We start from the raw sequence: 56765 nt of genomic DNA, 5'->3' as shown, positions 1-56765 counted from the left end.
CCGCGATCTGGCTCGGCTGCCTCGCCGGCACGGCGGTGCTGCTGCCGTGGGCCCCCCAACTCCTCGACGAGTTGGCGTCCGCCCCGGCGAGCGCGGTCGCCTCCGGCGTCTACCTCGGCCTCTTCCCGACCGCCATCGGCTTCTGGCTCTGGTCGTTCGCGCTGCGCCGCACCGACGCCGGCCGACTCGCCGCCTCCACCTACGCGGTGCCCGCGGTCTCCGTGCTCCTCTCCTGGCTCCTGCTCGGCGAGTCCCCCACCGCCCTGGCCCTCACCGGCGGCACCGTCTGCCTCCTGGGCGTCGCCATCTCCCGCCGCCGCGCGGTGACGGGTCAGCCCTCCGCCCTGACGCTCCACCGGACACCATGCGGCTCCAGGGCCGTCAGGAAGTCGGCGGGCTCGAAGGCCTGGGCGGGCGCCAGCACCCCCGGCGCCGGCTCGCCGGCCACCAGCCGGAGGGCGCCCTCCACGGCGATCACCGCCGTCAGGCCGTAACCGTCGGTCCCGGTCACCGCGCCCCGCGCCCACCGGCCGTCGCCACCGACCGCGTAGACCGCCATCAGCCACCGCGCCGCGGCCCGTGCCGCCGGGTCCGGGCCCTCCGGCAACGCGGCGGCGAACTCCTCGGTCACGCCGCCGAACAGGGGCGCGACCTCCGCCCGCATCACGGTCTCGACCCGCCGCGCCCGCACATGGCGCGGCACGGTGACGACGCCGGGCAGCGCGAACGGCGCCACCTTCAGCTCACCGGTCTCCCCGTCCGCCCCCACCTCGGGCACCGGGACCGTCTCCGCCCGGGCCACGGTGCCCTCGCGCCACGCGCCGTCCGCCCAGTGCAGACCGCCCTGCCCGCCCCACAGGCGGCGGTTGGCCAGCGCCGTGCGCGCCGTGCCACGGGAGACGCCGCCGGGCAGCCGCAGGTCGGCGATGGTCAGCGACGCGGCCTCCTCGCCCAGAGCCTCCGCGGTGAGGTGCGCGATCAGGTCGCCGGGCCCGCCGTCGTCCGCCAGCGCCGGGACGACCGTGACCCCCGCCGCCCGCGCCGACTCGCCGAACCCGTCGAACACCCGCTTGAGATAGGACTGTTCCCCCGTGGTGTCGACATAGTGACAGCCGGCCGCCACGGCCGCCCGCACCACCGACTCGCCGAACGACTCGAACGGCGCGACGCAGTTGACCACCGCCGCGCAGCCGTCGAACGCCGCCGCCAGCGCCGCCCGGTCCTCGACCCCGGCCACCCGGACCTCGGCGCCGCTCCCCTCCGCCGCCGCCCGCCGAAGACGTGCCTCGTCCCGGCCGACCAGCACCACCGACACGCCCCGGCGCGCCAACTCGGCGACCACAAGTCGCCCCGTGAACCCGCTTGCCCCGTACACCGCGATCTTCCTCATGGACGCCACGCTAGGTGCCCGATCCGGGACGCTGAATGCTCGACCATCCCCGGATCCTGTCCGAACGTCCTCCAGCACGCACCCCCTGAGGACGGCACCTCGGGCTACGCTGCCCACATGGACGTGCTCAGCGACGCCGTGGCCGCCATGCGCAACGGACGGCCGCACTCGTCACGGACCCGCTTCACCGCCCCCTGGGGGGTGCGGTTCGCGCCGTTCGCCGGCGCCGGCTTCCACGTCGTCCTCCAGGGCGCCTGCTGGGTGCTGCCGACGTGTGGCGAACCCGTCCGACTGGGCGTCGGGGACCTCGTCCTGCTCCCGCACGGCCGCGCCCACGGCCTCGCCGACGCCCCGACGACCCCGCTGCGCGACGCCGGGGACCCCGGCTCGCTGCCTCCCGCGCCGCCGCCGGACGGCGACCCCGCCGCCACGGTCCTGCTCTGCGGCGCCTACCTCCTGGACCGGGCCCGCCCCCACCCGCTGCTGACCGAGCTGCCCGAGGTGGTGCACCTCTCCTCCCGGGTTGGAGCCCACCCCGAACTGCGCACCGTCCTCGACCTCCTCGGCGCCGAGCTCGACCACCCCCGGGAGGGCAGCACGGGCATCGTCCCCGCCCTCCTGGACACCCTGCTGCTGTACGCGCTGCGCGCCTGGCACGAGGAACAGGCGCGGCACAGGACCGCGACCGGCTGGGCGCGGTCGCGGGCCTCTCCCGCTCCCCCTTCGCCCGCCGCTTCACCGCGCTCGTCGGCCGGCCGCCACTGGCCTACCTCACCTGGTGGCGGATGACGCTCGCCGCCCAACTGCTGCGCGCGGACGACCGGCCCGTGGCGCGGGTCGCCGAACAGGTCGGCTACACCTCCGAGTACGCCTTCTCCAAGGCGTTCCGGCGCGCCTACGACACCTCGCCAGGACGCTACCGGCGCGCGCCGTCCTGAGGCGCGAGCCAGCCGTCGAGCCAGGCGAACGCCTCGTCCTGCATCTCGGCGGTGAACTCGTGCCCGCGCTCGGGCCACACCCTGGTGACCAGCCGGTCGCCGGCGTCCTGCGACTCCCAGACCTCGCGCATCCTGGCGAAGGCGCCCGCCACCCCCTCGGGCGGGAACAGGCCGTCCCTGGCACCCGCGTGGAACAGCATGGGGCGCGGGGCGGCGATGGACGCGACGTCCGGGATGTCCAGGTGACGGTAGAGGCCGGGGTGCAGCATGTGGTAAGCGGACTGGCCGCGCAGGGTGTTGTTGCCGGGGGCCATCATCTCCTTCAGCGTGGTCATCCAGCAGACGGCGACCGCGGCGCGGACGTCCCGCGACAGCGCGGCGAGCTGCCACGCCCGGTAGGCGCCCATCGAGAAGCCGAGCGCGGCCACCCGGTCGCCGTCGACCTCCGGCAGGGAGGCGAGGAACGCGGCGGCGCGGACGTCCTCGTGGGCGGTGAGGCCGGCGAGCGAGGAGCCGAGGTTATAGAAGTTGGCGGCCAGGGCCTGCTGGTCCTCGTAGGTGAGCGGCCCCCGGTCGGACCAGCCGAGCGCGTCCACGGCGAGCACGGCGTAGCCCCTGGCCACCAGTTCGTCGCCGACGAAACGCCCACTGAAGTACCGCGCCGCCCAGGACTCCGCCGAGGCGAGGCGGGCGTCGTCGCCCCACGGGCGGATCATCTTCTCCTTGCCGATGTCGAACCTGGAGCCGTGGTCGTGCAGCAACAGAACCGCCGGGAAAGGACCCGCGCCGCTCGGCACGAGCAGCAGCCCCCGGGCGCGCCCGTAGCGGCTGAGCGCGAACTCCACCGTCCTGCGCACATGGCCCTCCCCCTCCCGCTCGTCGATGGTCTCCGGCCGGAACGGCACCCCCTCCCGGCCACGCGGCTGCAACAACGCCGCCTCGACCTGCGCCCGGGCCGCCTCCCGCCAGGCCCGGAAGTCCCGGATCCGCGCATTACCCCAGGCGAGCGGGAAGTCGAGCTCCTCCTTCATCCGCTCGTAGAACGCGGGCAGGACCCGCTCAGTCAGCCCCAACCCCCCACCGCCACCGCCACCGCTCCCGGCGACCGAACCGGACCCGGCCTGCGCCAGCGCCTGGGCCCCAGGCAGCAGAAACGGGGAGAGCTGAGCGAGCGATACGAACGTGCGTCGCTTCATGGTGACCGGTCCTTCCGGGGCCGACGTGCGATGGGGGCCACCGTAAGCGCTTCCATGCCCACGTCAAGATCCCCGGCAGAACCGTCGCGTCGCACGGATCGTGGAGATCCCCGTTCCCGCCCCCGCGGCCGCGTCGGCCGCCGAGGTGATCACCGCGTGCCGCAGACGCAACACGTCCCGGCGCGCGAGCGCGTCGGTGAGGGTGCCACCTCCGTCGATCACCGTCATGGCGTTGGTCCTGTTGATCCGCCGGATCAGGGTCTCCAGCCCGTCCAGGGTCTCTCCGGCCTCGGTCAGCAGGCTCGCCGCGCCCCTCGGCGGGCACCTCGCCGTCCTGGCGTACCGCCTCCGCACGCAGGGCCAGCGCCTCGGCAAGCTTCATGGCTCCCCACCTCCCTCCGTCCGACTGGAGTGGGTCGCCCAACGGTCTCTCGCGCACGGGGTTTTCCAGTGTCGCTACGCCCACCGATACGGTGCCCCTGGACAGGACGGCGGAGTCGCGTGGAGGCGGGATGACGTTCCAGGGCCGGGTCGGCGCGGTGAACGGACTCACGGCACGGTGGGCTGCGACGACCGAGGGCGGCACGGTCTGCTCGGCGGTCGGGGTCTGGCCGCTCCTGGCCTACCTGGCCGACGGGGCGGCGGGCGCGGCCCGGACCGAGTTGGCCGAGGCGCTGGGGGTGGCGGCGGATCAGGCGGCCACCGCCGCGAGTGAGTTGCTGGGCGCGCTGGACGCCGTACCCGGCCTGGACTCGGCGCTCGGCCTGTGGACCCATGACACGATGCGGCTGCGGGAGGACTGGCGGGCCAAGCTGCCGGCCGGCACGCACGGAACGTTCGGGGACAACCTCGACGCCGCGCAGGAGACGCTCGACGCCTGGGCGGCGGAGCGGACCGGCGGCCTCGTGGAGCGGCTGCCGGTGAAGCTGACGCGGGGCGCACGCATGGTGCTGGCCAGCGCCCTCGCCCTGCGCACGGACTGGCAACAGCCCTTCACGGAAACCCTGGTGCGCCCGGAGACCGGGCCCTGGCGGAAACGCGACCTGCTCGGACTGTGCCGCAGGAGCGCACGGCCGGAAGACGTCGAGGTGGCGGAGACGCCGGACGGCCTTGTCACCGGTCTTGGCGTGCACGGCGACAACGGCATCGACGTACACCTGGTGCTCGGCGAGGAGCGCATGACGCCCGGCCAGGTACTCACGGCCGGTATCGGGATGGTGACGGGCACCCGCACGACCACCGACGGCGGCCGGCTCCCGGTCGGTCACACCGGTCCCGGGCTGCGCGTCGAGCGGGAACCCGCCGGCACACCGGAGCCGAGAACGCTGGACGTGCGCACGGTGGCCTACGAGGTGCGAGCCGACCACGATCTGCTCAAGCGGCATGCCCTCTTCGGCCTCACCACGGCCCGGGGCGGCCGCCGGGGCCACTTCCCAGGGGTCAGCGAGTCTCCGCTCGCCATCGGGGCGGCCCGACAGTCGGCCCTCGCCCGGTTCGGCGCGCGCGGTTTCCACGCGGCCGCGGTGACCGCGATCATGGCGATGCCGGGCAGCGCGCCCCGCCACCACCACGAGACGACGGTCGTCCGCGTCTCCCTCGACCGCCCCTTCGGCTTCCTCGCGGTCCACCGCGAATCCCGGCTGATCCTGGTGGCAGGCTGGGTGACGGACCCGGCACCCTACCGCCCGCCCTCAGGCCCCCTGTGACCTGCCGAACTCCGCGTCATCCCGGCCGCTCACAGCGGCCAGGCGGCCAGTAGATCGCCGGGGCCGTAGACGGCATCAAGCCCCGGACAGTCGACTCCGCTGCGCGAGACGGCCACGACTGGAGCAGGTTCGTCGGTGAGGGCGGCCCGGTGTCGGTGAAGGGCTGCCAGGTCATGCCGGTCGAAGGGGGACTGCTCCAGCCACTTGATCGAACCGACGAACAGCAGCTCCTTGGCGATCGGGGCCCGGTCAGCCCCGACGATGTCGATCTCGATGTCGTTGGTACGAGTCCAGTAGCCGCCCACCGCGGGGGCCGCGGGCAGCTGGTCGTCGGGCAGTGTCCGGGCGAGTGCCTCGCGAATGAGCGGCTCGACGGCCCGACCCCGCCAGCTGGTCCAGCTCTCCCGGACCCGCGCCAGGGTCAGATCGCCCCGTCCGCGCTCGATCTCCTCCATGGCGGGGCCGAGCAGGTGCAGCCAGAACCGCAGGTACGGATCCGTCACCCGGTAGCGGCGATCCTTCGAAGGACGCAGTGACACGGGCAGCTCCGCGGCCACGATCCGCTTGTCCGCGAGCAGCTCCAGCGCTCGCTGCAGCGGCGTGGCCCCGATCCCGCCGGCCGCGCGGGCGATGTTGGTGAAGGTGCGCTCGCCGCTTCCAATCGCCGCGAGTACCGCACGCGCCTGAGCTTGCGGCGGGAACTCCGCGGCAAGCGAGCGCTCGGCCGACACCAGCAGGGCCGAGACCGGATCACTCAGCGCGTCGCCGAGGAAGTCCCACAGCCCCGCCCCACGGGGCCACTCCGCACAGATCAGCGGCAGCCCTCCCGTGACCAGCGCGGCGTCGAAGGCGTCCGCCGGCTCCAGCCCCAGCATCCGCCCCACCTCGGCGGGGTTCAACGGGCCGAGCACCATCTCCCGACCGCGCTGGTGGAAAGGTCGTCCATAGCTGTTCAGCGCTTCCATCATCGACAGATCCGAGCCGATGAGGACCAGCAGCACGGGCTTGGACTCCAACACCCGGTCCCAGGCCCGCTGCAGCATCCCCTCGAAGGCTCCGTCGGCGTCCATCAGATACGGCACCTCGTCGATGACCAGCACGCTCGCCTGGTCGACGGGGAGCGCCGCAGCCAGCACATCGAACGCGGCGTCCCAGTTCTCCGGTCGCGCGGCGGCCACCAGCCCCGCCAACGGCAGCGTCGACGCCTGGGCGTCCCGGGCCAGGCGTGCCAGATCATCCCCGGGAGACGCGCCGGTCGCCGCGTAGAACAAGAACGGGGCACCGGAACGCTCAGCGAACCGCTCGACCAGTCGCGACTTACCCACCCGGCGCCGACCACGCAACATCACACACCGCCCGGGTCGCTCTCCGTCGCCCCCGGCCGCCACCTTCTGCAGCTCTCGCTCCAACACCGCCAGCTCCTGCCGACGACCTACAAAGTCCGCCACGTCCACCAACCTCCACGCATGAGACTAACATCGATGTTAGTAACATAGACGTTAGTCGATGCCCTCGCCGATTGCCGTTCACGATCACGGTTCATGGACCTGCGTTCCGAGGCCCATGCGCCACAAGGCCGGGCAAGGCGCGGGCAAGGCCGGCACCCCAGAGGAACCGACGCCGCCGAACGCCACGCTGGCATTGAAGACAGAATGCACACTTCTGCTATCCAGATGGATGCGCCAAGGAGGTTGTCGGCGCCCCCCGGATCGTGACTCCAGCAGCCGCTCGATCAAGTGCTGAAACAGCCCGCCCTCGCCAGCCAGCCGGAGGCCGTCGACCCATACACAGCCAACCAACTCGTTCATCAGTCGACCGTCCACCGCCTTCGCCACTGCGGCGCGGTCGACAATGCCGCGCTCTCTGCCATTCTCAAGCACTTTGTCCAGATCGCGGTCGACTCCGGCCACGGCAAGGAACGGACGGAGAACAACGGAGAACAGAAGAGGCAACGGGCAACCCCGTCGAACCTCGATTCCCGAGGGACGCTTCATGCCAAACTCACTCTCAGACATGAAGCGAATCGACTCTGTCACGATAAGTGTTCGCCGTGGTCCCCGTGTCTACCAGCGAACATCGAACGAAAGTTCTCCGTGAGAGCACAAGGCCCTCACGATCACTGTGCAAGGGGAGGTTAGCGATGAGTACAACTTTACTTTTCGGCCCGGAACTTCGCCGTTTGCGACAGGAGGCGGGGCTTACTCTGACCGAGTTCTCCGTGGCGCTCAACTACGACAAAGGGCACCTCAGCAAGGTCGAGCGCGGGGAGCGTTCTGCGTCCCCCGAACTGGCCCGGCGGTGCGACGCCTTCCTCGGCGCGAACGGTGCGCTGCAGCGTCTGGTGGTCCGCCCCGAGACCGCCTCGGACACCACCGAACCCCCCGCCACCCGGAGCCCCTGGCTCGTCGGCCGTCGATCGGTCCTCACGGCGGGTACGGGGTCGCTGATCGACCTCGGCCTGAAACTCGGCGGTCGAGTGCCCCCTGTCGCCGATCCTCTCCTTTCCTCCTTCCGCACGCAGTTCGACCAGCTACGACAGCTCGGCCAGTCCACCGCGCCGAACGTCCTGCTTCCCCTGCTGGAGACGCAAACGCGCACGATCGCCGGGCTGGCCGCCGACACCTCGTCGACCACTCGGGCATCCGTGCTCCTGCTCGCCTCGCGGTTCGCGGAGTTCACCGGCTGGATGGCCCAGGAGGCCGGAGACAGCCGCGCGGCGCTCAGTTGGACCGGTGAGGCCGCCGAACTGGCTCGCGCCGGGGGTGATCCGTACCTCGGTTCCTACGCGCTCGTGCGTCGTGCTCTGGTCACGTTCTACGGCGGGGACGCCGCAGGCACTGTCGCCCTGGCCCGCCGGGCCCAGAGCGACGAACTCCCGCCGCGCATCCGAGGACTCGCTGCCCAGCGGGAGGCACAGGGACACGCACTCGTCGGCGACGAACGTGACTGCCTCCGCAGTCTCGACAGGGCGCGGGAGTTGCTCGACAGCGACGACGCCCGTAGCGGCTCCGAGCCTGTAATCGGCACCACCCACGTGAGCGATCCAGCGGCGATGACAACCGGCTGGTGCCTGCACGACCTCGGTCGCCCCAGGGCCGCCGCCGAGGTCCTCGACCAGGAGTACCGCCGACTCCCGCCGCACGCGCTGCGCACCCGCGCCCGGTACGGCTTCCGCAGGTCCTTGGCACACGCCGCCTCCGGAGAGGTTGAGCACGCGTGCACGATCGCTGCAGAGCTCCTTGCGGTGATGCCGGCCGTGCCCTCGGCGACGGTGAACAGCGATGTCCGGCGTCTTGCCCGGGAACTCTCCCGGTTTCGAAACAGCCGAGCCGTACGCGATCTGCAGCCCGCGCTGGCAGGGGTACTCGCCCCCGGGCACGGCTGACACCGGCTCCCGACCAGCACCCGCTCAAGCCGCCCGGCTTGCCGGACGACCCGGTCCCTCCAGCCCTCCGAATCCTACGTTCCCCAGCGGAACCTCTCATTCCTGATCCGATGCGTCGTACCGCGCCTGCTGCTTCGGGCTGCGAGCAACCAGTGGCGCGTGGGGCGGCGCACCTCCATCCGTACGCACTCCGTGGGCGCGCCATGCCGTCACACGGTCGGGAGCTCATGGCACGGGCGGCCAGGGCCTCGGAGCCCAGGTGCCCCCACTCATACCCAGTCCCCCGTCCTCCGTCTTCCTCTCACGAAGGGAATCTCCATGCCCGACGTCTTCGTCAACTACCGCACGGGCGACGAGGAATCCACCGCGACCATGATCGCTCGGGAGCTCGCCCAGCGGTTCGGCGCCGAGCGGATCTTCTTCGCCAGCAACTCGATCGAGCCCGGACACCGCTTCCCGGTGGAACTGGTCAGGGCAGTGGAGGAGTGCGAGGCGCTCCTCGCCGTGATCGGCCCGCGCTGGGCGGAGGTGCGGGGAACCGACGGCCGCCCCGCCCTCGAAGCCGAACAGGACTGGACCCGACGTGAGATCCAGACCGCGCTCGACCGCGGGATCCTGGTGATCCCTGTGCTCGTCGGAAAGGCCACGCGGATCGACCGCGCCGTCCTCCCGGACGACCTACGGGAGCTGGCGGACTGCCAGTACAGGCGGTTCGACCACCGCAACTCCGAGTCGGACCTGACGGCGCTCGGCGACGCCCTCGCCCGGTTGCTGCCCGAGTTGGGCGCGGTGGACCACGACGCCCGTGCCGCGCGGGAGCGGGCGGAGGCGAAGGCCCGCAAGAAGCCGGCGCATGATGCCGCGCACACCAGGATGCGGACGCGCGACGTCGAGCAGCGCGTGCGCGGCGGCATCGGCAACCTCAACGGAGACCTGAACGGCACCTTCGTCAACGAGCCGCAGGGGCCGGTGAACACAGGTCGGGGCCACCAGTACAACGCCCCCCACTTCGAGGGTGACAACACCGGGGTCCAGTTCACCGCGGGGGACAACAGCGGCACGGTCCACCAGCGCTTCGAGCGCGAGTGTCGGCGCTCGGACGACGAACGATGACCGAGCAGGAGCACGTCACCGTCAACGATCCGCGCGGCCCGGTGAACAACGGCGCGGGGCACCAGTACGTCTTCTACTCCGCCGGCACGGACTGGATGATTCGCAAAGGAGTCGAGTCCCTCCGGATCGTCCGCGAGGACCGGATGCGCCTGGCCGACCGGTTCGTTCCGCCGGTGGGCTACCGCGTCGCCGCCGACCGCCTGGAGAAGCCCGGCTCTGTGGTGCTCTTGGCTGCTCCGCCCGGCACCGGGCGCCGTGCCGCCGCGATCATGCTCCTGCACGACCTCGAAGGGGACGGGGGTGCCGACGGGGAAGGGGTCCGGTTCGAGGAGCTTCCCGTCACGGACAGGGACGATGTCCCTCTCGCCCCTGAGGAGGAGGACCGCTTCCTCCTCGACCTCTCCGGGATCGCCGACGAGGAAGCGTACGTCAAGGCCCAGCGCCGCCTGGCCGTACACCGGTCACAGGTCCAGGAGGCGGGGGCCCACATGGTCGTCGTCCTGCCGTCGGGCATGGAGCACGCTCACTCGCCGGACTTCGAACCGCACACGGTGACGCTGGGGCGCCCCCGGGGCCTCGCCGTCATCACCCGGCACCTCCGTATGGACCGCATCGCCTTCCGCTCCACAGAGCTGGGGAGCGCCGGCCTCCAGCGCCTGTGTGACCACTCCCCCATGCGCGAACTGGCACGTCTCGCGGGGCTGGTGAAGACCGCCCGCGACAGCGGCCGGTTCGGCACCGACTTCGCGGGATGGCTCGACCAGGCGATGCGCGCGGTGACCGACCGGGCCGATGAGGTGGGACGACAGATGTCCGCCGTCCGCGCCGCGCCCGAACGGGCCCTGCTGCTCGCGGCGGCGGTGTTCGAGGAGGTCCACGCCGACACCGTCTACGAGGCGTGGCACGGTCTGATGAGGACGGTGAGGCACGAGGAAGAGGCGACGACCGAGCTTGCGCGCACGGATCTCAGGGAGCGGTTGGCGGCCCTCGACATCGAGCGGAACCCGGACGGACGGCTCCGCTTCGGACGGCTGGCCTACGCCGACGCGGTACGCACCTACTTCTGGGAGCACTTCCCCGGGGTGCGCGACGACCTCAGGGACTGGATCGGCAGTGCCACCGGACTGCATGGCCTGACCGCGGACGACCGGGTGAACGTCGTCATCCGCTTCGGCGAGCGATCCCTGGCCGTCGGGCGACCCGACCATCTCTTCGACCTCGTGGTCCGCTGGGCGAACGGCGCGACCGGGGCGTCCTGCGAGCCGCGAGCCGTGGCAGCCCTCGAACTCGGCCTCACGCACGAGAGGTTCGGGGGGTGGTTCCGCAGGCGAGTGTACGAGTGCGTTCGGTCAGGCCCTCTGTCGGACGGGCTCATCCGCGTCCTGACCGTCGCGTGTCGACGGAACCTTGGCGCGACGCACCCGAACCAGGCGCTGGTGCGGCTCCACCACCTCGCCGTACGGAAAGGGCAGGCGGCGTGCGAAGCCCGGGATGCCCTTCTCGACCTCGGCGGTCGCGACCGTCGGCTCTACCGGCTGCTGATCGACCGGGTGCGCGCCCGGACGTATCGGGAGCCGCGCGAAGCGGAGCCCCATCTCCGGTTGCTCATGGAGCTGTTGAGGAGCGATCGGGCACCGGACCCACCGCCGTGGCCGGACCTGTTCCTAGGCTGGGAGACGGTTTTCTCCCAGCCGCCGACGGATCTCTGGAAGCCACTGGTGAGTAGTTGGCTGACCGCCATGGCGGGCGACAGCACGCGGGAGACGGCACTGGGCGTGATGGTCGGTGCCACGCGCGGCCGCGCCGCCGCTCTCCACCGCCTCTACACCATCACCTGCGACTGGGCGGGGGCCGCCCGCCGCTCCCCCCGGGCGGCGGCCGTCGCCGCCACCTTCTGGCAGCACATCGACCACGCGCAGTACGCCCGCACGGAGAGTACGGAGCGGGCGGACGTCGGACCACGAACCACGGAAGAGGCACGATGAGACACCGCGTTCGCAGCCTGCTGTTCGTCGCCCTCTGCGGTCTCGCACCGGCTGTGCTCGGAATCCCTCAGCACTGGCCGGCGTCGCTGTGGGGCTTCATGTCCATGGTCACGATCTCGGGCTCCCTGCTGTTCGTGATGACGGTCCTCAGCGGCGGCGCGTCGACCGGCGCATACGAGCCGCCGAACGACGAACCACCCGTCGCGCCGACGGAGCCGCCGTACCAGGAGACCCGGGTGATCGACGCGTCGCTGCCGAGCGCCGTGGACGGCTACGATTTCCTCTTCTCCGCCACCGTCTGGTGGAGGCCGGTCCCCGACCACCCCGACCGTTCCGACGGCGCCTCTCCAGCCCTGGCCGTGTCCTCGATCGTCAGCCGGGCCCTGCAGGTCGTCCACCGCGAGGAACCCGGCCGGGCGAGCTTCGCGCGGTACGTCCTGGAGGGGGAGCTGGCCGTCCCGCTCCCGGACCCGAGCGGACGGGTGAAGGCCCTCGCGGCCGATGTGACGCTGACCCTCGCCCCCGCCGACCACGAGCGCCTGCGGAAGTTGAACGACCTTCGCAAGGATGAGGAGATCTGGGAGTACGAGCGTCAGCACGAGCGCAACAAACGACGCTACCTCGGTGACGACGTGCTCAAGAGCACGGGCAGTGCGGTGGTGTGGTGGCTGGCCCGCCACGAGGACGAGATCGAGAAGGCGGTCCGCATGATCGGCCCGCTCGCCCAGATCACCGCGGCCGCCAACGACGAGGAGGTGCCGGAACTCTTCCGCCACCTGCTCGTGCCGCCCGTGGGCGCGAGGAGCGAGGCGACCGTCGGAGGCCCGCTGTGGGACGGTCACGGCCCGACAGGAGGGACGTTGGACCGCGAGGATGAAGTAGGGGTTTCGGATCGGCTGCGCCTGCTGCTCGCGGCGGTGGGTCTGAAGCCGGACACGGACGAGTACACGGTGTTCGTGCACCGTGTGGCGCGGAGCCTGGAAGCGGCAGAGCTGTACGAGGCCGCCGAGGAGATCAGAAGAACGCTCCTCCCGGCGCCCGAGGAGCGCGGGGACGAGGGACCTGAGGGTGGTCGCGGGGGAGATGCGACGTGGCCCTGGTCAGCGGGCTTCCAAGCCCCCGAGGGCTCGCCGTTCGGCGACGCGGCCGCGGAACCGGCTACCGACCCGGACGCGGGCACGTTCAGGCCGGGAGCCTCGGAGACCGGACCGGGCGAGCAAGACCAAGGCTGGCGGAAGACAGGCCAGGATGACATGGCGTCTCCGGGCCCCTGGGACTCCTCGCAGGGCCCGCACCAGCCCGCCGCGCCTCACACGAGGGACGAGGACGACGAGGACGGGAGCTGATCCGTAAACCAGTCGGCCCCGGGGCTCCCCTCACCACACACCGCGGCCAGGGGAGCCCCTGCCGGGCGAAGGGACGGTGCTTCCTCAGGTGACATCCCCGGGTAGGAACCAGCGGCCTCTCCCGAAGAGTCGGCCTCCTTGTGACCTGAGTATGCGCCAGGCCCGCAACGCGGTGGTACCCACCGTCACACGTTGAAGCGGAACTCCACCACGTCGCCGTCGCGCATCACGTAGTCCTTGCCCTCCATGCGCGCCTTGCCGCGGGCGCGGGCCTCGGTGACGGAGCCGGCTTCCAGGAGGTCGTCGTAGGAGATGACCTCGGCCTTGATGAAGCCCTTCTGGAAGTCGGTGTGGATGACGCCGGCCGCCTCGGGGGCCGTGGCCCCCTTGGGGATGGTCCAGGCGCGGGCCTCCTTGGGGCCCGCGGTCAGGTAGGTCTGGAGGCCGAGGGTGTCGAAGCCGACGCGGGCCAGGGTGGCGAGGCCGGGCTCCTGCTGGCCGACGGTCTCCAGCAGTTCGAGGGCCTCGTCCTCGTCGAGCTCGGCGAGGTCCGCCTCCAGCTTGGCGTTGAGGAAGATCGCCTCGGCCGGCGCCACGAGGGCGCGCTGTTCGGCCTTGAACGCCTCGTCGGTCAGCTCGTCCTCGTCCACGTTGAAGACGTAGAGGAAGGGCTTGATCGTCAGCAGGTGCAGCTCCCGCAGCGGCTCGGCCTGCTCGGAGCCCTGGGCGATGCCGGCGGAGAAGAGGGTGCGGCCGTCCTCGAGGATGGCCTTGGCCGCCTCGACGGCGGCGACGACCGGCTGCCGGTCCTTCTTGATCCTGGCTTCCTTCTGGAGCCTGGGCAGCACCTTCTCGACGGTCCCCAGGTCGGCCAGGATCAGCTCGGTGTCGATGGTCTCGATGTCGCTCTTGGGCGACACCTTGCCGTCGACGTGGACCACGTTCTCGTCCTTGAAGGCCCGGATGACCTGGCAGATCGCGTCGGCCTCGCGGATGTGGTGGAGGAACTTGTTGCCCAGGCCCTCGCCCTCGCTCGCGCCCCGCACGATGCCCGCGATGTCGACGAAGTCGACGGTGGCCGGCAGGATCCGCTGCGAGCCGAAGAGCTCGCCGAGCCGCGCCAGGCGCGGGTCGGGCACGCCGACGACGCCGATGTTGGGCTCGATGGTGGCGAAGGGGTAGTTGGCCGCCAGGACGTCGTTCTTGGTCAGGGCGTTGAACAGGGTCGACTTGCCGACGTTCGGCAGGCCGACGATTCCGATCGTGAGCGACACGTGAGACTTCCCGGGCGAGAATGCGTGGACGGTGGCCGACGGACCGTGGGCCGATGAACCAGTCTACGGGCGCGCCCGGGACCGGCTACCCCCGACGGGGGAGCCCTCGACCGACTGTCATATGGGCCGCAAGCGTGTCCATCGCCCTTTTCCCCACCTTCGCCGCATTACCTTGGTGACGTGGAACACACAACGCACACAACCCGTCACCCAGAGCACTATGCGACGGCCCCGGTGCGGACGACGGTGCCCCGGCCCGCCGGGCGGGTGCCGGCGGCCGGACGCCAGCCCCGACCGGCCCGGCGACTCCCCAGGGCGCGCCTCACCGGGCTCGGCTGCGGGGTGCTCGCGGTGGCGTCGATGGTCGCGGCGGCCTGGCTCTGCAAGCTGATCGGCGGGGCCGACGGGGCGCCGACCTACTACGGGGCGCTGTTCATCGCCACCTCGGCGGCGGTCTCGCTCTGGGTGCGGCCGGCCGACCTGGTCTGCGCCCCGGTCGCCGCCCCCATCGCGTTCGCCGTCGGCCTGCTCAGCACCAACGGACTGCTGGAGACGGTGACGACCCTGGCGCTCAGCGCGCCCTGGGTCTTCGCCGGCACCATGACGGCCTGCGCGATCACGCTCTCCCGCTCCTGCCACCGGTTGCTGCGCGGGCGCGCCGAGCGGCGGGCCGCGGCGCGCGGTCGCTAGGACCTGTCTGACAATCCCCGGCGGGCTCGCGACGCCTGGCATCCCGCCTGGCTGCGTTGCCGAATCGCGCGAGTACGGCCAAGTACGAGCTGCGATCCGGCGCCTTGCCAGCCGGGCGCCATCCGCCGCTCGCTGATCCACCGGGAATCGTCAGACAGGCCCTAGACCCCGGCCTCGACGCGGCGCGCGGCGGCCTCGGCCCGCAGGTCGCGGCGCAGCTCCTTGGGCAGCGAGAACTGGATGTGCTCCCGCATCGGCTGCACGACCTCGACCTGGCCGAAGCCGCGCTCGGCCAGCCACTCGATCACGCCGTCCACCAGCACCTCGGGGACGGAGGCGCCCGAGGAGAGCCCGACCGTGGTCACGTCGGCCAGCCACGCCTCGTCGATCTCGTCGGCGTTGTCCACCAGGTAGGCGGCCTTGGCGCCGGCGCCGAGCGCCACCTCGACCATGCGGGCCGAGTTGGACGAGTTGCGCGAGCCGACCACGAGCACAAGATCCGCCTCGGCGGCGACCTGCTTGATCGCGGTCTGCCGGTTCTGCGTGGCATAGCAGATGTCGTCGCTCGGCGGGTCGTTCAGCAGGGGGAAGCGGCGCTTGAGGGCGCCGACCGTCTCCATGGTCTCGTCGACCGAAAGCGTCGTCTGGGAGAGCCAGACCACCCGGGAGGGGTCCTTGACCTCGACCCGCTCGGCCGCCTCCGGGCCGTCGACCAGGGTGATGTGGTCGGGCGCCTCGCCGCTGGTGCCGACGACCTCCTCGTGGCCCTCGTGGCCGATGAGCAGGATCTCGTAGTCGTCCTTGGCGAAGCGGACGGCCTCCTTGTGGACCTTGGTGACCAGCGGGCAGGTGGCGTCCACCGTGGCCAGGCCGCCGCGCTCGGCCTCGCGGTGCACCTCGGGGGCGACGCCGTGGGCCGAGAAGATCACGATCTCGCCGCGCGGGACCTCGGACGTCTCGTCGACGAAGACGGCGCCCTTCTGTTCCAGCATCTGCACCACGTACTTGTTGTGCACGATCTCGTGGCGCACGTAGATGGGTGCGCCGTACTGTTCGAGGGCGCGCTCCACGGCGATCACGGCCCGGTCCACGCCCGCGCAGTATCCACGGGGGGCGGCGAGAAGTACGCGGCGGTTGGTGTCAGACGGGTCGACCATGCGCCTATCGTACGGGGGCGCTCCGACAGCCCCGACGGCTCGGTCGGTCCGTTGTCGGTCCCCGGCGATAGCGTGGGGCCATGGCTGTGCAGACGTCGGCGGAGACGCCGATCCCGGTGGGCGAGGTGTCCAGGCTCATCGGGAGTTGGGTGGAGCGCCTGGGCGCGGTGTGGGTCGAGGGGCAGATCACCCAGCTCAGCCGGCGGCCCGGCTTCGGGGTGGTGTTCCTCACGCTGCGCGATCCGGCGCAGGACGTCTCGCTGCGAGTCACCTGTTATCGCGGGGTGTTCGACCGGGTGGCCGACGTGATACGCGAGGGCGCCCGGGTGGTGGTCCTCGGCAAGCCCGAGTGGTACGCGCCACGGGGCGAGTTGTCGTTGCGCGCGTCCGAGATCCGCGCGGTGGGGATGGGCGAGCTGCTGCTCCGCCTCGACCGCCTCAAGCGCGCGCTGGCCGCCGAGGGGTTGTTCGCGCCGGAGCGCAAGCGTCCGTTGCCGTTCCTGCCGGGCTGCGTCGGCCTGGTGACGGGCCGCGCCTCGGCCGCCGAGCGCGACGTGTTGGAGAACGCGCGGCTGCGCTGGCCCGCGGTGCGGTTCGCGGTGCGCAACGTGGCGGTGCAGGGCGTGCACGCGGTGCCCCAGGTGGTGGACGCGGTGCGGGAGTTGGACGCGGATCCGGCGGTCGACGTGATCGTCGTGGCCCGGGGCGGCGGCAGCGTGGAGGACCTGCTGCCGTTCTCCGACGAGGCGTTGGTGCGGGCGGTGGCCGAGTGCCGTACGCCGGTGGTCTCGGCCATCGGGCACGAGCCGGACACCCCGCTGCTCGACCTGGTGGCGGACGTGCGGGCCTCCACGCCGACGGACGCGGCCAAGCGCGTCGTGCCGGACGTGGGCGAGGAGCTGGCGCGGGTGCGGCAGCTCCGGGAGCGGGCCAGGCGGGTGCTCGGCTCGGTGCTCGACCGCGAGGAGCGGGGTCTCGCGGCGGCGCGCAGCCGGCCCTCGATGGCCCACCCGCACCGGATGGTGGACGGGCGCCAGGAGGAGCTCACGGCGCTGCTCGAGCGCTCCCGGCGCACGCTGCGGCATCTGCTCGACCGGGCGGCGGGTGATCTGGAGCACACCAGGGCCCGGGTGGTGGCGCTCTCCCCCGCGGCCACGCTGCGCCGCGGTTACGCGGTGCTCCAGCGGGCGGACGGCGCGGCGGTGCGTGCGGCGGACGAGGTGGCGGCGGGCGAGCGGCTGCGGGCCCGGGTGGCGGACGGCTCGTTCCCCGTCACGGTGGCGGACGAGGTGGCGGACGAGCGGTGAGCGGCGGCGGATCGGGTGAGAGGCGGAGCTTAGGGTGGCGGACGTGACGGATCTGACGGAGGCGGCGGGGGCGGGCGAGGCCGGCGCGGCGGCGCTCGGCTACGAGCAGGCGCGGGACGAGCTGATCGACGTGGTGCGCCGGCTTGAGGCGGGCGGCGTCACGCTGGAGGAGTCGCTCGCGCTCTGGGAGCGTGGCGAGGAGCTGGCGCGGATCTGCGGCCACTGGCTGGAGGGTGCCAGGGCGAGGCTCGACGCGGCGATCGCGGAGGGCGAGGGCGCCGCCGCGCGGGAGGAGGCGGACGGCGCCGGGGAATAGCGACCCCGGGTCGGCCCGTTGCGGGGTGCGTGCGGCCGCTCGGGCCGCACGTCCGACGTCTCCCCACCCCCGCGAAAGGCAACGCCAGGATGACCAGCCTCGCCCTCGACCCCGCCGCCCAGGACCTGCTCTTCCACGAGGCGCACACCGCGCGCGCCTTCACGGACGAGCCGGTGACCGACGAGCAGATCGCGGCGGTCTACGACCTGATCAAGCTGGCGCCGACCGCGTTCAACTCGTCGCCGCTGCGGATCACGCTGATCCGCAGCGCGGAGGCCAAGCAGCGGCTGCTGCGGCACGTCGCCTCGGGCAACCAGCGGCAGACGGCCGAGGCGCCGGTCACCGCCATCCTCTCGGCCGACCTGGACTTCCACGAGAAGCTGCCGCGGCTGGTCCCGGCCAAGCCCACCCTCAAGGACGCCTTCGCGGACGCCGACGCGCGCGCCGCGTCGGCGCAGCTGAACGCGGGGCTGCAGATCGGCTACTTCGTGCTGGGCGTGCGGGCGGCGGGGCTCGCCGCGGGGCCGATGTCCGGCTTCGACGCGGCGGGCGTGGACAAGGAGTTCTTCGGGGACGGCAGGCAGCGCTCGCTGGTGCTGGTGAACATCGGCCGGCCGGCCGAGTCGGCGTTCGCGCCCCGGCAGCCGCGACTGGCCGCCGAAGAGGCGGTCACCTCGCTCTGACCTCCAGGGCCTCCGCGAAGGCCACGAGTCGGTCGGTGGCCGCCGTGCCGAACACCACGGTGGTCACCTCCGGCTCCTGGAGCACCAGCGCGTCGTACCGGTCGCCCTCGTAGCGGGCCCAGTCCCGGCCGGCCGCCGACACCGTCTCGCCGGTGTCCTCGGCGTTCTGGGTGACCGAGGCCAGGAAGGGCTCCGGGCCGCCGACGACCGCGTCGGACTGGGCGAGCGCGACGTACTCGTCCTCCGGGTTCATCATGCCGAGCCGCCAGGTGGCGCCGAACTCGCCCTGCGGCTCGTACCGCACGGAGGTGGCGCGCCAGTCCTCCGGCAGCCCCTCGGGCGCCAGCAGCTCGTAGGGCGCGACGCGGGCCGCGGTGCTGGCCGCCACGTCGTACTCCACCTCGCGCACCGGGTCGATGGACTCGTCGTGTGGGATGAAGAAGTACATGGCGAAGGCGCCGAGGCAGATGATCGCCATGGACAGCACCATGTTCCTGATGGTCTGGAGGCGGAGTCGCTGCCGCGACCTCGCGGCGGGCCGCTCGCCCGCCGGCTCCGCCTCGCTCGCCGTCTCCGCCTGCCGCGCCGTCTCGGTCGTCTCGCTCGCCACCCAGCCATCGTCGCGCACGCCGCCGGGCGCCGAGCAACCACCCCCGGCAATGCTCATCCGAAGGGCACTCTGCTCATGTGTACTCATTCGGGCTAGAGTCGAACGTACCCTCCGCCCAGAAAGGCGTGTCCCGATGCCCGAACATCTCCCGCCGCAGCTCGACGTCGACCCGCAGGCCCCCGACCGCAACCTGGCCCTGGAGCTGGTCCGGGTCACCGAGGCCGGCGCCATGGCCTCCGGGCGCTGGGTGGGCCGCGGCGACAAGAACGGCGCCGACGGCGCCGCGGTGCGGGCCATGCGCACGCTGGTGTCCACGGTGTCGATGAACGGCGTGGTGGTGATCGGCGAGGGCGAGAAGGACGAGGCGCCGATGCTGTTCAACGGCGAGCGGGTCGGCGACGGGACGGGGCCCGAGTGCGACGTGGCCGTCGACCCGGTGGACGGCACCACGCTCACCGCCAAGGGCATGGGCAACGCGGTCTCGGTGCTGGCCGTGGCCGAGCGCGGCACGATGTTCGACCCCAGCGCCGTCTTCTACATGGACAAGCTGGCCACGGGCCCGGAGGCCGCCGAGTTCGTCGACATCGACGCGCCGCCGGCGGTCAACATCCGCCGGGTCGCCAAGGCCAAGGGCGGCAGCCCGGAGGACGTCACGGTGGTCATCCTGGACCGGCCGCGCCACGCGGACCTGGTGAAGGAGGTCCGGGAGAGCGGCGCGCGGATCAAGTTCATCTCGGACGGCGACGTGGCCGGCGCGATCATGAGCGTCCGCGAGGGCACGGGCGTCGACCTGCTGCTCGGCGTCGGCGGCACGCCGGAGGGCATCATCGCGGCCTGCGCCATCAAGTGCCTGGGCGGCACCATCCAGGGCAAGCTGTGGCCGAAGGACGAGGGCGAGCGCCGGGCGGCGCTGGACGCCGGTCACGACCTGGACCGGGTGCTGCACACCGACGACCTGGTGCGCGGCGAGAACGTGTTCTTCGTCGCCACCGGCATCACCGACGGCGAGCTGCTGCGCGGCGTCCGCTACCGCGGCGAGACGGCCACCACCCAGTCCCTGGTGGTCCGTTCCCGCTCGGGCACGATCCGCCAGATCGACTCCACCCACCGCCTCACGAAGCTCCGCGCCTACAGCGCGATCGACTTCGACCGCGGGCGCTAAGCGCGAGCGCTAGGCGCGCGGGCGCGTGACGGTGGCGCCGGGCGCCGGCGCCCGGCGAAGACGATCGGGAAGTGGATCGGTGGGCTTGCCGCCTGACGGTGTGGCCACTGCGGGCGCGGCGCCTTGCGCCCGCGGCGCGGACAGGACGGCTACGCCGGCCAGGCCATCGGCCGGAGGACGGCGGGTGTCGGAACGGAGTCGCCGACGGCCGGAACCGTCGGCGGGCGGGGGGCCTTGCGGCCAGGGTGAGCTGGGCGGCACCACCCGGCTGCGCACCCGGCGACAGCCGGGGCACGTGGCCGCATCCGGAACCGGCCGGTACCCGGCGGGTGCCGGGACGGCCGCGGGGGCCGAACCCGCGCCTCCTCGGGCCGGCCAGGCCATCGGCCGGAGGAGGCGGCGGGAGTCGGAAACGAGGCGTCGGCCGGCGGGGGCCCTACGGTCTGGGGCGGGCTGGGCGGCACCACCCCGAGACCAGGAACCGGAGCCGGTTGGGTACCCGGCGGCAGCCGGGACACGTGGCCACGCCCGGACGGCAACCGGAGCCGGCTGGCCCCCGGTGACAACCGGGACAGGCTGCCACGCCCGGTCCGTCAGGCGATGCGGCTGATGTCCGCGGTCCGGCCGCCGCCGGGCCCCGCGGCCTCGCGCCTTCGGCGCCTGCTCAGCACCACGCGCCGCTCCGCGGCCGTGAGACCGCCCCACACTCCGTATGGCTCCGGTTGGAGCAGTGCGTGCTCCCGGCATTCGAGCAGCACCGGGCAGCGGGCACAGACCGACTTCGCCGCCTGCTCCCTGGACAGGCGCGCGGCGGTGGGCTCCTGTGAGGGAGCGAAGAACAGCCCCGCCTCATCCCGGCGGCAGGCGGCCTCCGAATGCCAGGGACCGGCCAGGTCCCTCGGGCTGCGCTGAGTGGGAACGGCTGGGGACCACTGGGACTCTTGTGGCGGTGACGATTGCAGCACGGTCAACTCCTGATGACGGCTACGGAGGTCGCTCCTGGCGTGGACCCTCACTCGTCCGTGGGGGAGCCGCGGTTCGCCCTTCCCACCATGCGGCCATACGAGTGACGGTCCCCCGAGCCCTACCCGCTGTGCGCACGCTTATGCACGGAGCGACAACATGCCGGTCGTATCAGTCGTTACGTCAGTCGTTCCGGTTAATCGTCCCCGTTATGCGTCGCCGGGCGGTGACGTCGGTCGTCACTCGTCACGCAGGTCGCGGATCCGCCTGCCGTGCACCACCTTGGCGTCCACGCCGCCCCAGATGGCCACGCCCTGGACGGTGATCACCGGTGCGCCCGGCTCGGTGGACTCGACCTCCCGGACGTCGAAGCCGCCCATCACGCCGCTGCCCGCGCCGCGCAGCGTCACGTTCTCCGGGACCTTGATCTCGATGCCGCCGCAGATCGCCGTGGCGTTGATGACCACGTGCTGCTGCTCGAAGATCGCCTCGGTCAGGTCGAGTTCGACGCCACCGCAGACGGCCACCGCGTTGATCTTCGCGCCGACCCGCCAGCGGCCCTGCCGGTTGGCGCCGCTGAGCACCGCCACCACGTTCTTCGCGCCGGCCACCTGGATCCCGTGCCCCGAGGGCCGCAGGCCGGATGGTCGCGGACCCACGCCCACGGCCGGCGAGGCGGCGGCGGGCGGGACGTACCGCTGGCCGGCCGGCAGGTCGCCGATCAGCGGTTCCAACTCGGCCAGGGTCTTGGCCCGGTAGACCGCGTCGATCCGCTCCGCGTGCTCCTCGGCGTCGATGCGCCCCTCGGCCAGGGCCTCGCGCAGGATGTCGGCTATCCGGTCCCGGTCGGCGTCGGAGGCGCGGACCGCCGGCGGGCCGGCGACCGCTTGCTGCGGCGCCGCCTTCTCCAGCGGGACCTTCCCCAACGGTACGGCGGGCGGGTTCTCGGCTGTCACTCCTTCAGCGTACCGAAACGCGATACATCGCGACCAGCCCCGAGGGCGCCGTGTCCGCCCGACGGGCGCCCAATCCCCGGCAATCGCGAAACCACCCGAAACGGTGATTCCAGGAGCACTACCGCGTATGCCACGGTGGGGACTTCCATTCGCTCAAACCACGAACATGGAGTCCCGTCACATGCTCACCATCGGCGACCAGTTCCCCGCCTACCGACTGACCGGCGTGGTCGGCCCGTCCGACGCCCTGGAGTTCCGCACCTTCTCCAGCGAGGACCGCGAGAAGAGCTGGACCGTCGTCTTCTTCTGGCCCAAGGACTTCACCTTCGTCTGCCCCACCGAGATCGCCGCCTTCGGGCGGCTGCACGGGGAGTTCGCCGAGCGCGACGCCCAGCTCCTCGGTGTCTCGGGCGACTCCGAGTTCGTCCACCACGCCTGGCGCCGTGACCACCAGGACCTGCGCGAGCTGCCGATCCCGATGCTCTCCGACGCCCGGCAGGACCTGATGCGGGCCTGCGGCGTCCGGGGCAACGACGGGTTCGCCCAGCGCGCCGTGTTCATCGTCGACCCGCACAACGAGGTGCAGTTCACGATGGTCACGGCGGGCTCCGTGGGCCGCAACCCCACCGAGGTGCTGCGGGTGCTGGACGCGCTGCAGACCGACGAGCTGTGCCCGTGCAACTGGAACCGGGGCGACGAGACCCTGGACCCGGTCAAGCTGCTCGCGGGCGTCTGAGGAGTCGACACCGATGGCCCTCGACGACCTCAAGTCCGCCCTGCCCGACTACGCCAAGGACCTGCGGCTCAACCTCGGCTCGGTGACCACCACCTCCCAGCTGTCCCCGCAGCAGCTCTGGGGCACCCTGCTGGCCTGCGCCGTCGCCACCCGCTCCCCGCGGGTGCTGCGCGAGCTCGAACCGGAGGCCCGCGGGCGGCTCAGCGCCGAGGCGTTCGGCGCGGTCCTGGCGGTCACCGCCACCATGGCGATGAACAACGTCTACTACCGCGCCAGGCACCAGCTCTCCGACCCCGGCTACGGCACCCTGCGGGCCGGCCTGCGCATGTCCGCGCTCGCCGACCCGGCCGTGCCCAAGGCCGACCTGGAGCTGTGGTCGCTCGCCGTCTCCGCGGTCAACGGCTGTGGTCAGTGCCTCGACGCGCACGAGAAGGCACTGCGCACGGCCGGCCTGGCGCGCGAGACCGTCCACGACGCGCTCCGCGTCGCGGCGGTGCTCCAGGCCGTGGCCACCACGCTGGACGCCGAGGCGGCGCTGAGCGGCGCGCCCGAGGCGCTGCCGCTCGGCGAGCCGGCGGCCGGCTGACGGCCGCTCAGTTGGTGGCGGCGGGCGGGGCCACCTCGAACCAGACCAACTTGCCGGTGGACAGGCGCGTCGCGCCCCACTGCCTGGCGAGCCGCTGGACGAGGTACAGGCCCCGCCCGCCCTCGTCCGCCGGCCCCGCCTGCCGCAGCCGTGGCAGCTGCGGCACGTCGTCGCCGACCTCGCAGCGCAGCACGTCCGTGCGCAACAGGCGGACGGTGACCGGGCGTTCGGCGTACCGGACGGCGTTGGTCACCACCTCGCTGACCAGCAGCTCGACCGAGTCCTCGAGCTCGCCGAGCTGCCACTTCTCCAGGCTCTCGCGCACCAGCCGCCTGGCCTCGCGCACCGACTCGGCCCGCGGGTCGAGGCGGCGGAAGGCGACGCTCTCGGGCGCGATGCCCTCGAACCTGGCGGCCAGCAGGGCGATGTCGTCGTCCCGGTCGCCGGGGCCCACGATGTCCAGGATCTCGTCGCACAGCGGCTCCAGCGGAAGCGCCGCGTCCGGCCGGGTGAGCCCGGAGATCGCCGCCAGCTTCTCGCGCAGGTGCTCCACGCCGGTCCACACGTCCCTGGTGCGCGACTCGACCAGACCGTCCGTGTAGAGCAGCAGCGTGGCCCCGGCCGGCGCGTCGAACTCGACGGTCTCGAAGTCCACGCCGCCGACGCCGATCGGCGCGTTGGGCGGGAGCTCGACCAGCTCCGTCGATCCGTCGACGTGCAGCAGCACGGGCGGCGGATGGCCGGCGTTGGCGGCGGTGATGCGGTGCGCGACCGGGTCGTAGACCGCGTAGAGGCAGGTCGCCATCCGGTCGGTGCCGAGGCGCTGCGCCTGCTCGTCGAGGTGGTGCAGCACCTCCTGCGGCGGCAGGTCGAGCCCGGCCAGGGTCTGCACCGTGGTCCGCAGCTGGCCCATGATGGCGGCCGACGTCGTCGAGTGGCCCATCACGTCGCCCACGACCAACGCCACCCTGCTGCCGGGCAGCGGGATGGCGTCGTACCAGTCGCCGCCGACACGGGCGGACTGGGCGGCGGGAAGATAACGACTCGCGAGCCGCACCCCGGTGGGCGCCGGCAGGTCGTCGGGGAGCATGGTGCGCTGCAGTTCGTCGGCGATGGACGCCTCACGGCCGTACAGCATGGCCTTGTCGACGCCGAGCGCCGAGTGGGTGGCGAGCTGCGCCGCGACCTGCAGGTCCTCCTGCTCGAAGGACTCGCGATCGGGCGGCCGGAGGAAGACCGCGACGCCGATCACCCGGCGCCGGCCGCGCAGCGGGGCGATGATCGCGCGCCGCTCCTCGGGGACGGTCTCGGCGCCGGTCAGCTCGCGCAGCGCCGCCCTCGGGACCTGGGACTCGGTGAACAGCGGCCGCACCCCGCGCATCACCTCGGCCAGCGGACCGTTGCCCCTGACCTCGACGGTCGAGGTGGCGCCGGCCAGCAGCGGCAGCAGCGAGCCCGCGGCGTCGGCCGTGTCGGGGGCCCTGGTGTTGCCGAAGGCCAGCTGCTCGGGGATGCGGTCGGTGCGGCGGAGCTTGAGGACCCAGGGGGTGGCCGGCATCTCGTCGCCGACCGGCATGGGGTTGAGGAGGTAGACCAGGATGGCGTCCGAGAAGGCCGGGACCGAGGCCCGGCACAGGCCGATGACGATCTCGTCCACGTCGATGCCCCGCGCGATCCGGCGGGTGGCCGACCCCACGAACCGCAGCCGGTCGGTCTCGCGCATCCTGCCGTTCAGCCCCTCGCCGGCGGCGGGGTGGACGGGCGGGTGTTCGGCGGTTCCGGGCTCGGAGCGGGCGTGCGGCAGCGCGGAGCTCTCGGCGAACGTGGGTACGTCCGCCGTGCGAGCCACGGGCTGCGGTGGGGTCGGGTCCGTCACGAGGGGATGTCCATCCAGGCGGGGAACTAGCGTGCGGGGTGGGGGCGTTGTGCAGTTGTGCGGTCGTGGGGGTGATCCTACGTTTGGCGCCCCGGTCGACATCAAGAGCCTCTCGGGTGCCTCGGCAGTCTTGCCACCTCGGTCGAGGGCGCCATGGGCGCCTCAGGTGAGGGTGCCATGGCGGGACCTGATCTGTCCCAGCCCTGCGGCAACTTGGCCCAGTCGGGGGGCAGCCGGGGAACGCGCCAGCGGGGGTCGGGACGCCAGGAGACCCAGCTCTCCGAGAAGGGCGGGCCCCACTCGCGGATCAGCGCCGTCGCGCGGCGGCCGGCCTCGCGGACGCCCGCCGCCTGCTCCCCGGTCAACAGGCCGGCCTGCTGAGCCTGGGCGAATTCGTCCTCGTCCCGCCACTCCCAGCTGTGATCGGGGTAGACCGCGATGTCGAGGAAGTGGTCCTCGGAATCCACCCCGCCCGACCACCTGCTCCGGGGCTCCTCAAGGTTGACGTACCAGTTCTTGAAGCGCCAGCCCCGCTCCCAGAAAAGCCACACGGACCAGGGCTCGCCGGGGCGTGCGAGCTTCAGCACCCCCGCGCCCAGCCACTGCGTTCGAACGGTGACACGGGGCTTGGTGTAACGGGTCGCCAGCGGCTCCAGGTGGACGGGGGTGCCGTCGGCCAGCTCGGGGCGGACGCACTCGGTGCCGGGGGCCATCCAGACGGCCAGCAGCTCGGGGGTGTCGCGGACCACGGTGACGGGCCGACAGATGTGGAAGCCGGGGCCGCCGTTGGCCCGGTAACGCCACAGGACGTGGTCACCGGGCCGCCAGCGGTCCGTGCCCTCCGGCCGGTCAGTTCCCGTTGTCATCTCCTCATGCTATTCGGGCCCGCGCCGGAGGCGGGTGCATCCGGCCGCGCCGAAGGGAGGGTGACCGAACGACGACCGGTCAGGAGACTCCCAGGAAATGATCAAGGGCGGGTCATGCGCAGCACGTCGAGCGCCTCGTCCAACTGTTCGACGGTGAGGTCTCCGCGCTCCACGTAGCCACCGTCGAGCACCGCCTCCCGGATCGTCTTCCGCTCCTTGAGGGCGCGCTTGGCGACCTTGGCCGCCTCCTCGTAGCCGATGTAGCGGTTGAGCGGGGTGACCACGGATGGCGAGGACTCGGCGTACTCGCGGGCCCGCTCCTCGTTGGCGGTGACGCCGTCGACGGTGCGGTCGGCCAGCAGCCGGGAGGCGTTGGCCAGCAGCCGGATGGACTCCAGCAGGTTCTTGGCGATGACCGGCAGCATCACGTTCAGCTCGAAGTTGCCGGAGGCGCCGGCCGTGGTGACGGTCACGTCGTTGCCGATGACCTGGGCGGCCACCATCAGCACGGCCTCGGGGATCACCGGGTTGACCTTGCCGGGCATGATCGAGGAGCCGGGCTGGAGGTCGGGCAGGTTGATCTCGGCGAGGCCGGTGCGCGGGCCGGAGGACATCCAGCGCAGGTCGTTGCAGATCTTGGTGAGCGAGACGGCGATGGTGCGCAGCTGTCCCGAGGTCTCGACCAGGCCGTCGCGGGCGCCCTGGGCCTCGAAGTGGTCCCGGGCCTCGGTGAGGGGCAGCCCGGTGGTGCGGGCGACCTCGGCGATGACGGCGGCGGAGAAGCCGGGCGGGGTGTTGATGCCGGTGCCGACGGCGGTGCCGCCCAGCGGCAGCTCCGCGAGCCGGGGCAGCGAGGCGTTCAACCGCTCGATGCCGTACCGGATCTGCGCCGCGTAGCCGTCGAACTCCTGGCCGAGGGTGACGGGGGTGGCGTCCATCAGGTGGGTGCGGCCGGACTTGACGACGCCGGCGAACTCCTGGCCCTTGCGCTCCAGCGACTCGGCCAGGTGTGCGAGCGCCGGGATCAGCTCGCCGGTGACCGCGCCGGTGGCGGCGATGTGGATGGAGGAGGGGAAGACGTCGTTGGACGACTGGCTGGCGTTGACGTGGTCGTTGGGGTGGACCGGGCGGCCGAGGCGCTCGCTGGCGAGGGTCGCGAGCACCTCGTTGGTGTTCATGTTGGAGGAGGTGCCGGACCCGGTCTGGAAGACGTCGATCGGGAAGTGCTCGTCCCAGCGCCCCTCGACCACCTCCTCGGCGGCGGCCACGATGGCCTCGGCCAGGTCCTTGTCGATCACGCCGAGCTCGGCGTTGACGGTGGCGGCCGCCGCCTTGATCCGGGCCAGGGCCGCGATGTGCGCGCGCTCGATCCGCTGGCCGGAGATCGGGAAGTTCTCCACGGCCCGCTGGGTCTGCGCGCGCCACCGCGCCTCGGCCGGCACCCGCACCTCTCCCATGGAGTCGTGCTCGATCCGGTACTCATTCGTCCCACTCATAAGGACGAATCTACCGGCAGCCCTCGCCGCGCCGTCCGCCACCCGAACGAGGCGCGGCCTACTCGGTCCGCAGCCCGTCGGGCCGCATCACGTACCAGAGGGACGGCAGGCTGACCAGCGTCACGAGGGCGATCACGCCGGCGCCCACGACCGCCATGGGCAGGAAGGCCGACCAGTCGCCCACCGGCAGGTCGACCATGCCCATCAGCAGGGCCCCGAGCGCCGTGCCCACGGCGGAGGCCATCGTCAGGCCGAGGACCACCGGTATCGCCGTCTGCCACAGGATGGAGGCGCTGAGCGTGCGGCGGCGGGTGCCGACCGCGATCAGCGCGGACAGCAGGCGCTTGCGCTCCCGTAGCTGCTCCACGGTGGTGACGACCATGCTGGCCCCTATCAGCAGCAGCACCCCGGTGGCGCCGACCAGCAGGCCGGTCTGGATCCGCTCGATGTTCCACGAGGGCCGCTCCGTGGCCATCTCCCACACGGCCGCCTGCTCGGCCCGGTGCCAGGCCACGTTGCGCACCCGCTCCACGGTGTCGCGGTCGTCCGGGTCGAGGCGGAGCAGGACGGAGGTGCTGGCGCCCGCCAGGAGCTCGGGGTCGAGCGCGGTCGGGGTGGCGAAGATGCCGGAGCGGGTGGTGCCGCCGGGGTCCGGCCGGGACCCGACCGACGCGATGGACTCGGGCACCGTCCAGACGACCGCCTGGTCGCCGCCCGCCTCGCCGCTGAGGTCGAGGCGGTCCCCGGGACGCGGCGCGAACTCCCCGTCGTCCACGAAGAAGACGTCTCCCTCGGAGCAGCCGGCGAGCTCGGTCAGCTCCCGCAGGGTGCCGCAGTCGCCGACGGTGACGGTGGACTGGTAGGCGGACCCGCCGAGGCCGACGCCGCTGCCGGTGACCATCCCGAGGGCGCCCTCGACGCCGGGCAGGCTCTCCAACGCACCGATGAGCCTGGTGCTGTCCTCACCGTTGGTGAGGGGCGCGAAGACCTCCAGCTGGGCCCGGTCCGGATCCTGGCCCGTCTCGACGGTCTCCTCCGACCTGACGCCGGAGAACAGCATGGACAGGGCGGTGGCCGCGGCGACCGCGACCGTGATCCCGCTGACGGCGCGCGCCGCCGGGCCGCTGCCCAACTGGAGCCGCCTGGTGGCCAGCTGCCAGGAGAGCGGCCCGCCGCCGAGGCCGCCGACCAGCCGCTCGACGAGCCAGGGCAGCACGATCGTGCTGCCGGCGAGCAGCAGCACGATGCCCACGGCGGCCTGGGTGAGCGTGCCGTCGTCGGCGGCGGAGAAGCTGGAGACCAGCGGGACCAGCAGGCCGAGGCCCAGCAGGACGGGGACCAGGCGCCAGGAGAGACGCCGGGGCCTGCCCTCCGCGTGCCGGACGACGCCGAGCGGCTCGATCGTCACGCCGCGCAGCGCGAAGAGGGTGACCGCGAGCGCCGAGGCCGGCACGGTGATCAGGACGAGCAGGATGAGGGAGCCCTCGGGCACGATGTCGGCCGGGTAGGCGCTGATGTCGAGGACCGTGACGCCGCTCAGGTACTGACGGAGCAGCAGGAAGCCGGCGCCGCCCAGGAGCAGGCCGAGGAGGGAGCCGGCCAGCGACTCGCCGGCCGCGATCCGCCGGGTCATGGTCATGTCCGCGCCCAGCAGGCGCAGTGCCGCGAGCCGCCGGTCCCGCAGCTCGCCGCCGAACCTGACGGCCGTCGCGATGAAGACCGCCACCGGCATCAGCAGCCCGACGCAGATGACCAGGACCAGCAGGGTCAGCGCGGGCGACAGCGGCTCGCCCATGGTCCGGTGTCCGAACTCGTCGACCCGGACCGCGTTGTCCCCGAGGGCGTCGGTGCCGACGTAGTAGTAGAGCTCCGCGGGGCCCGACAGGCCCTCGGGCGCGATGGTGCCGGCGCGCTCGTAGGTCAGGCGCTCGGCGAGCAGCCGCCCGTCGGGCGAGTCGAGCAGCCGGCCCAGGGCCGGCGAGACGACCATCTCGCCCGGGGCGGGGAAGGCGTCCAGGCCGGGGGGCGGGGTGGCCGTGGTGGCCTCGCCCGCGTCGGGCTGGAGCTGCCGGCCCTCGACGGTGCGCCCGCGGTACTCGGTGTCGGCGGACAGCACCAGCACCGTGTCGGGGCCGGGCGGCACCTGGGTGCCCTGCCCGATCTCCCGCGCGTCCTGCCGCTGGGCGCGGGCCTCCAGGGCGCTGGGGATCGAGGCGGCCAGCAGCAGCACGACCACGCCGAGGCCCACGCCCACCGCCGTGAGCGTGGTGCGGGCCCAGCCGGAGCGGCCGCCGGCGAGCGCGAACCGGGCGCCGACGCCGAGGTCGCGCGCCCAGGCGCGGACGGCGCTCATGCGGCCCCCGCCAGGTCCCTGGCGCGCCCGTCCCGGACGACGACCTCGCGGTCCGAGTACGCGGCGACGCGCGACTCGTGGGTGACGAGCACCACGGCGGCGCCCGTGTCCCGCGCGGCCGCGACCAGCAGCTCCATCACGCGCTCGCCGTTGAGCGAGTCGAGGGCGCCGGTGGGCTCGTCGGCGAAGATGACCCGGGGGTCGTTCACCAGGGCGCGGGCGACCGCCACGCGCTGGCCCTGGCCGCCCGAGATCCGCCCCGGCCGGTGGTGGCGCACGTCGGCCACCTCGAGCCGCTCCAGCCACTCCGCCGCCCTGGCCTCGGCGGCCTTGCGGGGGGTGCCGGTGAGCCGCAGCGGCAGCGCCACGTTCTCCGCGCAGGTGAGCTCGGGCACCAACTGGCCGAACTGGAAGACGAACCCGAAGTCGGAGCGGCGCAGCGCGCTGCGCTCGGCGTCGGAGAGGCCGGACACCTCGCGCCCGGCGTAGCGCACGGTGCCCGCGTCGGGCGGGACGATGCCGGCCAGGCAGTGCAGCAGCGTGGACTTGCCGGATCCCGAGGGGCCCATCACCGCGACCACCTCCCCTGAGCCGATGGCGAAGCTCGCGCCCGCCAGGGCCGGGGTCGAGCCGTAGGTCTTGCGCAGGTCGGTGGCCGAGAGCAGGAACTGGTCGGTCATGAGCGGATCTCCGCGGCGAGGCGGTCCAGGCGGGCGGTGGTGAGCTCGAGCCAGCGCAGGTCCGCCTCCAGGTGGAACAGCGCGTGGTCGCAGATCAGCTGGTCGGCCAGGTCTCCGCCGGTCTTGCGGCGGGTGAGCTCGCGCATCAGCCGCAGGTGCTCGGCGCGCTGTGTGTCCAACAGCACCGCCGCGTCCCGGCCGGTGAGCAGCGCGAGCACCACCTTGGTGTAGAGCACGCTGTGCAGGTACGGCTCGGGCTTCTCGGGGCTGGTGAGCCAGCTCTCGACGTCGGTGACCCCCGCGTCGGTGATGGCGTACCGCTTGCGCTCCGGGCCGTCGCCCGGCTCTATGCCCTCGACCTCGACCAGGCCGTGCTTCAGCAGGCGGGACATCGTCGAGTACACCTGCCCGTAGTGCAGCGGGCGGTCCTGCCCGAAGTGGGCGTCGAAGGCCCGCTTGAGGTCGTATCCGTGCCGGGGGCCGGCCTCCAGGAGGCCGAGGAGCGTGTGACTGATGGACATGGGGACGACTATACACGGCGTGTATAAACACCGTGTATAGACGTCGGGTATACCTCGCGGGACCGCCAGCCGGGCCACCGGCGGACGGCCTCCGTCACCCCCGTGGCACGGATCGGCATAGGACAGGCAACGCCACGTACCCGAGTGGCGTCTGATCATCTAGCGTGAGAGCTACAGCGAGTGTCGGCCTGGGGCCGAGGTGGACGGGGGCCTTCTGTGGACAAGCAGACCGCGCGGGAGGAGCCGCCGGCGCTTCCGCCACCGGAGGAGCGCACGGACGCACCCGCCCCGCACGCGCTGCGTGCCGCCGGCGCGCGGGCCTTCGAGCGCGCCGCCGCCGTCGCCCGTCACCCCTACTGGGAGCGCCCGAGCAGCGAGTGGCTGATCCGGCGCTGGCCCGACCTCACCGCCTCGCTGGCCGCCACCTTCTTCTTCTGGCTCTCCCTCACCCCGTCCCTGGTCCCCCGCCCCTGGTACTACCAGGGCGCCATCGGCGGCATCACGGCCGCCATCGGGTACGGGCTCGGCGCGCTGCTCGCCTGGACCTACCGGCTGCTGTTCCCGTGGCGCCCGAGCGAGCGCGTCAGGGCCCGCTGCTGGCTCGCCTTCCTGGTGGCCCTCCCGCTCGCCATCGCCTTCATGCTCGGCCGCAGCGCGGACGGGCAGCGCGAGCTGCGCCGGCTCCAGGAGCTGCCGCCCACCCTCACCTGGCACTCGCTGATGATCGCGCTGATCTCGTTGACGGTGCTCGGTCTGCTGCTGCTCGTCGCCAGGTCCATCCGGCTGGGCACCCGGCAGCTCACCAGGCTGCTCAACCGGATCATGCCCTGGCCGGCGGCGGTCGCCCTCGGACTCACGCTCAGCACCGCCATCACGGTCATCGGCATGCGGGACGTGGTCTGGGACCGCGGCATCCTGGAGGTCGCCGACCGGCTGGCGGCGGCCAAGGACGAGTCGACCGACCCCGGCGTGATGCGGCCCTACACGCCCACGCTCTCCGGCAGCCCCGACTCGCTGATCTCCTGGGACGACCTCGGCAACAAGGGCCGCACCTTCACCGGCACCGCCCTGTCGGCCGACGAGATCGCGGAGTTCGGCGGCACCGAGGCGGCCCTCGACCCGATCCGGGTCTACGTGGGCCGCAAGGCGTACGACGACTACGCGGACGGCGCGGAGCTCGCGGTGCGCGAGCTGGAGCGCACCGGCGCGTTCGACCGCGAGGTGCTGGCCATCACGGGCACCACGGGCACGGGCTGGGTCAATCCGACCACCGTCGAGGCCCTGGAGTACATGCACGGTGGCGACACCGCCGTGGTGGCCATGCAGTACTCCTACCTGCCGAGTTGGGCCTCGTTCATGGTGGACAGGGAGGAGGCCGGCCGGGCCACCGAGGAGCTGTTCGACGCCGTGCACGCGCGCTGGGAGCAGGAGCCGGCCGACGAGCGGCCGAAGCTGCTGGTGTTCGGCGAGAGCCTGGCGGTCTCGGCGATCGAGTCGGCCTTCGACGACCTGGACGACCTGCTCTCCCGCACGGACGGCGCACTGCTCATCGGTCCCCCGGACTTCAGCCCGATCCACAGCGAGCTCACCGAGCGGCGGGACGCCGGCAGCCCCATCTGGCGGCCGGTCTACGACGACGGCCGCCACGTCAGGTTCGCGCAGTTCCCCGACCGCGACCTGCGGCTCCCGGAGGGCGAGCCGTGGCTCGAACCACGCGTCGTCTACCTGCAGAACGCCTCCGACCCGGTGGTCTGGTGGTCACCCGACCTGCTGTTCCGCCGCCCCGAGTGGCTGAACCGGCCGCTCGGCCCCGACGTCACCTCGTCCGTCGACTGGTTCCCCTTCGTCACCTTCTGGCAGACGACCGTCGACATGGCCAACTCCTACGGCGCCCCGGCGCCACACGGCCACCGCTACGGCTCCAACCCGGTCGACGCATGGGCCGCGATCGCCCCACCGGACGACTGGACCGCGACCGACACGGAACGCCTCTCCTGGCTCCTCGAAGTCCGCCACCCGCCGAGGCACGGCTGGGCGGGATAGGCCTGCCGGCCTACCGGTCCGAAGGGGCCTCAGCCCGGGCGCACACCAGGCGCCCCGGGCGGCCACCGGCTCGCGCGGGGCGCGGCCGCTCAGGCCTGCCGGCCCACCGGTCCGAAGGACCGGCCAAGGCGGGCACGCCAGTGGCTCACCGTTCCGAAGGAGCGGCAGGCCGGGCGCGGGCCAGGCGCCGCCGGCGGCCACCGGATCGCGCGAGGCGCGGCGCCGCCCCTCCGGGGCGGAACAGGCCTGCCGGCCCACCGGTCCGAAGGACCGGCCAAGGCGGGCACGCCAGTGGCTCACCGTTCCGAAGGAGCGGCAGCCCGGGCGCGGGCCAAGCGCCGCGGGCGACTACCGGCCGGTGCCGGGTTTGACCGGACCCTCCGGGCGGAACCGCCTGACGGTTGAAAGGAGCGGTGCATGCCGAGCGCCGCGGGCGGCCACCGGCCGGCGCCGGGCGCGGCCCCGCCCCATCGGGGCGGACCAGGCCTGCCGGTCGCAGGCGGACGCGCCGAGCGCTGGTGCGGCGGTGAGCCACGGCGTCGCGCGGGTGGCCGCGTCGGCACCTGCCGACCCAGCCCTGCGGACGGCAAGGGCCGCCGCCAGGCTACGGGCGCGCGGAGTCGGAGCGCCGGCCGACGTATGGCCGTGAGACGGCCCAACGAGTCGGGTCCACCGGTCCGTAGGGACGGTGGACCCGGTGAAGCCGCCGGGATCGCTCGGGGAGCGACTCACCGGCCGTCAGGCCAGGAGCCTGCCGGCCTCCGGTCCTTCGGACCGGTAGGCCGGCAGGCCGGTCACGCCGGGGGCGGCGGCGTGGGGGCGATCTCGGCGATCGTCGCGCCGCTGATGGCGGCGCGGCCGGCCCGGGCGTCGAGTTCTTCCTGGTAGGCCCGCAGGTAGCCGACCACCGTGCTGGTGACGGCGATCAGCGGCACCGCGACGACCGCGCCCGGGATGCCGGCCAGCATGGAGCCGGCGGCGACGCCGAGCACCACGGCGAGCGGGTGGACCCGCACCATCCGGCCCAGGATGAACGGCTGCAGGATGTGGCCCTCGATCTGCTGGACGAGCAGCACCACGCCGAGCACGATCAGCGCGTCCACCGCGCCGTTGGTGACCAGGGCCACCACCACGGCCAGGGCGCCGGAGGCGATCGCGCCGACCAGCGGCACGAAGGCCGAGAGGAAGACGATCACGCCGAGCGGCACGGCCATCGGCACCTCGAGGACGAACAGCCCGACGCCGATGCCGAGCGCGTCGATCAGCGCGACTATCACCGTGCCGCGCACGTAGCCGGTCAGCGTGATCCAGGCGCGGGGCCCGGCGCCCGCCACGCCCTCCCTGGCGGACCGCGGCACGAGGCGCAGGAACCACTGCCACACGCCGGCGCCGTCGTAGAGGAGGAAGAGGACGACGAACAGCGCGAGACCCGCGCCGGTGAAGAACTCCACCGCGTAGTTGACGCCTTCGAGGCCGGCCGAGGTCAACTCGGAGCTGTGGTCAGCGATCCAGTCGTTGATGTTCTCGGTCCACTCGTTGATGTTGTCCTCGGTGATGTCGAAGGGCAGTTCGAGGACCCAGTTCCGCAGCTGTTCGATGCCCTCCTGCACCTGCTCGACCAGGCGGTCCGAGTTCTCGATGACCTGCCAGACCACGAACCAGCCGACCAGGCCCATCGCCGCGAAGCCGCCGAGCGCCGTGATGGCGGTGGCCGCGCCGCGGCCGACGCCGAGTCGCTTGAGCCAGCCGACGAACGGCTGGAGCGCGGCCGTGATCAGCAGGCCGGCGGCGAACGACATCACCAGCAGGCTGACCGAGCTGACCACCTGCATCACGACCCAGAGCACGCCGGCGAGCACCAGCATCCGCCAGCCCGCCTCGGCCGCCACCCGCACGCCCCACGGGATCGCCTCCGCGGGTTCTGGGCGGCGCGGCAGGGGCACCTCGGCCGTACGGGGCGGCGGCTCCTTGCCACCGCCTCCGCCGGCCGCCGACGTTTCCGGCGGCGGCCCGCCCGTCAGTATGGCCTGCCTCGCCCTGGCCTCGAACGTCTGTCCGCCCCCGCGCTCGGGTCCCGCGGCGGCGCGCGCCGCCGACACCTCCGCCTCGCCGCGCTCGCCGGCCTCACGCTCCCGGCGCTCCTGCTCGCGCTCGGCGTCGCCCCGCAATCGCGAAACGCGCGAGCCGACCCGCGACAAACCGGCCCCGAGCCGGCCAAGTCTTGACATCCCTGGTCCCTCCGCCCCCAGCTTCATCTCACCGCAAACGCGACTCGACGTTACCCCGGGCCGCCGGACGGCGGGATATCCGACCGGAATCAGTGCTGTCACAAGCGAGGTCCCCGAGCCGAGCGGCTCGGGGACCTCACGTGGAGATCGCCGGGATTCTCCCGATCAGTACCGGCTCAGTACCAGTTGTTGACGGTCCAGAAGTCCCACGCACCGCACGGGCTGCCGTAGCGGTCGTTCATGTAGTTCAGGCCCCAACGGATCTGGGTGGCCGGGTTGGTCTGCCAGTCGGCGCCGGCGGAGGCCATCTTGGAGCCGGGCAGCGCCTGCATCAGGCCGTACGCGCCGGACGAGGGGTTGGTGGCCTGGTAGTTCCAGTCGCTCTCGTGGTCCACGATGTTGGAGAAGCACTGGAACTGGTCCGCGCCGACGATCTCCCTGGCCATCTGCTGGATCTCGGCCACGGTGTACGAGGACTGGACGGCGTAGTCGGCCGACGCGCTCGCGGACTGGGCCTCGGCGGCGGCAGCCGCGGCGGCGGCCTCGGCCGCCTCACGCTCGGCACGCTCCTGGGCCTCGCGCTCCTCGGCGGCCCGGCGCTCGGTGGCGTCCTCGGCGGCCTGGATACGGGCCGCCTCCTGGGCGGCGATACGCGCCTCCGCGTCGGCGGCGACGGACTGGACCTCCGCCTGCTGGGTCAACGACGCGGTGTGCAGCTGGGCATTCGTGCCAGCGGGTATCTCCGAGAGCAGCGTCGCTGAGGCCGGGACGACCTCCAGACTCTCGGCGGCGGCACCCTGCTCGTCCCCGGACGCCACGCCGACGACGGCGCCGACGCTGGTCACAGCGGTGGCGGACGCCACTGCGAATCCCCGGACCGAAATCCCGGTCACACGGTTTCCTTCCGACATCGCCCGCTCGTCACCTCACGGGCACAATCGTGCCCCTGACTCGGGCCTCCCCTGGTGCCGTTGCGGCGGGAGGCGCTGGCCCGGACGGGAACCCGGGCGCGATGCGCGCGGGGACCCGCGTGGTGCTTCGGGCGGCATACGGCGAGCGGCTGTTCAGTTGTAAAAAGCAGTCCTTGCGGTGCCCTTGGGGGGCATCGGTTGCCGTATGCGGGGCCTGACAGACGCACACACTGCCGGAAGCGAGAGCCGGGAAGCAATTCGACCCCGTGTGGGAAAGCTCACACGGGGTCGGGGCTTGTCAAGTCGGTGAAACCCGGAATTGACGCGCCTGCCTGGGGTTTCACGGGCGGGGCAGGCGCCCCGGCGGGGGGATAACCGCCGGGACGCCTGGTTCGCGCCGTTGGGGCGACTAAATGCGCCCCTCTTCCAGCATTTCGGTCACCAGCGCGGCGATCGGGGAGCGTTCGGAGCGGGTCAGGGTCACGTGCGCGAAGAGCGGATGCCCCTTCAACTTCTCGACCACGGCGACCACTCCGTCGTACCGGCCGACGCGCAGGTTGTCCCGCTGCGCCACGTCGTGCGTCAGCACCACCCTGGAGTCCTGACCGATCCTGGAGAGCACCGTCAGCAGCACGTTGCGCTCCAGCGACTGGGCCTCGTCCACGATGACGAACGCGTCGTGCAGCGACCGGCCGCGGATGTGGGTGAGGGGCAGCACCTCGAGCATGCCGCGCGCCACGACCTCCTCGATGACCTCGCGGGTGGTGACCGCGGAGAGGGTGTCGAAGACGGCCTGCGCCCACGGGTTCATCTTCTCGGCCTCGGTGCCCGGCAGGTAGCCGAGGTCCTGGCCGCCCACCGCGTACAGCGGCCGGAAGACCATCACCTTGCTGTGCTGCCGCCGCTCGAGCACCGCCTCGATGCCGGCGCACAGCGCGAGCGCCGACTTGCCGGTGCCGGCCCGGCCGCCCATCGAGACGATCCCGACCTCCGGGTCGAGCAGCAGGTCGAGCGCGATGCGCTGCTCCGCGCTGCGGCCGTGGATGCCGAACGCCTCCCGGTCGCCGCGGACCAGCCGGATCCGGCCGTCCGGCGCGACCCGGCCCAGCGCCCGGCCGCGCTCGGAGGAGATCACCAGGCCGGTGTGGACGGGCAGCTCGGCGGCCACCGGGTCCTTGACGCTCTCGGCGGCGAAGAGCTCGTCGACCGCCTCGGCGCCCAGCGAGATCTCGACCATCCCCGTCCAGCCGTCGGCCTCGGTGATGGCCAGCTCGGCCCGGTACTCCTCGGCGGCGAGCCCCACCGACGACGCCTTGATGCGCAGCGGCAGGTCCTTGGAGACGACCGTCACGTCGTGGCCCTCGGCCTGCAGGTTGCGGGCCACGGCCAGGATGCGGGAGTCGTTGTCGGGGAGCCGGCCGCCGCCGGCGCGCATGGCCGGGGGCAGGATGGTCGGGTCGGAGTGGTTGAGCTCGACGCGGAGCGTGCCGCCGAGCTCCCCTACGGGCAGCGGGGCGTCGAGCCGCCCGTGCTTGACCCGGAGTTCGTCCAGCCGGCGCAGTACCTGCCGCGCGAAGTATCCGAGCTCTGGGTGGTGCCGCTTGTCCTCCAGCTCGGAGATGACGACGACGGGCAGCACCACCTCGTGCTCGTCGAAACGGGTGATGGCCGCCGGATCGGCGAGCAGGACACTGGTGTCGAGGACGTACATGCGCCGGTCGCTGGAACGCTTCTTGCTGCTGGCCACGTGTGGACGAACCCCCTCGGACGAGGTGTGGAATCAAGGCGCCGCCCAGGGCGCCGGGGGTTGAGAACCGGCCCCGGCCCGCCGCGCACGGGCCAGGACCCGGCCCAGATCCCCACGAGAGAAGGGGGTGACGTGGTGCGCAAACGGGCCTCCCGGCGGACCGTGCCGACGCACGGTCCGCGAGGAATATGCCCGCGCCTTGCGCATCTCATGCGAAGAACGCCCTGGACGGCCGCCTCGCGACAGTGTGGTGACCGCCTATGGCCCCGAGGCTATCCGCCCGGAAATGGGGGTGAAAGTGCCGATGGTCCCTAGCTGAAGTCGCCAGGCGCCTCGGGCCGCCTAGACGCCGTACCTGCGGTGCCTGGCCGCGTAGTCGCGCAGTGCGCGCAGGAAGTCGACCTTGCGGAAGGCCGGCCAGTACGCCTCGCAGAAGTAGTACTCCGAGTGGGCGCTCTGCCAGAGCATGAAGCCGGAGAGCCGCTGCTCCCCGCTGGTGCGGATCACCAGGTCGGGGTCGGGCTGGCCACGCGTGTACAGGTGGTCGGAGATGTCGCTCGTGGTGAGCGACTCGGCGACCTCCTGGAGGGACTGGCCGTCGGCGGCCCGCTTGGCGAGCAGCGAGCGGACGGCGTCCGTGATCTCCTGCCGGCCGCCGTAGCCGATGGCGACGTTGACGAGTATCCCGGGACGCTTTCCGGCCAGCTCCTCGGCCTCGCGCAGCACCCGGCGGGTGCGCTCGGGCAGCACGTCGAGCGCGCCGACGTGGTTGACCCGCCAGCGGCCGTCCTCGGCGAGGTCGCGCACGGCGCCCTCGACGATGGAGAGCAACGGGGTCAGCTCCTCCTCCGGCCGGTTGAGGTTGTCCGTGGAGAGCAGCCAGAGGGTGACCACCTCGACGTCCGTCTCCGAGCACCAGCCGAGCAGGTCCCTGATCTTGGCGGCGCCGGCCTCGTGGCCCTCTCTGGTGGTGCCGCCCGACGCCTTGGCCCAGCGGCGGTTGCCGTCCAGGATGACGCCGATGTGCTTCGGTCCCCGGGCGGTGTCGAGGTGGCCCTCGACCCGTCGTGCGTACAGTCGGACGGCGACGCGACGCAGGGTGTTCTTCATCGCGCTCTTGATCGCGCTCATCGTGTGTGTCAGCCCCTCCTGGCCCTCTCCCCGTGCCCGGGCACTCTAGCGCCGCCGCCTCCCGACACGAACCGGAACCGGTGGATCCGGCCAGCCGGGGCGGCGGGACCGGTGGGCGGAATCCGGGCAAGAAAAAGCGGGCCGGTCCGTGGGGGGGGTTACGGACCGGCCCGAGGGGGGGATTCCACCGTAACGCATGTCGGTGCCCGGCGTATGCACCTGGGCGTGATTTAGCTCGCGAGTCCCGCCAGCGTCAGGCCGGCGAGCGCGCCCAGAGCCATGAAGGGGCCGAAGGGCACGGCCGTCCTCCGGCCCGCCCGGCCCGCGATGACCAGGGCCGTTCCGTAGCCGGCGGCCAGCAGGAAGCCCACGAACGTGCCGGCGAGCACCGCGGGCCAGCCGTACCACCCAAGGGCTACGCCCACGGACAACGCCAGCTTGACGTCGCCGAAACCCATGCCGTTCGGGTTGATGACGAACAGCAGCAGGTAGCAGGCGCCGAGCGCGAGGCCGCCGAGCAGCGCGCCGGGCCAGCTGCCGCCGGCGCCGGGCAGCGGCGCCGCCACGCCGAGCCCGACGAGCAGCCCGCCGGCCAGCGGCAGCGTCAGGGGGTCGGGCAGCCGCTGCACCGCGAGGTCGACCGTGGCCAGCAGCACCATCACCGGGGCGGCGAGCAGCCAGACCACCAGTTCGGGACGGCTCCCGACGGCGGCGGCGAGCGCGGCGCAGCAGCCGGCGGTCGCCAGCGCCGTGCCGGTCGCGGCCCCGGGCCGCGCGGCGGTCGGCGGGCAGCCCGCGCAGCGGCCGACGCCGAGCCAGCCGGCGGCGACGCGGCCGGTGAGCCGGTGTCCCGCCGGGCAGGTGTCGCGCCAGGGTTCCCCGGCGGGCACGGCGAACCGGTAGACGGGGCGGGCCAGCAGCGCGCCGACGAGGGCGCCGTAGCCGCCGGCGGCGACGATCAGCAGCGGGTGCACGGGGCGAGCGTAGGTGAGGATCCGGATCCGGAAACCCATGCGGGCCGGTCTGCCCGAGTGGGGGGATGGGCAGACCGGCCCGTGAGATGGGCCGGACCGGAGCGGGGGGGTGGCTCACGGTCCGCCCGGCCAGCCGTCGCCGGGGTGGGAGTGGCGACGCTGGCAGTACAAGGCGCCGGCTGGGGTGCCGACACGGGGAACCATACATCACGGTCTCTCCGGCTGTGACCCCCCTGGTCCGTGGCCCCGGCAGACCCGGCGCAGCGCCCGACCGTAGCGGCGGGCGGCGGCCCGCTGCGCGATCCGGGCCAGCGGACCGGCCAGTCCGACGTACCAGACGCCGGGCCTGCTGACGGCCGTCACCGTGAGCCAGACGGCGTCGTCGGGGTCGCGGGTCACGACGAACGACTCCTCGCCGCGCTCCGGATGGCCCGGCAGCGTGCCGTAGGCGAAGCCGACCCGGTCCGGCTCCCGGACCGTCCACACGACGCGGCAGTCGCCGCCGATCCGCAGCGGCCCCACGCCGAACGCGACCGTGAGCCGCACCCCGGGCCCGGCGACCTCGGCCTCGCTGGTCACCCGCACCCCGGCCGCGTGGTGCATGCGCCAACGCAGCACGGCCTCGCCGGCCGCGACGGCGAGGGCGCGGCCGCTGCCGAGCCGTACCCGCTCGCGCAGCAGGTGGTAGCCGGCGGGCGGCGACGAGACGGGCCGGCCGGCGGTGACGCCGACGTGCGGATAGCTGAAGTCGCCTCGCTCACTCACTGCCGTGTCCTCTCCGCCGCACCTCGCCGCGGTGCCTCGCCGCCGCACCTCGCCGCCGCGCCTTCGCTCCGCACTAGGATGCGACGCACGGTACGCGAACTGGCGGTCGATCCGGGGGCATTACGTGACAGGAGTGACGGGGCGGTCGGGTCAGGACTCCGCCAGGTTCCGGGAGCTCGGGGACACCGATCCCCGGCAGGTGGGCACCTACCGCGTCCACGCCAGGCTCGGCTCGGGCGGCATGGGCAGCGTGTACCTCTCCTACACACCCGGCGGGCAGCCGGTCGCGCTGAAGGTGGTGCGGGCCGAGTTCGCCGACGACCCCGACTTCCGCCGGCGCTTCGCGCGCGAGGTGACGGCGGCCCGCCGGGTGCAGGGCGTCTACACGGTGCCGGTGCTCGACTGCGACACCGAGGGGCCGGCGCCGTGGCTGGCCACCGCCTACGTTCCGGGGCTGCCGCTCGGCGACGTCGTCGGCGACCACGGGCCGCTGCCGGTGGAGACGGTGCTGCTGCTCACGGCCGGCGTGGCCGAGGCGCTGCAGTCGATCCACGCGGCGGGGATCGTGCACCGGGATCTGAAGCCGGGGAACGTGCTGCTGTCCGCGGACGGTCCGAAGGTGATCGACTTCGGCATCGCGCAGGCGGCCGACGGCACGGCGCTGACCGGCACGGACGTGCGGGTGGGCACGCCCGCCTTCATGGCGCCGGAACAGATCATGGGCACCCCGGCGATCTCGGCCGCGACGGACGTCTTCGCGCTGGGCGTCGTCATCCACTACGCGGCCACCGGCGGCCACCCGTTCGGCGAGGGCTCGGCGCACGGTCTGATGTACCGCATCGTGCAGGAGCCACCCGAGCTGTCCGGCGCGCCGGAGGCACTGCGCGGCCTGATCGGCGCCTGCCTGGCCAAGGACCCGGGCGCGCGTCCTTCCCCGGCGCAGGTCATCGAGTCCTGCCGGCTGCTGTCGCCGGGCGGAACGCTGCGCCGCGAGGGCAGCTGGCTGCCGGCGGAGCCGGCGGCCCGCGTCACGGGACTGCGGCGGACGGGCCTCCCGACGATGCCGGCGATGCCGCCGGCCACGACGCCGGCCACAACGCCACCACCACCCGGCGGCGGCCGCCGCCGCCTCGCGCTGCTGCTCACCGCCACGGCGGTGGTGGCGACGACACTCGGCGCGGTGCTGGGCGCGCGGCTGCTGGGCGGCGACGCCTCGGACGACGCCGCCACGGGGCGCGACGAGCCGGGGGCGACGGACGGGGCGACCTTGGAGGAGGCGGGTGCGGGGGAAGGAAGCTCGGAGGAAGGCGGCTCGGAGAGCAGTGGCTCCGCCGAGGCGGGCGAGGACGACGAGCCGGTGCGGGACGGGGCGTATGAGGTGGTCAGGAGCGAGGTGGCGCTGCCGATCCAGGCACCGAGGTTCCGCGAGGACGCCTTCGTCACGATCCTCGGGGACTGCAACGAGGCCGACCTCACCCTGCTCGACCTGACGACGCTGACGGCCCAGGCCGGCGTCCGCCGTGGCAGCGTCGAGTACGCCGAGTTCGAGAGCGAGGCCAGCGTCCGTTACATGTTCTGCGACGACGAGCGCGTCTCGGAGGACGGCCTCTGGTTCGACCCCGACCTCTTCGTGGGCCTCACCGAAGATCCCGATGTCAACGCCCAGGGCTGCTACGACGCGGCCCACGAAGCGCCGCTCCCCAACCCCGTGCCGCCGGACGACATCCTGAACGACACCAGCCTCCGCGAGAACACCGGCATCTGCGTGGAGGCCCCGGACGGCACGCTGGTGCTGCTGTGGATCGACTCGGTCGAGCCGGACCCCAACAACCGTGACCTTCGCAGCTACCTCACCACCGCGACCCAGTGGCGGCCCGCCGACTCGTGACGGCGGACCGGGGCTTCACTCCGTGGTGGGCCAGGAGATCTCGACCCGCCGGTTGCGCTGCCGGCCGTCCTCGGTGGCGTTGTCGTACAGCGGGTAGTCCTCGCTGTAGCCGCGGACGTTGAACTCTATGCCGGACGGGTCCTCGATCAGGCCGAGCAGCACCTGCTGGGTGTTGCGGGCACGGTCCTCGGAGAGCGCCAGGCCGTAGTCGTAGTCACCCTGGTCGTCGGTGAAGCCGAAGATGTTGACCCGGGCCGGCTGGTACTCCTCGATGGCGGCGGCCACCTCGAGCAGCGCCTCCTCCGCCGCGGAGGAGAGGTCGGCGCTGTTCTCGGCGAAGAGGACGTCCGTCTGCAGCGTGAACTTGTGGGTGCCGCCGGTCTGTTCCTCGCGCTGACCGCCTCCCCCGCCGGCGGGCGCCTGACCGTCGTCCGGGTCCTCCGGTGTCTCCTCCTCCGGTTCCCCCGGGGTGGCGTCCGGCGTCTCCTCGGGGGTCTCGGTGTCGCTCTCTCCGGTACCCAGGTCCTCGGTGATGAACTTGACGTCGAGCACCCGGGGTTCGGCGAGGGACGCGCCGTCGGTCAACATCAGTCCGGCCGCCTCCGGGTCGACCTCGGGCGGGGCCGGCGCCTCGTAGCCGGGTGGCTGCTCGATGTCCTCGTCGCCCTCGTCGGCCACCGCCGGCGTCCCGAAGGCCAGCACGGCGGCGCCGGTCAGCGTGATCACGGCGACGCGGGCGCGGTGGTGTGCTCGGTTCGTCATCTGCCGGCTCCGCTCAACGGATCTCGATGGTTGCTGGGGGCATCTGCCCGATCTGGAAGTCCACCTCGGTGGTGCCCGGGTCGGGCTCGGGGAACTGGGCGAACCAGCTCATGGTGTCGCCTGCCTCGATCTGAAGGCCGAAACCGGTGCACAGGCAGCGGCCCTCGGTGTCCCGAAGGATCAGGTACCGCTTGCCCTCCTCGCGCGCGGTCAGCGTCGCGCCGGCCATCGAGAAGTCGTTGCCCGCGAGTTCGCGTTCGTCGCCGGCCCAGGCGGCGGTGCCCCAGTTCTCCCCGCCACCGTTGTGGATGGTGCCCTCGATGGTGAGGAACCCGCCCGTCTGCCGTTCGGCGCTGGTGATGGTCAGCGTGATGTCCTGCTCACCGGTCACCTCGGCGAGCACCGCACCCGCTTCTCCCTCGCCCGGCTCGGCGTCGTCGGTCTGCTCGTCGTCTCCCGAGTCGCCGCCGTCCTCGGTCTCCTGTGAGGTCTCCGATGCGCCGTCGTCTTCGTTCCCCTCGTCGCCGCCTCCACCGCCACAACTGGCCACCGCGATCACCAGGGCGGCACCCAGCGCGGCCACGATCAGAATGAGGCGCGACTTGCTGTCACGGAGGTCCATCAGGCGCCATTCCTTCGCATTTCTCTCGTCGGAGATCAGTCTTCCAGGTAGACCCGGAACAGGTCCCTGGCTTCCGGTCTTCCGGCCTCGTCCCCCGGGTCGAAGGACCAGTCGCGGTCCTCGTCGCACCGGAGCTCGATCCGGTCGTCCTCTTCCGTGGTCAGTTCGCACTGGCCACGGATGACCGCCGTGGCCTCGGCGGTCGCCGTGAGGTCCTCGGTTCCGGGGATCAGCGAGTCGCCGACCGTGTCCCGCGTCTCGACGACCACCCGGTAGCCGTCGCCCGCTTCGCTGCGCCCGCAGTCGTCCACATTCGCGTCGTTGCGGTCGGCCAGCCTCGCGGCGGCGTCGCACGGGGGCCCGTCGGGCAGGTCGAGCCCGTCCAGGATGTCGCCCAGGTCGATGTCCTCGTCCCCATCCTCGCCGATCCCGCCGAGGAAGTCGTCGTACAGGAGGTCGCGGGCCTCCTGGGCGGCGGCGAGCGCCGCCGCGTCCGCCGCGGACTGCCCGCTGCCGCGGGTGAGCGCCGCCTGGGCGAAGACGAAGAAGATCAGGGCGGCGGTGAGCAGCCCCGTCACCATCCATATGTAGAGCGGGAACACCGCCCCCCGGCTGTCGAGCGCTAGAGGATGTCGCCGATCGCGCTGCGCATCGCGTCCGCCACCAGGCCCGGAATACCCAACCCCAGGACCGCGACGACGACCGCGGCGATCAACAACAGCAGCCCCGCGTACTCCACGAACCCCGCGCCGCGGTCCGTGTAACGGCCCTGTGTCCGTTCCGCGATGGCGCGTCCCCACTGCAGCAGCCTGCTCATGGCGTCCCTCTCTTCCGGCTGGTGTCGGCGCAGCCGGGTTCCTCGGGCTCCTGCCCCTCCGGTCCACACGGTACTGCGGAGCGGCGGCCTGGGGTATGGGGGACGGGGGGCAACTCTGCCCAGGTGGCGTGCTCTTGACGGTGCGACGCACCATGCCCGACCCCCTCCCAGCGGGCGAACCCGTACACGTGTCGGCACTGACTGTGCCACACCGAGCGCGACTTGGGCAGGGAGACCCGGTGAACGAACGGCGTCGCCCGGCGTCGTGCCGTGCGGTGCGGCGGTGCCGAGCAATGTGCCCGTCGCGTGGTGTGGCGAAACTCAGACCGCCTGCTGGCCACCGCCGTCTCCGCCGCTCTCGCTCAGCGAGCTCTCCAGGTCGGTCTCGAACTCGCCGACGGTGCGGATCACCGTGTCGGCCATCTCGGCGAGTCCTTCGAGCTGTTCGCTGATGTCGCCGCGGCCGTCCTTCCAGCCGCTGACGAAGTCGTCGAGGGCGTCCACGATCCGGTCGTCGCCGAACGAGTCGTTGTACTGGTCGAACGTGTCGCCCGTGCGGTTCATGTACTCCTTGACGCTGCGCAACTGCGGGCCGAATTCGCTGAGTTCAGTCAGCGGAATGGCCATCCGCTCGCCGCTGTCCGCCATGGTGTGTTCCCCCCTACTCGCTGGTTTCCGGAGCGCCGACGAAACGGAAGGTGGAGGTGATGGCGTCGAAGACGTCGAAGAACGAGTCGGCCAGGTCGAGCACCTGGCTGCTGCCGGACACCAGGGCCACCGCCCCGTCGTCGCCGGGGACCGGGATGAAGGTCTGCATCAGGACGGCACGGACGGTGCGCGAGTCGCCGGGGACCGGGATGTCCTCGATGCCGCGGGTGCGGGCCGCGGTGCCGACGTCCGGGATGTCGACGGTGCTCACCTCGCGCCACGCGTCGCCCTCGCGGCGGGCCTGCCGGGTGCCGAGCTGGCGGACGATGGCCGCCGGGTCGGTGGGCAGCACCTCGCCCGACGAGGTGCGCGCCCCCACCAGGGAGACCGTCACCGAGGCGGTGATCGGCGGCCCGCCGCCGAAGCTCTGGGCCATGCAGCCGCAGTACTGCGCGCCCGAGTCCCAGGCCTGGCGGGCCTGCCGCCGCAGGAACGAGGTGATCACCTCGCGGTGCTCGGCCATCTCGGGAACGGCGCGCACCCGCTCGTCCACCATGCGCCGGATGCTGTTGTCACGCGTCTCGGGGCGCAGGTCGAACTCCCACCAGGAGTCCGGCACCGATATCCGGAAGCCCTGACGCTCGATGGTGACCGCGTCGGCCCACTTGTCGGCCATGGTCGTCGCTCCTTAGCTCCCGGCCGGCTAGCCGCGGAGACCTTCCTCTAGCTGCTGGTCGAGATCGGAGAAGCCGTCGGCCGCGCCGTGCAGGAAGTCGCCGAGCCCCTGGAGCGCCTCGAGGGTCTGCCGGGCACCGTTGGTGAACTCGTCGTACTTCTGGTCGAACGCCGTGGCCGAGCGGGACACGTAGCCGTCCTGGACGAGGTCGGAGATGTAGGTGCGCAGCTGCGTGAACTTGTCCAGCAGCGCGTCCTTCTCCTCGACCAGGCGGTCCCCCGCGCTGTGCATATCCGCGTATGTGACGTCCAGGTCACCTTCGGCCATGAGTGACACCCCCTTCGGTTCCAGGTTAGTGGGGATCGCGTCCCGGTGGTCCAACGGGTTCGTAACAGGACCTCGACACGACGATCAGTGGTTGTCAGCGGCGGTCAGCGGTTGTCGAGTATCGCCCCGAAGTCGGTTCCGGAGCCGAGGATCATGCCGGTCACGATGATGATCATGGTGGCGGGAACCATGAACACCAGGGTCGCCATCGTCGCCATCGGGATGGCCCGGGCGGCGCGGCGGCGGGCGTTCTGGGCGTCGGTGCGGCGCATGTCCTTGGCGATCTGGATCAGCGTCTCGGCGATCGGCGAGCCGAGCTCCTCGCCCTGCTGGAGCGCCGAGACGAACTGGTTCACCGGCTCCGAGTCGTTGCGCCGGCGCAGCTCCTCGAACGCCTGGCGGCGGGAGACGCCCACGTCCATCTGGCGCAGCGTGATGCGGATCTCGTCGGCCCAGGGTCCCTCGTAGCGGGCCGAGACGCGGTCCAGGGCCTGGCGGAAGCCGAGTCCCGCGGAGACGACGACGGCGAGGACGTCGAGGAAGTCGGGCAGGGTGCGGTCGATGACGTCGCGGCGTTCCCTGATGCCCTGCCAGATGGTGGCGTCGGCGGCGAACAGGCCGAAGGCGGCGGAGAACAGACCGAACACCGGCCAGCCGGCGGCGAAAAAGAGGAGGGTGGTGAGCAGCCCGAAGACGCCGTAGACGGCGCGCCTGGCGGCGTACCTGTCGATGGTCAGGCCGCCCGGGTGGCCGGCCTGGTCGATGCGCCGGCGCTTGCGGTCCACCGCCTTGCGGCCCATCAGCCGCAGCACCAGGGGCGCGAGGCGGATGCCGAGCCGGTCGACGAGCGAGCCGCTCGCCGAGACCCGGGTGGAGCCGATCTCCAGCGCGAGGGCCAGGTCGGCGGGGAGTGTGGCGCCGGAGCGCAGCATGCGGACGGCCGTGACGATGCCGAGGACGGCGGCGCCCATCGCGAGGCCGAGGAGCAGTCCTACCACGGGGTTGGTACCTTCCTAGACGTCGATCCGGCCGAAGCGGCGGACGACGACGAAGCCGACGATGTAGAGGCCGAACGCGACGACCATGGCGACCTGGCCCGCGACGCTGCCGGTGACCCGGCCGAGCGCGCCGGGCGACATGGCGTTGATCATGAGCAGCGCGCCGAGGCCGAGGGCGGGCACGGTGACGGCGGTCGCGTTGATCTCGGCGAGCATGGTGCGCACCTCCCGCCTGGTCTCCTTGCGCTCCTCCAGGGTCTCGGTGAGGTTGCGCAGCGAGGCGACGATGGTGCCGCCGGCCCGGTTGGCCAGGATCAGGGTGGTGACCAGCACGTTGAGCTCACGGGACGGCAGCCGGTCGCCGAGGTCGGCGAGCGCCTCCTCCATCGACCGGCCGACGGCCAACTGGTTGGCGACGATGGCGAGTTCGGCGCCGGCCGGGTCCTCCATCTCCTCGGCGGCCATGGAGAGGGCGGTGCGCATCGCCAGGCCGGCGGCGGTGCCGTTGGCGATCAGCCGGGCGAGTTCGGGGAGTTGGCCGATGAAGCGTTCGGTGCGGCGGGCCCGCTGCCAGTTGAGGAAGGCGTTGCCGGCCCAGAGCGCGACGGCGCCGCACAGCGGGCCGAAGAACGGCGCGAGCACGGCGGAGCCGATCAGCCAGAGCGCGGCGACGGCGGCCAGTACGTAGGCCGCGTACTCGCCGACGGTGAGGTCGAGTCCGGTGGCCCGCAGCTTGAGTCGCAGCCGGCGGCCGAGGTCGGTGTCGCGCAGCCGCCGGTCCAGGGCGTCGAAGCGGCGCCGGCGGCCCGGCGGTCTGGCGGCCGGCTGGTCGCCGCCGGCCTCGCCCGCGGCGCCGGCCCCTGGCGCGGCGAGCCGGTCGAGCAGGGTCCGGGCCTGGGCGCGCCCGGAGGCGTAGGCGTGCAGCCCGGCGACGGCGCACACCAGCGCGAGCAGGGCGAGGCCCAGGGCCAGGGTTGAGAGGCCGCTCTCCATCAGTACGCCTCCCGGGTGGCGAGGTGGGTGTCGTCGAGGTGGACGCCGAACGCCTGCGGGATCTGTTCGCCGGCCAGGTAGAGGCGGTCTGCGACGGCCCGCGGCACGGGGTGGTGCGTGAACCTGCCGTGCACCCTGCCCTCCGGCGTCATGGGCTCGGCGTGGAACGCGGCGACGGTGGCGATGCGGAAGGGCTCGCGGCCGTGCGAGGCGAGGAACGCGATCTCGGCGATCCGGCGGGAGCCGTCGGGGTGCCGCACCAGTTGGACGAGGACGTCGACGGCGCTGTTGATCTGGTCGCGCAGCGCCTCGAACGGCACCTGGAGCTCCGACATGGACGCCAGGGTCTGCAGCCGCATCAGCGCGTCCTCGGCGCTGTTGGCGTGGACGGTGGCGAGGGAGCCGTCGTGTCCCGTGGACATGGCCTGGAGCATGTCGAGCGTCTCGCCGCCGCGGACCTCGCCGACGATGATGCGGTCGGGGCGCATGCGGAGGGAGTTGCGGACGAGGTCGCGGATGGTGACCTCGCCCTTGCCCTCGATGTTGGGGGGCCTGGACTCCAGGCGGATCACGTGGTTCTGCTGGAGCTGGAGCTCGGCGGCGTCCTCGACGGTGACGATGCGCTCGCCCTCCGGGATGAGGCCGCTGAGGGCGTTGAGCAGGGTCGTCTTCCCGGAGCCCGTGCCGCCGGAGACGATCACGTTGAACTTGGCGCGGACCAGGGCCGAGAGCAGCAGCACCAGGTGCTCGTCGAGGGTGCCGAAGCCGATGAGCTCGGGGAGGGTGTAGGCGCGGGGGAAGCGGCGGATGGTGAGGGTGGCGCCGGAGAGGGAGAGCGGCGGGATGATGACGTTGACGCGCTCGCCGGTGGGGAGGCGGGCGTCGACCATCGGGTTGGACTCGTCCACGCGGCGGTTGACGGTGGAGACGATGCGTTCGATGGTCTGCATCAGCTGTTCGTCGGAGGCGAAGCGGAGCGGCAGCCGCTCGACGCGGCCCGAGCGCTCGACATAGATGTGGTCGGGGCCGTTGACCATGATCTCGGTGATGGAGGCGTCCTCGAGGAGCGGTTCGAGGATGCCGAGGCCGAGGGCCTCGTCCACGACGCGGCGGATGAGGAGCGTGCGCTGCTGGGTGGAGAGCACGGGGCCCTCGCGGCTGAGGATGTGGCCGAGGACGCGCTCCAGGCGGTCGCGGCGCTCGGCCGTGGAGAGGGACGACATCTCGGCGAGGTCGATCTCCTCCAGCAGCTTGGCCCGGTATGTCGCGACCAGCCGGCTGTCACCCGGGCCGGCCGCGGCGGGCTCCTCGGGGGCGGTGATGCGGGACTTCAGGCCCATCGCTCGTGCTCGCTCTCAGTCGCAGGGCATGGTGACGGTTCGGCTGGCGGAGCCGAAGTCCTGGATGAACGGCAGGACGGAGGGGACGGGGACGGAGGCCGTGACGGTGGCCTCGTCGCCGCAGGCCGAGAGGTCGAAGCTGGCGCCCTCGGCGAGGAACCCGCTGATCGCGGCCCGCCCGTTGGCCTCGTACCGGTCGGCGATCTCCTCCTGCGCGGCCGTCCGCGCGGCCGCGCGCGCCGCGGACCCGGCCTGGAGGGCGGCGTACCCGGCGACGCCGAGCTGGATGGCCGCCAGCGCGACGATGATCAGCAGCGGCACCCAGCCGGCGAACTCCACCGCGGTGACACCGCGGTCGCCTCCCCCACCCGCCCGCCGCGCAGCGTCTCGCATGGCTACCCCTCCTCTATCGCGCCGGCGCGGCCGGTGACCGTGACCGGGAGGCTGAAGGCGCCGGGGAAGAGCACCGGGACGCGGAGTTCGACCACGGCCTGCCGGACGTCGCCCTGGAGCGGGCAGGAGACGGAGGCGTCCCAGGCGCCGGATATGTGCTCCAGCGCCGCCTCCGCGCAGTCGCCGCCGGCGGCGGCCGCGCGGGCGCCCTCGTCGGCGGCGTTGCCGGCGAGCGAGAAGGTGTAGCCGATCACCACGCACTGCCAGATGACCGCCAGCATCACCAGGATCAGCGGGAACAGGCCCGCGAACTCGACGAGGACCGCGCCCCGGTCGCGGTCGCCCGGCGGGGCGGCCGCGGTCACGGCCGCCTGCCCCTGCGGCGGCCGCCGGCCGGGGCAGCGTCGGCCGGGGTCAGGCCGATCTCCGCCGCCAGCGCCCACATGGCGCGCCGCACCTGGCCCCGCGCGTCCAGGTCCTGGATGCGGCCGGCGTCCTGCGCCTCCTGCAGTTCGCGGAAGCCGGCCGGGATCACGGCGCGTGCCACCTGGGTGCCGGTGATCCTGGCGACCAGCTGCGGCTGGATCGCGCTGGCCCGGCCCATCCGGTTGACCACGGTCAGCGTGTCCTGCGCCTTGCGGATCTGCAGCCGGTCCCACATCCGCACCATCCGGTTGACGGCGCGCACCGAGATCACGTCGGGCGTGGTGACCAGCAGCGCCGCGTCGGACATCTCGATCGCCGCCGCGTTGGCCGCGTTCATGTGCGAGCCGCAGTCGACGACCACCAGGTCGTAGCGGGCGCGGACGGCGGACAGCAGATGGCGGGCGGTGGCCTCGGTGACGTCCTCGCCGCGCTCGCCCTCGGCGGGTGCGATCAGCAGGGCGAGGCCGGTCTCGTGGGGGAACACCGCCTCGCCGAGCACCTGCGAGGTGATGTCGGCGATGCCGGCCAGGTCGGCGACCGAGCGGCGGAACTGCACGTCGAAGTAGGAGCCCACGTCCCCGCAGAGCAGGTCGAGGTCGACCAGGATCACGCCGCGCTGGTAGGTGCCCGAGCTCTGCGCGGCGAGCGCCAGTTGGGTGGCGAGCAGGGTGGCGCCGACGCCGCCCTTGGCGCCGGTGACCGTGACGACCCGGCCGCCGGGCCCGGGGGCCACGGCCTCGCCGGCGCCCAGGTGGCGCCGGACGCCGGCCGCCCAGTGCGCCGCCGCGGAGATCCGGGCGGCCAACTCGTCGTAGGACAACGGGAGGCCCGCCAGGCCGCGGGCCCCCGCGTCCATGGCCGCCGAGTAGAGGCCGGCGCTCGGGTTCTCCGAGACCAGCACCACGGCGACCGCGGGGAACCGGAGCGCCACCTCCCTGATCAGCTCCAACGCCGGCAGCGGGCCCACCCGTTCGTGGAGGACCACCACCTCGGGCAGGTCGGCGACCGAGTCGTGGGTGAGGGCGCTCAGGGTGTCGAGCAGGGTGGTGGAGTCGGGCACGGAGCGCATCGGCTCGCTGTCGGGCAGTTGGCTGAGCAGGGTGAGCAGGGCACGGGCGGTGTCCGGGTCACCCACCGCGGGCAGAACGCGCGTCGTCATCGGATCGGGTCACCTGCTTCCTTACGGGAAGAGCGCGTCGAGATCGAGGTGCGGATCTCCCGCGTTGTCACCAATGATGGTGTACGTGCGCTCCTCGTCGGGGATCTCCCGCTCCTCCCCGGGCGCGACCAGCGCGAGCCGCACCTGCTCGGCGAACGCCTCGGCGAAGGTGACCCGTTGGGCGTCCACGTTGTCGAGGGCGAAGGTGATGGGGACCGCCTCCGTGGAGTTGCGGTCGTCGTCCGTCACCTCGGTGAGGTCGCCGACCTCGATGACCTCGGCGTTGTTGACCATCAGCCGGACGATCTCGTACTCGTCCTCCTCGCTCTCGCCGTTCCGCTCCTGGACCCGGAAGGCGGCGTACATGTTGATGGTGGCGCCGGGGTAGATCTTGCCGGCCACGCCGGTCGAGGCGTCGATCATGACGGCGATCTCCTGCTGCCCCGGGTCGAGTTCCGGCCGGTCGGAGAGCATGTCGCGCTGGAGCAGGGAGCCTTCACGCAGCGGGCCGACCGCGACCTGGCCCTCGACCTGGTCGAGGTCGGTGACCGCCGTGTCCGGTATGTAGCGCTCGGGCATGGAGACCTCGCGCAACTGGTCGGCCGTCACCTCCTCGTAGGGGTCGACGTCCTCGCGCAGCTCGTAGGTCGTGACCTCGGGTCCGACCCTGGACTCCACGTCGTTGACCACCGCGAGCACGCCGGCGAAGGCGCCGAGTGCCAGCAGGACCGAGACGACCAGCAGCAGGATGCCGCGTCGCTGGCGAGCGTTCATGAAACGTGTCTACCTTCTCGTCTTGCGGCACGGGTTCGGTCGGGCTGCCTCGCGTCAAGTGTTTCCCCGGTGGCGGCGGTTATCCGCCCCCGGGCGCCAGGGCTCGGCGACCGGCCGACGCTATGGCGCGCGGCGCCCGGTCCTGGTGCGTCACGGGCGCCGAGCAGAACGCGCAACGGTCGCCGATCAGGCTCAGGCCGCACCAGTGGCAGATCTCCTGCCGCATGGAGCCGACCATCTGGTAGAGCAGCGAGGCGTCGGGGATGGCCGCGGCGAACTCGACGAGCTTGGGGGTGGCCCACCAGTCGCTGGAGTCCGACGGCAGCGGCACCGGGCGCACCGCCTGCACCTGCCACTGGCGGGCCAGCCGGCCGGTGACCCAGGCGCTGTCCAGGTTGCCGGCGGCGTAGGTGAGGGCGGTGGAGAACTGGGGCCCGGCCAGGGGGACGTCCCCCTCGGCGCGCACGAGTTGCGGGGTGGGACCGGCCAGCACGGCGCACTGGCCGCCTGGTTGGCGCCCGCCGGCCGCCGCCGTGGGGAGCGTGACGGGCACCCGGTCCAGCCGGCTGCCGGAGGCGAGCAGGGCGCCGGCGTAGATGTAGTGGGCGAGCAGGCGGGCGGAGGCGCCCAGCACCCCGGGCCCGAAGTCGCAGACGGAGAGCTGCCGCAGCTGCCGCACCAGCACGGCGGTGCCGAGCGGCGGCAGCGCGCTGGGCAGCAGGGCTATCCGGTCGGTCTCCAGCATGGCCCGCACCGCGTGCAGTCGTTGGACGTGGGCGCGGGGCGTGGTGGTGGGGTAGACGACTATGTAGTACCCGTGCTGCTGGACGAGTTGACCGGCCTCTTCGAGCGCCGCGGCGAACTCCTGCCGGTCCGGCGGGGTCAGCACGTGGGCGCCGGGCGTGTGCGGGTCGGTGGGCGGCAGCACGAGGTCGGCGCTGGTGACCGCGATGGCAGTCGGCATCGCCGCTCCCCCCTTGGTGGTTTGCCCCCAGGACAGCTGTCGGCAGCTTATCGACTGCGGGGCGTCGGCAGAACGCGCGTCAGGAGAACGCCCGTCAGAAGAACGTGCGGATGTAGTCGGTGACGGTGCCGTCGCCGGCGACCAGCGGGATCAACGGCCACTTCTCGAAGATGGTGCAGGGATGGGACATGCCGAGCGCCACCCAGTCCCCCACCTCGGGCCCCGCGGCCCCGGCGGCCACGGTGACGAACGCGTGCTGGTCGGCGAGGCGGGCGACGGCGAGTCCGCCGCCGCCCCGCACCCGGCCGTCGGTGCCGCGCACCGCCTGCACCTCGGGCAGGCCCAGGTCGTAGGCGATGTCGCGCTTGCCAGCGTTGAGCAGCGCGAGCCCGGGCTCGGGGCGGGAGACGACCTGGGCCCAGAGCCGGAAGGCGGGCAGCAACGAGCCTTCCTGCGGCACCCGGTTGAACGGCGTGGCGTTGCGGTAGCGGCCGTCGTCGTGGGAGACGTAGGCGCCGGACCGCAGCATCCGGCACACCGGTCTGGAGAGGTCGGGGAGTTCGCCGAACGCCTCGGCGACGGCGTCGAACCAGGCGGAGCCGCCGGCGCTGACGATGATCTCCGGCAGCCCGGCGAACCGGCCCGCCTTGTCGAACTCGACCGCGAGCGCGCACAGCAGGCCCAGCCACTCGCGCACCGACTCGGCGTCGGCGTCCGGCAGTTCGCCCTCGTAGCCGGCGACGCCCACCAGCCGCAGGGTGCCGGTGGCGGCGACCGCGTCGGCCACCTCGGCGGCCTGCGCGAAGTCCCGGACGCCGCTGCGGGCACCCGGCGCGCCGAGCTCCACGACGACCTCGACCTGCCGGACGGCGCCCGCGGCGCGCAGCGCCTCGTCCATGAGCGCGACGCCGCGCGTGGAGTCGACGTAGCAGACGCAGCGGAAGACGCTGTCGTCGTCCTGCTCGGCGGCGAGCCAGGCGAGCGCGGCCGGGTCGACGAGCTGGTTGGCGAGGAAGATCCGCGGCACGCCGAACGCCCGCGCCACCCGGGCCTGGTGCGGGACGGCGACGGTGATGCCCCAGGCGCCGTGGTCGAGTTGGCGCTGGAAGAGCTGGGGCGCCATGGTGGTCTTGCCGTGCGGGGCGAGGTCGAGGCCGTGCCGGGACGCGAAGCGCTGCATCGAGCGCAGGTTGTGGTCGACGGCCTCGGCGGAGAGGGTGAGCAGCGGCGTTATGAAGCCACCGGTGTAGAGGTCGCGCCGCTCGGCGACCAGCTCGCGTACCCGCAGCCCCGTCGCGCCGGGCGGCAGGCCCTTGAAACGGAAGTCGATGATCTCGTCGGCGAGCGCGTCGAGCGGTCTGGTCATGGCGACTCCGTGGTCGTGGGAGTGGTGTGGCCGTGCCCGGCTGACCGCCGGGATCCCCGCACCCTACCTAGCACCGGGTAGCCGGTGGGTCAACGGAGCGCGATGGCCCCCGGGGGCGCGGGGGGCACCCGCGTGGGCGAAAACACAGGGCAGGCCGCGTTACACGGCCGTAAGGTTGCGAGCATGATGCAGGTGATCCAGTCGGCCAAGCTCGCCAACGTCTGCTACGAGATCCGGGGCCCGGTTCTCGACGAGGCGCAGCGGCTGGAGGCGGCGGGCCACCGCATCCTGAAGCTCAACACGGGCAACCCGGCGGCGTTCGGATTCGACTGCCCGCCGGAGATCCTGGAGGACATCCTCCGCAACGTCTCGTCGGCGCACGGCTACGGCGACGCCAAGGGCCTGCTGGCCGCGCGGCGCGCGGTGACCCAGCACTACCAGACCAGGGGGATAGAGCTCTCGGTCGAGGACGTGTACCTGGGCAACGGCGTCTCCGAGCTGATCCAGATGTCGATGCAGGCGCTGCTCGACGACGGCGACGAGGTGCTGGTGCCCGCGCCCGACTACCCGCTGTGGACGGCGTCGGTGGCGCTCGCCGGCGGCACGGCGGTGCACTACCGCTGCGACGAGCAGTCGGACTGGATGCCGGACCTGGCCGACCTGGAGCGCAAGATCACCGACCGCACCAAGGCGTTGGTGATCATCAACCCCAACAACCCGACCGGCGCCGTATACGACACGGAGATGCTGGAGCGGCTGACGGACATCGCCAGGCGGCACCGGCTCGTGGTGTGCTCCGACGAGATCTACGACCGGATCCTCTACGACGGCGCGACGCACACGTCGACGGCGGCCGTGGCGCCCGACCTGCTGACGCTGACGTTCAACGGCCTGTCGAAGAACTACCGGGTGGCCGGCTTCCGCTGCGGGTGGCTCGCGGTGTGCGGGCCGAAGGAGCACGCCAGGAGCTATGTCGAGGGCCTGACGATCCTGGCCAACATGCGGCTGTGCGCCAACATGCCGGCGCAGCACACGGTGGCGGCGGCGCTCTTCGGGCGGCAGTCGATCGAGCAGCTGGTGCTGCCGGGCGGCCGGATGCGGGAGCAGCGGGACGTCGCGTACGAGCTGCTGACGGAGATCCCCGGGGTGACGTGCGTCAAGCCGAAGGGGGCGCTGTACGCCTTTCCGCGGCTCGACCCGAAGGTCTACAAGATCAAGGACGACCGGCAGATGGTGCTTGACCTGCTGCGGGCCGAGAAGATCATGATCGTGCACGGGACCGGGTTCAACTGGCCCGAGCCGGATCACTTCCGCATCGTGACGTTGCCGCCGGCGGACGAGCTGCGGTCCGCGATCAAGCGGATCGGCTCCTTCCTCGACGGCTACAGCCAGTTCTGACACGACCGGGCCCCGCCGCGGCGCGCAGCCGACGGCGCCGCCCCGGCGCTGCGCGCCGGCTTTTCCCCCACCCGCCCTCTCGACGCGCTTCGCGCGAAGGCCGCCCCCGGCGCGGAGCGCGGGG

Annotated in this window: 52 protein-coding genes and 3 pseudogenes (1 of these 55 running past the window's edge); 17 read left to right on the top strand and 38 right to left on the bottom strand. The window is 72.6% G+C overall.

Going from position 1 to position 56765, the window contains the following annotated elements; all coding sequences use genetic code 11:
* On the top strand, positions 1-494 hold the end of the coding sequence (locus RNC47_RS22025; RefSeq protein WP_311601203.1) for a DMT family transporter. 631 nt of this gene lie to the left of the window's left edge; only the last 494 of its 1125 coding nucleotides appear in the window; its start codon lies off the left edge, out of view; the stop codon is at positions 492-494.
* Between the two features lie 533 nt (positions 495-1027).
* Here the strand turns inward: RNC47_RS22025 and RNC47_RS22020 are convergent.
* Positions 1028-1390: pseudogene (locus tag RNC47_RS22020) on the bottom strand (saccharopine dehydrogenase NADP-binding domain-containing protein); the annotation flags it as partial.
* Between the two features lie 117 nt (positions 1391-1507).
* Between RNC47_RS22020 and RNC47_RS22015 the strand changes: the two are divergent.
* Positions 1508-2328: pseudogene (locus tag RNC47_RS22015) on the top strand (AraC family transcriptional regulator).
* On the opposite strand, the gene RNC47_RS22005 reads toward RNC47_RS22015, so the two are convergent.
* Positions 2307-3524 (bottom strand): dienelactone hydrolase family protein, encoded by a 1218-nt coding sequence (locus RNC47_RS22005; RefSeq protein ID WP_394814842.1) that lies wholly within the window; start codon positions 3522-3524, stop codon positions 2307-2309. The pseudogene RNC47_RS22015 and the gene RNC47_RS22005 overlap by 22 nt on opposite strands.
* Before the next feature lie 114 nt (positions 3525-3638).
* A pseudogene (locus RNC47_RS22000) lies at positions 3639-3906 on the bottom strand (DIP1984 family protein); the annotation flags it as partial.
* Positions 3907-4036: 130 nt separating this feature from the next.
* On the opposite strand from RNC47_RS22000, the gene RNC47_RS21995 reads away from it, so the two are divergent.
* On the top strand, positions 4037-5230 hold the full coding sequence (locus RNC47_RS21995; protein ID WP_311601199.1) for a serpin family protein: 1194 nt from the start codon (positions 4037-4039) through the stop codon (positions 5228-5230).
* Between the two features lie 29 nt (positions 5231-5259).
* Here RNC47_RS21995 and RNC47_RS21990 read toward each other — a convergent pair whose 3' ends face one another.
* Positions 5260-6678, bottom strand: coding sequence for an ATP-binding protein (locus tag RNC47_RS21990; protein WP_311601221.1), 1419 nt, complete (start codon positions 6676-6678; stop codon positions 5260-5262).
* A gap of 84 nt (positions 6679-6762) precedes the next feature.
* Positions 6763-7245 (bottom strand): hypothetical protein, encoded by a 483-nt coding sequence (locus RNC47_RS21985; protein WP_311601198.1) that lies wholly within the window; start codon positions 7243-7245, stop codon positions 6763-6765.
* 125 nt (positions 7246-7370) lie between these two features.
* On the opposite strand from RNC47_RS21985, the gene RNC47_RS21980 reads away from it, so the two are divergent.
* The 4 genes from RNC47_RS21980 (at position 7371) to RNC47_RS21965 (ending at position 13059) form a co-directional block, all read left to right on the top strand.
* On the top strand, positions 7371-8615 hold the full coding sequence (locus RNC47_RS21980; RefSeq protein ID WP_311601197.1) for a helix-turn-helix domain-containing protein: 1245 nt from the start codon (positions 7371-7373) through the stop codon (positions 8613-8615).
* A 318-nt stretch (positions 8616-8933) separates the two neighbouring features.
* A complete protein-coding gene (locus RNC47_RS21975) occupies positions 8934-9728 on the top strand; it encodes a toll/interleukin-1 receptor domain-containing protein (RefSeq protein ID WP_311601196.1) in 795 nt (264 codons plus the stop codon).
* Positions 9725-11713 (top strand): hypothetical protein, encoded by a 1989-nt coding sequence (locus tag RNC47_RS21970; protein WP_311601195.1) that lies wholly within the window; start codon positions 9725-9727, stop codon positions 11711-11713. Before RNC47_RS21975 ends, RNC47_RS21970 begins: the two co-directional genes overlap by 4 nt.
* On the top strand, positions 11710-13059 hold the full coding sequence (locus RNC47_RS21965) for a hypothetical protein (protein ID WP_311601194.1): 1350 nt from the start codon (positions 11710-11712) through the stop codon (positions 13057-13059). The genes RNC47_RS21970 and RNC47_RS21965 overlap by 4 nt, the downstream gene beginning before the upstream one ends.
* 185 nt (positions 13060-13244) lie before the next feature.
* Here RNC47_RS21965 and ychF read toward each other — a convergent pair whose 3' ends face one another.
* Positions 13245-14333 (bottom strand): redox-regulated ATPase YchF, encoded by a 1089-nt coding sequence (ychF, locus tag RNC47_RS21960; protein WP_311601193.1) that lies wholly within the window; start codon positions 14331-14333, stop codon positions 13245-13247.
* 234 nt (positions 14334-14567) lie between these two features.
* Between ychF and RNC47_RS21955 the strand changes: the two genes are divergently transcribed.
* Positions 14568-15023, top strand: a complete 456-nt coding sequence (locus RNC47_RS21955; RefSeq protein ID WP_311601191.1) for a DUF6542 domain-containing protein — start codon at positions 14568-14570, stop codon at positions 15021-15023.
* Positions 15024-15184: 161 nt separating this feature from the next.
* On the opposite strand, the gene RNC47_RS21950 is transcribed toward RNC47_RS21955, so the two are convergent.
* A complete protein-coding gene (locus RNC47_RS21950; RefSeq protein ID WP_311601190.1) occupies positions 15185-16180 on the bottom strand; it encodes a 4-hydroxy-3-methylbut-2-enyl diphosphate reductase in 996 nt (331 codons plus the stop codon).
* An 80-nt stretch (positions 16181-16260) separates the two neighbouring features.
* Between RNC47_RS21950 and xseA the strand changes: the two genes are divergently transcribed.
* The 3 genes from xseA to RNC47_RS21935 all read left to right on the top strand — a co-directional run bounded on the left by xseA (position 16261) and on the right by RNC47_RS21935 (position 18486).
* Positions 16261-17487 (top strand): exodeoxyribonuclease VII large subunit, encoded by a 1227-nt coding sequence (xseA, locus tag RNC47_RS21945; RefSeq protein WP_311601189.1) that lies wholly within the window; start codon positions 16261-16263, stop codon positions 17485-17487.
* A gap of 34 nt (positions 17488-17521) precedes the next feature.
* Positions 17522-17803 carry an exodeoxyribonuclease VII small subunit gene (locus tag RNC47_RS21940; RefSeq protein ID WP_311601188.1) on the top strand — a complete coding sequence of 94 codons (282 nt, stop codon included), beginning with the start codon at positions 17522-17524 and terminating at the stop codon, positions 17801-17803.
* 89 nt (positions 17804-17892) lie between these two features.
* Entirely contained in the window at positions 17893-18486 is a 594-nt protein-coding gene (locus tag RNC47_RS21935; protein WP_311601187.1) for a malonic semialdehyde reductase, read from the top strand.
* Here the strand turns inward: RNC47_RS21935 and RNC47_RS21930 are convergent.
* A complete protein-coding gene (locus tag RNC47_RS21930) occupies positions 18473-19096 on the bottom strand; it encodes a DUF4245 domain-containing protein (protein WP_311601186.1) in 624 nt (207 codons plus the stop codon). The genes RNC47_RS21935 and RNC47_RS21930 overlap by 14 nt on opposite strands.
* 133 nt (positions 19097-19229) lie before the next feature.
* Between RNC47_RS21930 and glpX the strand changes: the two genes are divergently transcribed.
* The gene (glpX, locus tag RNC47_RS21925) at positions 19230-20258 is read left to right on the top strand and encodes a class II fructose-bisphosphatase (RefSeq protein ID WP_311601185.1); all 1029 of its coding nucleotides are present in this window, start codon (positions 19230-19232) and stop codon (positions 20256-20258) included.
* Between the two features lie 593 nt (positions 20259-20851).
* Here the strand turns inward: glpX and RNC47_RS21920 are convergent.
* Together RNC47_RS21920 and RNC47_RS21915 are read right to left on the bottom strand one after the other, a co-directional pair.
* Complete coding sequence (locus tag RNC47_RS21920) at positions 20852-21223, bottom strand: WhiB family transcriptional regulator (RefSeq protein WP_387094983.1); 372 nt, start codon at positions 21221-21223, stop codon at positions 20852-20854.
* Between the two features lie 237 nt (positions 21224-21460).
* A complete protein-coding gene (locus RNC47_RS21915) occupies positions 21461-22177 on the bottom strand; it encodes a DUF1707 SHOCT-like domain-containing protein (protein WP_394814841.1) in 717 nt (238 codons plus the stop codon).
* Between the two features lie 181 nt (positions 22178-22358).
* Between RNC47_RS21915 and RNC47_RS21910 the strand changes: the two genes are divergently transcribed.
* Both RNC47_RS21910 and RNC47_RS21905 read left to right on the top strand, forming a co-directional pair.
* Complete coding sequence (locus tag RNC47_RS21910; protein WP_311601218.1) at positions 22359-22913, top strand: peroxiredoxin; 555 nt, start codon at positions 22359-22361, stop codon at positions 22911-22913.
* 13 nt (positions 22914-22926) lie between these two features.
* Positions 22927-23499 (top strand): carboxymuconolactone decarboxylase family protein, encoded by a 573-nt coding sequence (locus RNC47_RS21905; RefSeq protein WP_311601184.1) that lies wholly within the window; start codon positions 22927-22929, stop codon positions 23497-23499.
* 7 nt (positions 23500-23506) lie between these two features.
* On the opposite strand, the gene RNC47_RS21900 is transcribed toward RNC47_RS21905, so the two are convergent.
* From RNC47_RS21900 to RNC47_RS21875, 6 genes are all read right to left on the bottom strand, one after another.
* The gene (locus RNC47_RS21900; RefSeq protein WP_311601183.1) at positions 23507-25375 is read right to left on the bottom strand and encodes an ATP-binding SpoIIE family protein phosphatase; all 1869 of its coding nucleotides are present in this window, start codon (positions 25373-25375) and stop codon (positions 23507-23509) included.
* Between the two features lie 101 nt (positions 25376-25476).
* Positions 25477-26241, bottom strand: a complete 765-nt coding sequence (gene fomD, locus RNC47_RS21895) for a cytidylyl-2-hydroxypropylphosphonate hydrolase (RefSeq protein ID WP_311601182.1) — start codon at positions 26239-26241, stop codon at positions 25477-25479.
* A gap of 101 nt (positions 26242-26342) precedes the next feature.
* A complete protein-coding gene (locus RNC47_RS21890) occupies positions 26343-27737 on the bottom strand; it encodes a class II fumarate hydratase (RefSeq protein ID WP_311601181.1) in 1395 nt (464 codons plus the stop codon).
* A gap of 58 nt (positions 27738-27795) precedes the next feature.
* On the bottom strand, positions 27796-30090 hold the full coding sequence (locus RNC47_RS21885; protein ID WP_311601180.1) for an ABC transporter permease: 2295 nt from the start codon (positions 30088-30090) through the stop codon (positions 27796-27798).
* Positions 30087-30770, bottom strand: a complete 684-nt coding sequence (locus RNC47_RS21880) for an ABC transporter ATP-binding protein (RefSeq protein ID WP_311601178.1) — start codon at positions 30768-30770, stop codon at positions 30087-30089. The genes RNC47_RS21885 and RNC47_RS21880 overlap by 4 nt, the downstream gene beginning before the upstream one ends.
* The gene (locus RNC47_RS21875) at positions 30767-31291 is read right to left on the bottom strand and encodes a PadR family transcriptional regulator (RefSeq protein ID WP_311601177.1); all 525 of its coding nucleotides are present in this window, start codon (positions 31289-31291) and stop codon (positions 30767-30769) included. Before RNC47_RS21875 ends, RNC47_RS21880 begins: the two co-directional genes overlap by 4 nt.
* A 216-nt stretch (positions 31292-31507) precedes the next feature.
* On the opposite strand from RNC47_RS21875, the gene RNC47_RS21870 reads away from it, so the two are divergent.
* Positions 31508-33334, top strand: a complete 1827-nt coding sequence (locus RNC47_RS21870; RefSeq protein ID WP_311601176.1) for an alpha/beta hydrolase — start codon at positions 31508-31510, stop codon at positions 33332-33334.
* A gap of 794 nt (positions 33335-34128) precedes the next feature.
* Here RNC47_RS21870 and RNC47_RS21865 read toward each other — a convergent pair.
* The 6 genes from RNC47_RS21865 to RNC47_RS21840 all read right to left on the bottom strand — a co-directional run bounded on the left by RNC47_RS21865 (position 34129) and on the right by RNC47_RS21840 (position 41090).
* Positions 34129-35562, bottom strand: a complete 1434-nt coding sequence (locus RNC47_RS21865) for an AI-2E family transporter (RefSeq protein ID WP_311601175.1) — start codon at positions 35560-35562, stop codon at positions 34129-34131.
* 176 nt (positions 35563-35738) lie between these two features.
* The gene (locus RNC47_RS21860; protein ID WP_311601173.1) at positions 35739-36455 is read right to left on the bottom strand and encodes an aggregation-promoting factor C-terminal-like domain-containing protein; all 717 of its coding nucleotides are present in this window, start codon (positions 36453-36455) and stop codon (positions 35739-35741) included.
* Between the two features lie 427 nt (positions 36456-36882).
* Positions 36883-38184, bottom strand: a complete 1302-nt coding sequence (locus tag RNC47_RS21855) for a PhoH family protein (RefSeq protein ID WP_311601217.1) — start codon at positions 38182-38184, stop codon at positions 36883-36885.
* 378 nt (positions 38185-38562) lie between these two features.
* On the bottom strand, positions 38563-39351 hold the full coding sequence (locus tag RNC47_RS21850; protein WP_394814840.1) for an isoprenyl transferase: 789 nt from the start codon (positions 39349-39351) through the stop codon (positions 38563-38565).
* A 230-nt stretch (positions 39352-39581) separates the two neighbouring features.
* Positions 39582-40364, bottom strand: a complete 783-nt coding sequence (locus RNC47_RS21845; protein WP_311601172.1) for an A24 family peptidase — start codon at positions 40362-40364, stop codon at positions 39582-39584.
* A gap of 168 nt (positions 40365-40532) precedes the next feature.
* A complete protein-coding gene (locus RNC47_RS21840; RefSeq protein WP_311601171.1) occupies positions 40533-41090 on the bottom strand; it encodes a DUF1990 family protein in 558 nt (185 codons plus the stop codon).
* A gap of 124 nt (positions 41091-41214) precedes the next feature.
* Here RNC47_RS21840 and RNC47_RS21835 point away from each other — a divergent pair, with 124 nt between their 5' ends.
* Positions 41215-42978, top strand: a complete 1764-nt coding sequence (locus RNC47_RS21835) for a serine/threonine-protein kinase (protein WP_394814839.1) — start codon at positions 41215-41217, stop codon at positions 42976-42978.
* A gap of 15 nt (positions 42979-42993) precedes the next feature.
* Here RNC47_RS21835 and RNC47_RS21830 read toward each other — a convergent pair whose 3' ends face one another.
* From RNC47_RS21830 to RNC47_RS21755, 16 genes are all read right to left on the bottom strand, one after another.
* The gene (locus RNC47_RS21830; RefSeq protein WP_311601169.1) at positions 42994-43740 is read right to left on the bottom strand and encodes an OmpA family protein; all 747 of its coding nucleotides are present in this window, start codon (positions 43738-43740) and stop codon (positions 42994-42996) included.
* 13 nt (positions 43741-43753) lie between these two features.
* On the bottom strand, positions 43754-44362 hold the full coding sequence (locus tag RNC47_RS21825; RefSeq protein ID WP_311601168.1) for a hypothetical protein: 609 nt from the start codon (positions 44360-44362) through the stop codon (positions 43754-43756).
* Positions 44363-44397: 35 nt separating this feature from the next.
* Positions 44398-44964 (bottom strand): hypothetical protein, encoded by a 567-nt coding sequence (locus RNC47_RS21820; protein ID WP_311601167.1) that lies wholly within the window; start codon positions 44962-44964, stop codon positions 44398-44400.
* Positions 44965-44984: 20 nt separating this feature from the next.
* Positions 44985-45179: a hypothetical protein gene (locus RNC47_RS21815; protein WP_311601166.1), complete on the bottom strand. Its 195-nt coding sequence runs from the start codon at positions 45177-45179 to the stop codon at positions 44985-44987.
* 321 nt (positions 45180-45500) lie between these two features.
* Entirely contained in the window at positions 45501-45827 is a 327-nt protein-coding gene (locus RNC47_RS21810; protein ID WP_311601165.1) for a hypothetical protein, read from the bottom strand.
* Between the two features lie 13 nt (positions 45828-45840).
* Positions 45841-46503 carry a hypothetical protein gene (locus RNC47_RS21805; RefSeq protein WP_311601164.1) on the bottom strand — a complete coding sequence of 221 codons (663 nt, stop codon included), beginning with the start codon at positions 46501-46503 and terminating at the stop codon, positions 45841-45843.
* A gap of 27 nt (positions 46504-46530) precedes the next feature.
* On the bottom strand, positions 46531-46830 hold the full coding sequence (locus RNC47_RS21800; RefSeq protein WP_311601163.1) for a WXG100 family type VII secretion target: 300 nt from the start codon (positions 46828-46830) through the stop codon (positions 46531-46533).
* A gap of 104 nt (positions 46831-46934) precedes the next feature.
* Positions 46935-47828: a DUF5936 domain-containing protein gene (locus RNC47_RS21795; RefSeq protein ID WP_311601161.1), complete on the bottom strand. Its 894-nt coding sequence runs from the start codon at positions 47826-47828 to the stop codon at positions 46935-46937.
* Positions 47829-47843: 15 nt separating this feature from the next.
* On the bottom strand, positions 47844-48821 hold the full coding sequence (locus tag RNC47_RS21790) for a type II secretion system F family protein (protein ID WP_311601160.1): 978 nt from the start codon (positions 48819-48821) through the stop codon (positions 47844-47846).
* The gene (locus RNC47_RS21785) at positions 48821-50161 is read right to left on the bottom strand and encodes a CpaF family protein (protein ID WP_311601159.1); all 1341 of its coding nucleotides are present in this window, start codon (positions 50159-50161) and stop codon (positions 48821-48823) included. The genes RNC47_RS21790 and RNC47_RS21785 overlap by 1 nt, the downstream gene beginning before the upstream one ends.
* Before the next feature lie 15 nt (positions 50162-50176).
* The gene (locus tag RNC47_RS21780) at positions 50177-50554 is read right to left on the bottom strand and encodes a TadE/TadG family type IV pilus assembly protein (protein ID WP_311601158.1); all 378 of its coding nucleotides are present in this window, start codon (positions 50552-50554) and stop codon (positions 50177-50179) included.
* Between the two features lie 2 nt (positions 50555-50556).
* Positions 50557-50919 (bottom strand): TadE/TadG family type IV pilus assembly protein, encoded by a 363-nt coding sequence (locus tag RNC47_RS21775; RefSeq protein ID WP_311601157.1) that lies wholly within the window; start codon positions 50917-50919, stop codon positions 50557-50559.
* Positions 50916-52139 (bottom strand): AAA family ATPase, encoded by a 1224-nt coding sequence (locus tag RNC47_RS21770; protein WP_311601156.1) that lies wholly within the window; start codon positions 52137-52139, stop codon positions 50916-50918. Before RNC47_RS21770 ends, RNC47_RS21775 begins: the two co-directional genes overlap by 4 nt.
* Before the next feature lie 21 nt (positions 52140-52160).
* A complete protein-coding gene (cpaB, locus tag RNC47_RS21765) occupies positions 52161-52913 on the bottom strand; it encodes a Flp pilus assembly protein CpaB (RefSeq protein WP_311601154.1) in 753 nt (250 codons plus the stop codon).
* Between the two features lie 79 nt (positions 52914-52992).
* Positions 52993-53877: a YhbY family RNA-binding protein gene (locus RNC47_RS21760; protein WP_311601153.1), complete on the bottom strand. Its 885-nt coding sequence runs from the start codon at positions 53875-53877 to the stop codon at positions 52993-52995.
* Positions 53878-53971: 94 nt separating this feature from the next.
* On the bottom strand, positions 53972-55243 hold the full coding sequence (locus RNC47_RS21755) for an alanine racemase (RefSeq protein ID WP_311601152.1): 1272 nt from the start codon (positions 55241-55243) through the stop codon (positions 53972-53974).
* A 186-nt stretch (positions 55244-55429) separates the two neighbouring features.
* Here RNC47_RS21755 and RNC47_RS21750 point away from each other — a divergent pair, with 186 nt between their 5' ends.
* Positions 55430-56641 carry a pyridoxal phosphate-dependent aminotransferase gene (locus RNC47_RS21750; RefSeq protein WP_311601213.1) on the top strand — a complete coding sequence of 404 codons (1212 nt, stop codon included), beginning with the start codon at positions 55430-55432 and terminating at the stop codon, positions 56639-56641.
* The last annotated feature ends 124 nt before the right edge of the window (positions 56642-56765 follow it).

It is taken from the genome of Streptomyces millisiae (assembly GCF_031845425.1).
Lineage (GTDB): Bacteria > Actinomycetota > Actinomycetes > Streptomycetales > Streptomycetaceae > Streptomyces > Streptomyces millisiae.
Note: the sequence above shows the minus strand (reverse complement) of the source record. Positions and strands in the feature narration are given on the sequence as shown.

Bases quoted from the DNA above. Each gene is read 5' to 3' on its own strand.
- RNC47_RS22005 (WP_394814842.1), bottom strand. From the start codon at position 3,524: ATGAAGCGACGCACGTTCGTATCGCTCGCTCAGCTCTCCCCGTTTCTG.
- RNC47_RS21995 (WP_311601199.1), top strand. From the start codon at position 4,037: ATGACGTTCCAGGGCCGGGTCGGCGCGGTGAACGGACTCACGGCACGG.
- RNC47_RS21985 (WP_311601198.1), bottom strand. From the start codon at position 7,245: ATGTCTGAGAGTGAGTTTGGCATGAAGCGTCCCTCGGGAATCGAGGTT.
- RNC47_RS21980 (WP_311601197.1), top strand. From the start codon at position 7,371: ATGAGTACAACTTTACTTTTCGGCCCGGAACTTCGCCGTTTGCGACAG.
- RNC47_RS21975 (WP_311601196.1), top strand. From the start codon at position 8,934: ATGCCCGACGTCTTCGTCAACTACCGCACGGGCGACGAGGAATCCACC.
- RNC47_RS21970 (WP_311601195.1), top strand. From the start codon at position 9,725: ATGACCGAGCAGGAGCACGTCACCGTCAACGATCCGCGCGGCCCGGTG.
- RNC47_RS21965 (WP_311601194.1), top strand. From the start codon at position 11,710: ATGAGACACCGCGTTCGCAGCCTGCTGTTCGTCGCCCTCTGCGGTCTC.
- RNC47_RS21950 (WP_311601190.1), bottom strand. From the start codon at position 16,180: ATGGTCGACCCGTCTGACACCAACCGCCGCGTACTTCTCGCCGCCCCC.
- xseA (WP_311601189.1), top strand. From the start codon at position 16,261: ATGGCTGTGCAGACGTCGGCGGAGACGCCGATCCCGGTGGGCGAGGTG.
- RNC47_RS21935 (WP_311601187.1), top strand. From the start codon at position 17,893: ATGACCAGCCTCGCCCTCGACCCCGCCGCCCAGGACCTGCTCTTCCAC.
- glpX (WP_311601185.1), top strand. From the start codon at position 19,230: ATGCCCGAACATCTCCCGCCGCAGCTCGACGTCGACCCGCAGGCCCCC.
- RNC47_RS21910 (WP_311601218.1), top strand. From the start codon at position 22,359: ATGCTCACCATCGGCGACCAGTTCCCCGCCTACCGACTGACCGGCGTG.
- RNC47_RS21905 (WP_311601184.1), top strand. From the start codon at position 22,927: ATGGCCCTCGACGACCTCAAGTCCGCCCTGCCCGACTACGCCAAGGAC.
- fomD (WP_311601182.1), bottom strand. From the start codon at position 26,241: ATGACAACGGGAACTGACCGGCCGGAGGGCACGGACCGCTGGCGGCCC.
- RNC47_RS21890 (WP_311601181.1), bottom strand. From the start codon at position 27,737: ATGAGTGGGACGAATGAGTACCGGATCGAGCACGACTCCATGGGAGAG.
- RNC47_RS21885 (WP_311601180.1), bottom strand. From the start codon at position 30,090: ATGAGCGCCGTCCGCGCCTGGGCGCGCGACCTCGGCGTCGGCGCCCGG.
- RNC47_RS21880 (WP_311601178.1), bottom strand. From the start codon at position 30,770: ATGACCGACCAGTTCCTGCTCTCGGCCACCGACCTGCGCAAGACCTAC.
- RNC47_RS21875 (WP_311601177.1), bottom strand. From the start codon at position 31,291: ATGTCCATCAGTCACACGCTCCTCGGCCTCCTGGAGGCCGGCCCCCGG.
- RNC47_RS21865 (WP_311601175.1), bottom strand. From the start codon at position 35,562: ATGTCAAGACTTGGCCGGCTCGGGGCCGGTTTGTCGCGGGTCGGCTCG.
- RNC47_RS21855 (WP_311601217.1), bottom strand. From the start codon at position 38,184: ATGTACGTCCTCGACACCAGTGTCCTGCTCGCCGATCCGGCGGCCATC.
- RNC47_RS21850 (WP_394814840.1), bottom strand. From the start codon at position 39,351: ATGAGCGCGATCAAGAGCGCGATGAAGAACACCCTGCGTCGCGTCGCC.
- RNC47_RS21845 (WP_311601172.1), bottom strand. From the start codon at position 40,364: ATGGGTTTCCGGATCCGGATCCTCACCTACGCTCGCCCCGTGCACCCG.
- RNC47_RS21830 (WP_311601169.1), bottom strand. From the start codon at position 43,740: ATGACGAACCGAGCACACCACCGCGCCCGCGTCGCCGTGATCACGCTG.
- RNC47_RS21825 (WP_311601168.1), bottom strand. From the start codon at position 44,362: ATGGACCTCCGTGACAGCAAGTCGCGCCTCATTCTGATCGTGGCCGCG.
- RNC47_RS21815 (WP_311601166.1), bottom strand. From the start codon at position 45,179: ATGAGCAGGCTGCTGCAGTGGGGACGCGCCATCGCGGAACGGACACAG.
- RNC47_RS21810 (WP_311601165.1), bottom strand. From the start codon at position 45,827: ATGGCGGACAGCGGCGAGCGGATGGCCATTCCGCTGACTGAACTCAGC.
- RNC47_RS21805 (WP_311601164.1), bottom strand. From the start codon at position 46,503: ATGGCCGACAAGTGGGCCGACGCGGTCACCATCGAGCGTCAGGGCTTC.
- RNC47_RS21800 (WP_311601163.1), bottom strand. From the start codon at position 46,830: ATGGCCGAAGGTGACCTGGACGTCACATACGCGGATATGCACAGCGCG.
- RNC47_RS21790 (WP_311601160.1), bottom strand. From the start codon at position 48,821: ATGGAGAGCGGCCTCTCAACCCTGGCCCTGGGCCTCGCCCTGCTCGCG.
- RNC47_RS21785 (WP_311601159.1), bottom strand. From the start codon at position 50,161: ATGGGCCTGAAGTCCCGCATCACCGCCCCCGAGGAGCCCGCCGCGGCC.
- RNC47_RS21780 (WP_311601158.1), bottom strand. From the start codon at position 50,554: ATGCGAGACGCTGCGCGGCGGGCGGGTGGGGGAGGCGACCGCGGTGTC.
- RNC47_RS21770 (WP_311601156.1), bottom strand. From the start codon at position 52,139: ATGACGACGCGCGTTCTGCCCGCGGTGGGTGACCCGGACACCGCCCGT.
- cpaB (WP_311601154.1), bottom strand. From the start codon at position 52,913: ATGAACGCTCGCCAGCGACGCGGCATCCTGCTGCTGGTCGTCTCGGTC.
- RNC47_RS21760 (WP_311601153.1), bottom strand. From the start codon at position 53,877: ATGCCGACTGCCATCGCGGTCACCAGCGCCGACCTCGTGCTGCCGCCC.
- RNC47_RS21755 (WP_311601152.1), bottom strand. From the start codon at position 55,243: ATGACCAGACCGCTCGACGCGCTCGCCGACGAGATCATCGACTTCCGT.
- RNC47_RS21750 (WP_311601213.1), top strand. From the start codon at position 55,430: ATGCAGGTGATCCAGTCGGCCAAGCTCGCCAACGTCTGCTACGAGATC.